Source organism: Pseudoflavonifractor capillosus, from assembly GCF_016902575.1.
GTDB lineage: Bacteria > Bacillota > Clostridia > Oscillospirales > Oscillospiraceae > Enterenecus > Enterenecus capillosus_A.
In genome coordinates this window covers 1-40,420 of sequence record NZ_JACSNZ010000016.1, presented here as the reverse complement: position 1 = coordinate 40,420, position 40,420 = coordinate 1, and the positions used below count along the sequence as shown (strand labels likewise).

Here is a 40,420-nt window from a genome sequence, read left to right as displayed (position 1 = left end):
GCCGAAGGGAGCGCCGGGGGCGGGGGTACCTTCTACACTGTCAATGGACACCAGGCGGCACACGGCCTCCACCAGCATGTCCTGCTTATCCTGAAAATAGTCTTCTAATTGTTCACGATACATGATGTAGTCTCCTTCGTGTCACGGGTAAACAGCTATCCTCCACATTGTAGCGCAGCGGGACGTAAAAAACAAGGGAAGAAAGGTCGAAAAAGGGACCCCTTGTGGCAGGTAGGCTTACTCCTCCTCGTGGTGGCCTGCCAGCTCTCCCAGGTACTTGTACACCGTGTACCGGGACACGCCCAGGTGCTTGGCCACATAGGGCACGGATTTACGGAAGGAAAAGGCGTTTTTCTGCTCCAGCATGGCGATCATGCGCAGGCGGTCTTTCTTGTTCAGGGCATCCACCGGCTTGCCCAGGGCGGCCAGGCACCGCTCGAAGAGGTCAGCCAGCTGCTTGGAGTCCCCCTCCTGCCACAGGGCGGATTGCAGATCCGAGCTGGCGCTCATGAGATCCACCAGGATGCGGTTGGCAAACACCAGGGAGGTGTAGTCGAAGTTGATACCCAGGGCCAGGTTATAGTCCTCCCCAATCAGGTGAAAGGTGGAGGACTTGGTCTGCCGTCCGTCGGGGGTGGTGGCTGCCAAGTTGACAAAGTCGGTGACCGAGGAGTCCTCGTCCAGCTCCAGGCCGATGCCCAAAATATCCATGGTAGAACCCACCTCACGGCCGGAAACATGGCCGTTATAGATGGACAAAATGGGGTGGGAGGGGACTCCCATGTCATGCACCAGGGTTTCACAGGAGGAGCCGAACATCTCGGCAATGCCCCGGGCGGTGCGGTCTAAAAATTCAAAGGCCTCGTCTCGTGTCATGAAGAAGCCCTCCTTCTCTACAAAATGTCAACCTTTATTGTACTAAAATTGGAGTGGGTTGGCAAGGGGGAAGCCCTCAAGTCTCCACCTCTAATGAAAATTCGTGCCGCTATGCGGCACACCATAACGATTAACGATTCATTTTTCATGATTCATTAAAACCCGCCCCGGTGGGGTGCAACGTCTGCACGCCACCGGGGCGGGTTTCTCATTCTCCCATGAACCGGGATAAAAATTCCCGGGTTCTGGTCTCTCGGGGATTGGTAAACACGTCCTGGGGGTCGCCCTGTTCGCAGATGACCCCGTCGGCCATGAACACCACGTGGTTGGACACGTCCCGGGCAAAGGCCATCTCGTGGGTCACCACCAGCATGGTCATACCCTGCCGGGCCAGATCCCGCATGACGGAGAGCACCTCGCCCACCATCTCGGGGTCCAGGGCGGAGGTGGGCTCGTCAAAGAGCAGCACTTCCGGCTCCATGGCCAGGGCCCGGGCAATGGCCACACGCTGGCGCTGACCGCCGGAGATCTGCCGGGGCCGGGCGTTGATGTAGGGGGCCATGCCCACCTGCTCCAAATACTTCATGGCGTTTTCCTTGGCCTCAGCCTTGGACTTTTTCAGCACCTTCACCTGGCCCACCATGCAGTTTTCCAGCACCGTCATGTTGTTGAACAGGTTGAAGGACTGGAACACCATGCCCACCTTGGAGCGGTACTGGCAGGGGTTGAAGCCCCGGGCGGTGATGTTCTCCCCGTGGAAGAGGATGTCCCCGGCGGTGGGGGTCTCCAGGAGGTTGATGCACCGCAGAAGGGTGGACTTACCGGAGCCGGAGGCGCCGATGATGGAGGTCACGTCCCCGGGACGGACGGTGAAGTCAATGTCACGAAGCACCTCGTGCTTGCCAAAGGACTTGGACAGGTGCTGCACTTGTAAAATGGCGTCATTCATATGTACTGTCCTCCTCCTTATTTCTTATCAAAGGGATTACTGCGGTTGGGGTGGCTGTACGTCCCGGCGGTCATGGTGAGGGAGTCAGTCTGCACCAGCTCGTAGTTGTCCGACCCGTCCATGTACTTTTCGATGAGCCGCAGGGCAGCCGAGGCGATGAGGGTCATGGTGAGGTAGCCGATCATCTCGATGGCGGCGGAGGGGAAGTACATGTTGTTCACGCCCACGATGTAGCGGTGGAAGGCAAAGAACTCGGTGAAGCTGATGATGAACATCACGGAGGTGTCCTTGATGTTGATGATGAAGTTGTTGCCGATCTGGGGGATGATGTTGCGGATGGCCTGGGGCAGGATGACGCAGGTCATGGTCTGGAAGTGGTTCATACCGATGGCCTTGGCGCCCTCGGTCTGGCCGGGGTCAATGGAGATGATGCCGCCACGCACCGACTCGGCCATATAGGCGCCGGTGTTGATGGACACCACGATGATGGAGGCCAGCCAGATGCCCTCTGTACCCTTGAAGGACATGGCAGAGCCGAAGAAGTAGGGCAGGCCGTAGTAGATGAACACCGCTTGCAGCACCATGGGAGTGCCACGGAACACCTCTACATAGATGCGCACGATGACCCGAATGGCCTTGAGGATGATGCGCTTGGGCAGGGAGTCCTGCTTGGCGTAGGGGATGGTGTTCAAAATGCCGCACACCAGGCCGATGATACAGCCGATGATGGTGGCTACCACCGCCAGGATGATGGTGTTTCTGATGCCGTTGAGATACCCTGGGTAGTAATTTTGCCAGAGTAGGGCCATATCCTGGCCCAGCTTGAGAAAGCGATCCATAGAGGTTTGCTCCTTTCACGGATAACCCCCGTCACCCGGCAGGGGCCGGGTGGCGGGGGAAGGTCAATTAGACGGCGGGCTGGACGGCGATGGCCTGGTCCATGATGGCGTTGAAGTGCTCCTCGGTGAGCTCAGAGAGGACGGCGTCCATGGCGTCCTTCAAAGCGGTGTTGTCCTTCTGCACGGAGATGCCGATGTTCACGTTCTCGGCCCGCTCCTCCTCGCTTTGGAACTGGAAGTCCCCGTCGGTGCCGGAGAAGTTGAGGATCACCAGGTTGTCGTCCTTGGCCGCGGCAGCCATGGCGGTGGGCATGTCGGTGCAGATGAAGTCAGCCGTGCCGGTTTGCAGCTGCATGATCATGGCAGGGGCGTTGTCAGCGGGAGCCAGCAGGTTAGCGCCCTCGATCTGGGGCAGGCAGGAGTCGTACCAGATGGTGCCGGACTGGGCGGTGCAGGTGCCGCCAGCCAGGTCGGCAATGGAGGTGGCGGAGGCGTACTCGCTGTCCTTGGTGGTGACGCACACGATGGTGGCGTAGTAGTAGGGGCCAGCCATATCCACTTCCTTCATACGGTCAGCGGTCATGGACTGTCCGGCGATGTTGGCGTCCATGGTGCCAGCCTGGACGGCGGGGGTCAGGGAGTCCCAGGCGCTGGAGACGATCTCCAGCTCCCAGCCGTAGGCCTCGCAGATGCGCTTGGCGATCATCACGTCGTAGCCGTTGGCGTAGGAGCCGGGGACGTTGGAAATTTCCACAGCGCCGTTGGAGTCGTCCATCTGCATCCAGTTATAGGGGGCGTAGGCACACTCCATGCCCACGGTGAGCACGCCGTCCTCCACACCCAGGATGGTGGAGGTGTCCACGTCGGTGAAGTCAGGCACGGCGGGAATCTCCACACCGGGGGTGGCGCTGGCAGCGCCGTCGTCCGTCTTGGATCCGGTCTCGCCGCCGCAGGCAGCCAGGGACAGGCTCATCATTCCGGCCAGCATCAGGGCCAAAGCTCTCTTTTTCATGATTTCATTCCTCTTTCCTTTTTTGTTGATGGGGTAAAACAAAAGACCATGAACCGCGTGATGCGATCATGGCCAACAAACCCCCATCCAAAGCCGGACGGGAACGCTGTTTCCTCCATGATAGCGCTTCACACATGTTGTGTGACAGTCCGCAGGGTATTTCCCTGCGGCCCAGGCACAGACAGCCGGACCAGCTTATCTGCCCTTCGGCGGCGACGCCCTTCCCCCACGGCCTTTGTCCATGCCTTGGGTGGGGTACTCATCGTAACCGCGCCTCTATCAGTGGTTCATTTTGGCGTATTATATCTCCCCCGGACAAGTTTGTCAACGGGAAATGGGATTTTTGGCAAACCTGCCCGGGGAAGAGGAGGGGGGACGGGGAAACTATGGGGAATTTGTCATCTCTTTACCGCCTTGCCCCGGCGTTTGGCGATGGTCACCACGATGGAGGACAGGGCGAACAGGGCGATGGCGTTGGGGATGACCATGAGGTTGTTGAACAGGTCGGTGAGACCCCACACCAGGTCGTTGGACATGGTGGTGCCCAGGAAGATGAACACCAGAGCCAGCACACCGTACACGGGGGCGGCCTTCTTGCCGAACAGGTACATCACGTTGATCTTGCCGAACAGGTTCCAGCCCAGCACAGTGGAGAAGGCGAAGAAGAACAGGCAGATGGCCACGAAGATGGCGCCAAAGTGGGCGCCGAGCACGGTGCCAAAGGCGGTCTGGGCCAGGTTGGCACTGTTGAGGGTGGCGGTGATGTCCCCCACATAGCCCCCAGCCAAGGGGCCGTCGTGGGTGTACAGGGTGGAGATGACCACCAGGGCGTTGAGGGTGAGTACCACAAAGGTGTCGATGAACACGCCGATCATGGCCACCACACCCTGCTCGTGGGGGTCTTTCACGTTGGCCTGGGCGTGGGCGTGGGGGGTGGAGCCCATGCCTGCCTCGTTGGAGAACAGGCCACGCTTGGCGCCCTGGCTGATGGCGGTCTTGATGGCGTAGCCGAAGCCGCCGCCGATGATGGCCTGGGGCTGGAAGGCATAGCGGAAGATCATGGCGAAGGTCTCGGGCAGGTAGGTGATGCGGGCAATGAGCACCACCAGGGCACCCAGCAGGAACACTGCGGCCATGAGGGGCACCAGCTTCTCGGTGACGGCGGCCAGACGCTGCACCCCGCCCAGGAAGATGAAGGCACAGATGACCACCAGCACTACGCCCATCACCCAGGAGGGCACACCGAAAGCGGTCTGGAAGGTGGAGCCGATGGAGTTGGACTGCACCATACAGCCCATAAAGCCCAGGGCCAGAATGATGGCCACGGCAAAGAAGCCCGCCAGGAATTTACCAAAAGCACCCCGGAAGGCGGTGGTAATATAGTATACGGGGCCGCCGTGGACGTGGCCGTCCTTGTCAATGACACGGGTGTGGATGGCCAGGGTGGCCTCGGCATAGATGGTGGCCATGCCGAAGAAGGCGATGACCCACATCCAGAAGATGGCGCCGGGGCCGCCGGTGAGGATGGCCCCCGAGGCGCCGACGATGTTACCGGTACCCACCTGGGCGGCAATGGCGGTGGCCAGGGCCTGGAAGGAGCTCATGCCCTGCTCCTGGGCCCCGCCCCGCAGGGACAGGGAGCCAAAGACCTTTTTCATGCCCTCGCCAAAGCAGCGCACCTGGACAAACCGGGTACGGATGGAATAAAACAGGCCAACGCCAATGAGCAAAAACACCAGAATGTAGCTGGATAGATAGTCATTCAAGGCGTTGACCAGGGGTAAAAGTGCTGCTTCTGCTTGCTGTAACATAGAATATCCTCTCCTTTTCCTTACCACAAAACAAAAACAGGCTGCGGAGGAGAGTCCGCAACCTGAGGAAACGCTGTGCCAGCACCAGCTCCCAAAGGGGGAGCGGGCGTGCCGCATGTATGATTTCCTCTGTCCTTTTGCCTGAGAGATTGGCCAAAACCCGCGGTTTTGACGTTGCACCTTCGGCACCCATTGCTGAGCTTCTCCAGAGATACATCCACGCACAGTCCTCACCCCACTGTGGGGAACCTGAGAGTGTCACTCCTTCGGTAGGCCATCGCCGGCCTTTTCCTGCACGCTTCGTCTGTCCTTGTTTTGTTGTGATGGACATTATACCGCCACATGCGGACAGTGTCAAGGGAGATTTTGCACAGTAAAGTGACGGAGAGCGCGCCAGAATTTGGACGTACCCCCTAGGGGCCCTTGGGGACAGGCTTGCCGGCCGGGGCTTGCTCCGCAGGGTGGCTTTCTGATGGGCAGAAAGTCACCAAAGACCCACCAAAGGGAGATCCCTTTGGAAACCCCATGTTTTTATGTTTGTACCGGGTTGGGGCCCAAGTCGGCCCTGGGCCTGGTAGGCTGGTTGGATGGCCCGACGCACCTCTGGGCAGTTTCTACTCCGCTGGCAGTTCTCTCTCCTTCCACCAGGACCTCAAGTCTGGGTGGAGCGGCCTCGCCCGGCCGCCGTCGGCCGGGGTGCGCCACAGGTAGGGCCGAAACGGGGAGAACGGTGCACCAGCCCAGCAGCGACCGAGCAAAAGAGAGCTGTGTTCCCTCCTGGTATGGCAACTACCCTTCGGCCCGGCCGGGGAAGCAACTCCTGACAGCCCAGAACAGCGGGGTGGATTCCACAAGGAGGGGGAAGGCCCCTCCTTTGGCGGGTTTTCGTCCATTTTGCCCGGTCAAAATGGACCCCAGCGGAGCGAAAAACAGGCTGGCAGGGTCTAAACTCACCTCAGACAGAGGAACAAGCCCACCCACACGCCCCAGTCAGGGGGCTTTTGGGTGGGGCAACGCCCAAAACATACTGAAATTTCAATTTCCTCTTTTTTCTCTAAAAAGGATATGATATACTACATAAGTTAAAATGGGTTTTTCTACCCAAGCACTGAACCAGAAAGGAAGCGCACAACATGGGTTTGTTTACAAAAATATTTGGCACCCGTTCCCAGCGGGAGGTCAAGGCGCTCACCCCCATCGTGGATAAAATCGAGGCACTGGGCGAGGAGATGAAAGCCCTCTCCGATCAGCAGCTGCGGGCCAAAACCGACGAGTTCAAGGCCCGTCTGGCAGCGGGTGAGACCCTGGACGACATCCTGCCTGAGGCCTTTGCCGTGTGCCGGGAGGCAGATGACCGTGTGCTGGGCATGCGCCCCTACCGGGTGCAGCTCATCGGCGGCATCATCCTTCACCAGGGCCGCATCGCCGAGATGCGCACCGGCGAAGGTAAGACTCTGGTGGCCACCCTGCCCGCCTACTTGAACGGCCTGTCCGGCAAGGGCGTACACGTCATCACCGTCAACGACTATCTGGCCAAGCGTGACTCGGAGTGGATGGGCAAGGTCTATCGCTTCCTGGGCCTCACTGTGGGTCTGGTGGTGCACGGGGTGGATAAGGAGGCCAAGAAGAAGGCCTACCAGGCGGACATTACCTACGGCACCAACAACGAGTTCGGCTTTGACTACCTGCGGGACAACATGGCCATCTATGCCAAGGAGCTGGTGCAGCGGGGCCACAACTTCGCCATCGTGGACGAGGTGGACTCCATCCTCATCGACGAGGCCCGTACCCCTCTGATCATTTCCGGCCAGGGTGAGAAATCCACCCAGCTCTATCAGCTGGTGGACAACTTCGTGGCCCGGCTCAAGTGCCAGCGGATGACCTCCGTGGACGCCAAGGAGGAGGAGGCCGCCGATATCGACGCCGACTACATCGTGGACGAGAAGGCCCGCACCGCCACCCTCACCGCCCGGGGCATCGCCAAGGCCGAGCAGCAGTTCAATGTGGAAAACCTGGCTGACCCCGAGAACACCACCCTGTCCCACCACATCAACCAGGCCATCAAGGCCCGGGGCGTGATGCGCCGGGACATCGACTATGTGGTCAAAGACGGCGAGGTCATCATTGTGGACGAGTTCACCGGCCGCCTGATGTATGGCCGTCGCTACAACGAGGGTCTGCACCAGGCCATTGAGGCCAAGGAGCACGTCACCGTGGCCCACGAGTCCAAGACTCTGGCCACCATCACCTTCCAAAACTACTTCCGCCTCTACGACAAGCTCTCCGGCATGACGGGTACCGCCATGACCGAGGAGGAGGAGTTCGGCCAGATCTACTCTCTGGACATTGTGGAGATCCCCACCAACCGCCCCGTGGCCCGCGTGGACCGCCCCGACCAGGTGTACAAGACCCAGGCGGGCAAGTACCGGGCCGTGGTGGAGCAGATCAAGGCCTGCCACGAGAAGGGCCAGCCTGTGCTGGTGGGTACCGTGTCCATTGAGATTTCCGAGCTGGTGAGCAAGCTGCTGACCCGGGCGGGCATCCCCCACAACGTCTTGAACGCCAAGCACCACGACAAGGAAGCAGAGATCGTGGCCCAGGCCGGCAAGCTGGGGGCTGTCACCGTGGCCACCAACATGGCTGGCCGTGGTACCGACATCACCCTGGGCGGCAACGCCGAGTACATGGCCAAGGCCCTGCTCCGCCGCCAGGGCATGAGCGACGAGCTTTTAGCCGAGTGCGACGGCCACGCCGACACCGACAACGAGGAGATTCTCGCCGCCCGCCAGGCGTTTGCCGAGGCGGAGGCCCAGTTCAAGCCCGCCATCAAGGAAGAGGCGGAGAAGGTGCGGGCAGTGGGCGGCCTGTTCATTCTGGGCACCGAGCGCCACGAGTCCCGCCGCATTGACAACCAGCTGCGGGGCCGTGCCGGCCGTCAGGGCGACCCCGGCATGAGCTGCTTCTACCTGTCTTTGGAGGATGACATCCTGCGCCTGTTCGGCTCCGAGCGCATCCAGGCCATGATGGAGAAGCTGGGCGTGGACGAGGACACCCCCCTGGATCAGAAGATGCTCTCCGGCGCCATCGAGTCCGCCCAGAAGCGGGTGGAGTCCCAGAACTTCCAGATCCGTAAGACGGTGCTGGAGTACGACGACGTGATGAACACCCAGCGTGAGGTCATCTACAAGCAGCGCCGCCAGGTGCTGGACGGGGAGGATGTCCACGCTGCCATTGAGAACATGCTCACCAACACCGTCACCAACCTGGTCTCCGGCCACGCCGGGGAGCTGGGCAAGCTGGACCAGGAGGGCTTCCAGGTGGCCATGGCTCCCTGGGCCAATGTGATGTTCACCAAGGAGCAGCTGGATGAGGTGAAGGGGGAGCTGGACACCCTGTCCACCCAGGCCCTCACCGACAAGCTGCTGGAGCTGGCCCAGGCCAACTACCAGACCCAGGAGCAGGCCATTGCCCAGCAGCTGGCCGAGGCAGGCCAGACCAATATCCAAAACCCCATGCGGGAGCTGGAACGGGTGGTTTTGCTGCGTGTGGTGGACGAATACTGGATGGATCACATCGACGCCATGACCGAGCTGCGCCAGGGCATCGGCCTGCGGGCCTACGGCCAGTCCGACCCTGTGGTGGAGTACAAGCGGGAAGGCTACGACATGTTCGAGGAGATGATCGCCGCCATCCAGGAGGAGACGCTGCGGCGGCTGTTCCTGGCCCGCATCCGCACCAACCAGGGCATCCAGCGCCAGCGGGTGGCCAAGGTCACCGGCGAGTCCGGCGGCGCCACCGAGTCCGCCCCCAAACAGCCCACCAAGAAGGGTGAGCGCATTGGCCGCAATGACCCCTGTCCCTGCGGCTCTGGTCTGAAGTGGAAGAAGTGCACCTGCGCTGAGTACCACAGCCAGGAGCAGTGATCAAACAGCAGGGACTGACCAACAAATCGGGAGGAAACCCAACATGACGATTGTCCAGAAGCAGCAGGAAGGTGTGACCTTTTTTGCCTCAGAGGAGATGGAGCAGGCGGGCGGGGTCGCCCACGGCTTCTCCACCCGCCTGGGGGGTGTGTCCCAGGGGATGTGGGCCTCTTTGAACTTGGGCGTGAGCCGGGGGGACGACCCCGACCATGTGCGGGAGAATTACCGTCGGTTTCTCGCCGCTGTGGGGGCACAAGGCCACCGCATGGCCATGTCCAACCAAGTCCATGGCAGCCATGTGCGGGTCATTACCCAGGCGGATGTGAAGGAAGATCCCTATGAGAAGGTGTCCTATGAGGCCGACGGGCTGGTCACCGACCTGCCTGGGGTGACGCTGGTGATCTTCTCCGCCGACTGTCTGCCTATTTTGTACTATGATCCCGTGCGCCAGGTGGTGGGGGCTGCCCACGCCGGGTGGCGGGGCACTGCCGCCGACATGGCCGGGGCAGTGGTGCGTAAGATGGAGGAGGTCTACGGCTGCCAGCCCCAGGACATTCTGGCCGCCATTGGCCCCGGCATCGGCGCATGCTGTTTTGAGACCCATGAAGATGTGCCCAACGCCATGATGGCCGCCTTTTCTACCCCGGTGCTCCAGTATCTCCACATCCAGGAGAACGGCAAGTACTCGGTGGACTTAAAAGGGATCAACCGGATGCGGCTGGAGAAGGCGGGGCTGCTGCCGGAGCATATCGGGATCTGTGACCAGTGTACCAGCTGCCACCAGAAGCTTTTTTGGAGCCACCGCTGTGTGGGTACCAACCGAGGCTCCATGGCCGCTGCCATCCAGCTGCGATGAGCAAACAGCCCAGACTGCTGGCCCTGGCTCTGGCCGGGGCGGTGATGCTCAGCGGATGCGCAAGCTCCACCCAGGAGCAGGTGTCCGCCTCGCCGGTGGCTCCCACCGCCACCACACAGCCCATCCAGGCCGGAGTGTTTTCCCTGGCCTGGGACCCCAAGCAGTCCATCCACCCCATCACCGGCACCAACGGGGTGAATTTACAGCTGGGGGGGCTGGCGTACCAGGGCCTTTATGAGCTGGATGGCAGCTTTCAGCCCCAGCCCCGGCTGGCCACCGGAGCCACAGCCGGTGCCGACGGCCTGACCTGGACCATAGAGGTGGCCCAGGGGGTGCGCTTTTCCGACGGCACCCCCCTCACCGCCGCCCAGGTGGTGTCCTCTCTGGAGCTGGCCCGCACCAGCCCCCGGTACCAAAGCCGCCTGTCCGCCGTGCGGGGGGTGCGCCAGACCGGGGAATACACCGTAGAAGTGACTCTGTCCGCCCCCAACGCCTATTTTACGTCACGATTGGACATTCCGGTGGTGGCGGAGCGGGAGGGGCAAGACCCCCTGGGCACGGGGCCGTATATGCTGGGGGACGGGGCACTGACCCCCAATCCCAACAGCGATCAGGCGGACAGCCTGCCGGCGGATCACATTCCCCTGGTGGAGGTGAGCACCCCCGACGGGCGTATGGCCGCCTTTGACAGCGGGGAGGTGTGGATGGACAGCACCGAGTTCTTCTCCCCCGGCGCCCTGGGCTACTCCGGCACCTGTGAGGTGTGGGACTACCCCACCACCCAGCTGCTCTACCTGGGCTTCCACACCCAGGGGGGTGCTTGTGGAGATGAAGGGGTGCGCCGGGCCATTTCCGCTGCCCTGAACCGGGAGAGTTTGGTGGAGGTGCAGCTGTCCGGCCACGGAGACCCTGCCGCCTGGCCCATCTCCCCTGTGTGGGGGGAACTGCCCCAGGTGGAGGTGGAGGCGGGTACGTCCTCTGGGGCCACCCTGAAGCTGGTGGTGAACAACGATAACACCGCCCGGGTGCAGGTGGCACGGCAGATCGCCGTGCAGCTGGAGGGGGCGGGCTTCACCGTGACGGTGGAGGAGCTGGCCTGGGAGGACTATGTGTCCGCCCTGGAGCGGGGCCGCTTCGATTTGTACCTGGGCCAGGTGCAGCTGACCTCTGACTTCGACCTCACACCGCTGCTCACCGGGTCTTTGGCCTACGGGGGCGCCCAGGGGGAGGTGCAGACCCTGCTGGACGCCTGGCGAAAGACCGGGGGTCAGGTGGAGCTGGAGGCATACCTGACGGGCTTTGCCCAGAAGGCGCCGCTGGCGCCCATCTGTTTTTTGAAGGGCTCCCTGCTGGTGCGGTGGGGTCTGGTGACGGGGGTGTCGCCCACCCAGGCAAACCCCTATGCCAATGTGGCTGAATGGACGATTTGGTCGTCTGTGGAAGATAAACAATCAGCAGTTCAAGGGGACAGCTGATCTGCCCCCATAGAAAGACAAATAAGGGAGAGTGTGGCAATGAGCATGGTATTTCGCTGCTTTGTGGAAAAAAAGCCCGGCTTTGACGTGGAGGCAGGGCACCTGTTGGGAGAGCTGAAAGGCCCTCTGGGTGTGGATACCCTCACCGGGGTGCGGGTGATCCGCCGCTACGACGTGGAGGGTGTGGAGCGCAGCGTCTATGACGCAGCCCGCACCACCATCCTCTCCGAGCCTCAGGTGGACGGCATCTGGGACGAGGAGATGCCTCAGCTGCCCCAGGGGGCGCACACCATTGTGGCTGTGGAGGCCCTGCCCGGTCAGTATGACCAGCGGGCGGACTCCTGCGCCCAGTGCATCCAGATGATGACCGGCGGTGAGCGCCCCACAGTGCGCTGTGCCACCGTGTATGTGCTGGAGGGGGCGCTCACGGCAGAGCAGCTGGACAAGATCCGCCACCATCTCATCAACCCCGTGGAGAGCCGTGAGGCTTCTCTGGACAAGCCGGAGACCCTCCAGAGCCAGTACCCTGTGCCCGAGGCAGTGCCAGTGCTCCACGGCTTCACCCAGATGGACAAGGCTGGGCTGGAGGGGCTGCTGGCCCAGTATGGCCTGGCCATGGATCTGGCGGACCTCACCTTCCTCCAGGGCTACTTCCGGGACGAGGAGAAGCGGGACCCCACCCTCACCGAGGTGCGGGTGGTGGACACCTACTGGTCCGACCACTGCCGCCACACCACCTTCTCCACCCATCTGGACAGCATCAGCGTCCAGCGGGAGGACGTGAAGGCCGCCTATCAGCGGTATTTGGATGCCCGTGTGGAGGTGTACGGAGAGGAAAAGGCCGCCAAGCGGCCCCAGACCCTCATGGACCTGGCCACCATCGGTGCCAAGACCCTGAAAAAGCGTGGTCTGCTCCCCGAGCTGGACGAGAGCGAGGAGATCAACGCCTGCTCCATCCACGTCCCCGCCCAGGTGGACGGTAAGGAGCAGGACTGGCTGCTGATGTTCAAAAACGAGACCCACAACCACCCCACTGAGATCGAGCCCTTCGGCGGTGCCGCCACCTGCATCGGCGGGTGCATCCGTGACCCCTTGTCGGGGCGTGTATATGTCCACCAGGCCATGCGTGTCACCGGCGGCGGCGACCCCACTGTGCCCTTTGACCAGACCATCCCCGGCAAGCTGCCCCAGCGCAAAATCGCCCAGACCGCTGCCGCTGGCTACTCCTCCTACGGCAACCAGATCGGCCTGGCCACCGGCCACGTGGCGGAGGTCTACCACCCCGGCTACATCGCCAAGCGCATGGAGTGCGGGGCTGTGGTGGGCGCTGCCCCTGCCGACCATGTGCGGCGGGAGGTGCCCGCCCCCGGCGACGTGGTGATCCTGCTGGGTGGCCGCACCGGACGGGACGGCATCGGCGGCGCCACCGGCTCCTCCAAGAGCCACAACATGACCTCTCTGTCCACCATGGCCAGTGAGGTGCAGAAGGGCAACGCCCCAGAGGAGCGCAAGATTCAGCGTCTGTTCCGCCGGGGCGACGTGACCCGTCTCATCAAGCGGTGCAACGACTTCGGCGCCGGCGGCGTGTCCGTGGCCATTGGCGAGCTGGCCGACGGCTTGACCATCGACCTGGACGCTGTGCGCAAGAAGTATGACGGCCTGGACGGCACCGAGCTGGCCATCAGCGAGAGCCAGGAGCGTATGGCCGTGGTGGTGTCTCCCGAGGACGCCGAGGCCTTCATGGCCGCTGCTCACAGCGAAAACCTGGAGGCCTATCAGGTGGCTGTGGTCACCGAGAGCCCCCGCATGGTCATGACCTGGAAGGGCCAGACCATTGCCAACCTGAGCCGTGCCTTTTTGAACACCAACGGCGCTGTGAAGCATGCCCAGGTGGAGGTGCCCCAGGGCACTGTGAAGCCCGTGGGCGGCGTGTCCAACCTGCGGGACATGGCCGGGAGCCTGAAAAGCGCCTCCCGTCGTGGCCTCACCGAGCGGTTTGACGGCTCCATCGGGGCTGGCAGCGTACTTATGCCCTTCGGCGGCAGAAGTCAGCGCACCCCCGCCCAGGCTATGGCGGCCCTGTTCCCTGTGGAGCCGGGCCAGGAGACCGACCAGGCCAGCCTGATGGCCTGGGGCTTTGACCCCGACTGGATGAGCGCTGACCCCTACCGGGGCGCTCAGGCCAGCGTCATTACCTCTATGGCCAAGATCGTGGCCGCTGGTGCGGACTATAAAAAGGCTTATCTCACCTTCCAGGAGTTCTTTGAGAAGCTGCGGGACGAGGCCAAGCGCTGGGGCAAGCCTTTCCAGGCGCTGCTGGGTGCTCTGGATGCCCAGCTGGGTCTGGAGTGTGCCGCCATCGGCGGCAAGGACTCCATGTCCGGCTCCTTTATGGAGATGGACGTGCCCCCCACCCTCATTTCCTTCGCCATTGCCCCCGTGAAGGCAGGCGAGGTGGTCACCCAGGAGTTCAAGGCCGCAGGTCACCCCGTGTACCTCTTCGGCGGGGCGGAGCTTACCGACTATGAGGCACACCGCAATGCCTTCCAGCAGTTCCACGCCCTGTGCCAGTCCGGAAAGGTGGCCGCTGCTTGGGCGGTGGAGAACGGCGTGGCCGAGGGCGTGATGAAAATGGCCCTGGGCAACGGCGTGGGCTTTGCTGCTGAGAGCGGTGTCAACGCCCCCTGGTACGCTCCCTGCCCCGGCATGGTGATTGCCGAGTGCACCGAGGCAGTGGAGGGCGGGGTCCTGCTGGGCTACACCAACGACTCCGGTGCCATCACCATCGGGGATGACTCTGCCACCATTGACGAGCTGCTGAAGCTCAATGATCGTGTGCTGGAGCCTGTGTACCCCACCGACGCTGGCCTGTCCGGCGACGTGGAGGCTATCTCCTGCGAGAGACGTTCTCCCGCCGTGTTCTCTGGCTCCATTGCCAAGCCCCGGGTGGTGATCCCCGTGTTCCCCGGCACCAACTGCGAGTTTGACTCTGCCCGGGCCTGCCAGCGGGCGGGCATGGACACCGAGATCGTGGTGGTGCGCAACCTCACCGCCGAGGATCTTCAGCAGTCCGCCCTGGAGCTGGAGCAGGCCATTGCCAGAAGCCAGATCATCTTTGTCCCCGGCGGCTTCTCCGGCGGCGACGAGCCGGACGGCTCTGCCAAGTTCATCTGCTCCTTCTTCCGCAACCCCCGGCTCACCGATGCGGTGCATGACCTGCTGAAAAACCGGGACGGCCTGATGCTGGGCATCTGCAATGGCTTCCAGGCCCTCATCAAGCTGGGCCTGGTGCCTTACGGCGAGATTCGGGACATGGACGACACCTGCCCCACCCTGACCTACAACACCATCGGCCGTCACCAGAGCCGCTACGTCACCACCCGGGTGGCCTCGGTGCAGTCTCCTTGGATGCTCAAGTCCCAGGTGGGCGACCTGCATTCCATCGCCATCTCCCACGGCGAGGGCCGCTTTGTGGCTCCCGAGAACGTGGTGCGTGAGCTCATTGCCAACGGCCAGGTGGCAACCCAGTACGTCAATCCCATCACCGGAGCTCCCACCATGGATATGGTGGGCAACCCCAACGGCTCCGTGTGCGCCATTGAGGGTATTTTCTCCCCCGATGGCCGGGTGTTCGGCAAGATGGGCCACTCCGAGCGGCGGGGGCCCCATGTGGGTGTGAACATCGTGGGGGACAAGATGCAGCCCATCTTTGAGTCCGGCGCGCTGTACTTCAAATAAGCAGCACAACACAAGCCCCCCAGGCCAAAGGCCTGGGGGGCTTTCCTGTTCAGGCAACGATCCCCCGGACCTCGTGGTCCGGGGGATCCGTTATGCCTGTTTTTCTTTCTGCCGTTGGATCATCCGGTGCATGCCGCCGGTGCCAAAGGAGAAGATCCGGTTGACCCGGCTGATGGTGGCGGAGCTGGCCCCGGTCTTCTCCAAAATCTCGGTGTATACCAGCCCCTGGTCCAGCAGACGGGCCACATCATACCGCTGCTCCATGGCCCGCAGCTCTCCCACGGTACACAGATCGTCGAAGAAGGCACAGCACTCCTCCACACTCTCCAGCTGTAAAATGCTCTCGTACAGCGCCATACTGCGCTCCTTGCTCGCTACTTTGGGCATAGGCTCCTCCTTGCGTCTTGGTGAATGATTGTAAAATCATCCTAACACATTGAAGCGGTAAAGTAAACAGGATTTTCGCAAAATCCTCCCCCTTCGCTTTGCGCCCGCCCGGCGGACGTGGTATGATAGGGGAGAACAGCCAACAAACACGGAAGGGTGAGTCCCATGAGTTCCACAGCCAAAGTGATACGACCCCACATCGCCCCGGGCAGAAGGGTGCTGGCCATCAGTGACATCCACGGAAACCTGCCTTTTTTTCGGGGTGTGCTGGAAAAAGCCAAGTTTTCCACCCGGGATGTGCTGATTTTGGTGGGAGACCTTTTTGAAAAGGGGGAGGAGAGCCTGAACCTGCTGCGTCATTTGATGCACTTGAGCCAGACCCACACCGTATACCCCCTGTGCGGCAACTGTGACCACCTGGATGTGATTTTTTTGGAGGGACGGCCCGGCATTGACGAGGCTTTGTGGCCGGTATTTCGCACCTGGGACCGCCGCTCCCTCATTCTCCAGATGGGGGCGGAGCTGGGGCTGCATCCCAGGGGACCGGAGGATCTGCCCCAGCTGCGCCAGGCCATCCTGGAACAAATGCCCCGGGAGGTGGCATATTTGCGCTCCATGGCCCACATCCTACAAGCAGGGCGGTACATTTTCGTCCACGGCGGCATTGACCGGGAGGAGGACTTGGAGTCCCTGCCCGCCTACGGCTGCATGAAAAACGACAACTTCGTGGGCCAAAACCGCCGCTTCTCCCGCTGGGTGGTGGTGGGCCACTGGCCGGTGACCCTCTATCGTACCGATATGCCGGTGGCCCGCCCTTGGCGCAAGGAAGATCAGCACATTGTCTCCATTGACGGGGGATGTGTGCTCAAGGTGGATGGGCAGCTCAACGCCCTCATCATCCCGGATGTGAACCGGGATGACATGGACTATGTGGCCTATGACGGACTGCCGGTGGTCACTGCCTTGGAGGAGCAGTGGCCCTCCCAGGACTCCTTCAACATCCGCTGGAGCGACAGCGTGGTGGAGGTGCTGGAGGAACAGGAGGATGTGTGCCTGTGTCGTCACAGCTCCACCGGGCGGGAGATGTGGATTTTGCGGGACTATCTCTACACCCGCCAGAGTGACGGGCTCACCCACACCGAGGACGCCACCGACTATGAGCTGCCTGTCAAGCCCGGGGAGCGGCTGGCCCTGGTGGCCCAGTGCAGCTTGGGCTATCTGGTGAAAAAGGACGGAGTGACAGGCTGGTACCGGGGAGACATCCAGCGGCCGCCCGAGAGCGGAGTGAATTGACAAAAATCCCCCATTGCAACATTCCCCAACCTCTGATATACTGCATCGGGGCTTTGCCCCTACTATGATGGAAATGAGGAACTACCATGACCAATCGTTATGATATTATGGTGCTGGGTACTGGCGAGGCGGGCATTTTCGCCGCCTATGAGCTGGCCCTGCGCTGCCCCGAGGCCAAGGTGCTGGTGGTGGATCAGGGTGCTGACATCTACCACCGCAGCTGCCCCATTGTGGCGGGCAAGGTAAAGACCTGCATCAACTGCCCCGTGTGCGACACCATGTGCGGCTTCGGCGGCGCTGGCGCGTTCTCCGACGGCAAATTCAACTTCACCACCGACTTCGGCGGCTGGCTCACCGACTTCCTGCCCCAGGACGAGGTGATGGAGCTCATCGACTACGTGGATAGTATCAATGTGGAGCACGGTGCCACCACCCAGTGCTTCTCCACCACCACGCCCCAGGCCCGGGAACTGGAGAAGAAGGCCCTGGAGTTCGACCTGCACTTGCTCAAGGCCCGGTGCAAGCACTTGGGCACCGAGAACAACCTGCGCATTCTCACCAACATCTATGAGCACATGCAGGACAAGCACGACTTCCGCTTCCGCACTGCCATCCGCTCCATCACCGTGGAAGAGGACGGTACCTACACCCTGGAGAGTGAGAACGGGGAGAAATTCAATGCCCCCTACCTCATTGCCGCCCCCGGCCGTTCCGGGGCGGAATGGTTTGCCAACCAGTGCAAGGGGCTGGGGCTGGAGCTCATCAACAACCAGGTGGACATCGGCGTGCGGGTGGAGCTGCCCGCCACCGTCTTTGAGCACATCACCGATGCGGTGTACGAGTCCAAGCTGGTCTACCGCACCAAGCAGTACGGCGACCAGGTGCGTACCTTCTGCATGAACCCCTACGGCCATGTGGTGGCGGAGAATGTGGAGGGCATCAACACCGTCAACGGCCACTCCTATTCCGACCCCAAGCTGCAAAGCCGCAACACCAACTTCGCCCTGCTGGTGTCCAACCGCTTCACCCAGCCCTTCAATGAGCCTTACCGATACGGCAAGCACATTGCATCCCTGTCCAATATGCTGGCAGGGGGCGTGCTGGTGCAGCGGTTTGGGGATCTGGTGTCCGGCATCCGCACCAACGAGCACCGACTGAGTAAGTCCTTTGTGCGCCCCACCCTCACCGCCGCTGTCCCCGGCGACCTGTCCCTGGCTCTGCCCAAGCGGCAGCTGGACGACATCATCGAGATGATCTATGCCCTGGACAAGCTGGCTCCCGGCACCGCCAACTACGACACTCTGCTGTATGGAGCTGAGGTGAAGTTCTACTCCGCCCGCATCTCCCTCTCCAACCAGCTGGAGACCGCCCTGCCCGGCTTCTTCGCCATCGGCGACGGGGCCGGTGTCACCCGAGGCCTGGCCCAGGCTGGAGCCTCCGGCGTGAAGGCCGCCCGGGTCATTGCCCAGCGGGTCAATGAAAATGAATAATGAAAAATGAAGAATGATGGTGTGCCGCTTTGCGGCACGGATTCAAAAGCCCTCGGCAGAGTTTTCCCGCCAGTAGGCGGGAAAAGAAATTGAAATCCGTTTTTTCCGGGGACATGCGCATCGGAAAAAACACTTCTCAGCCCGCCAGTGTGGCCTCGGGTCGCCCGTTGACCCAAGGCTGCATGCAGCGGGCTGCATCCCCTCGAAAAAATGCTCGCATTTTTGAGAAGCGTGTCGAAGTTTTCGACACGCTCAAACACCCCGCTGTGCACGTGGCACGGCGGGGTGTTTTTTGGTGGAGGACAGGACTTGCACACACACTTCCACAGCTTCCACAAAGTTTTCCACATGGTGTGCGAGTTGTGGGCGGCTATCCATACATATGGTGTCAAGTGTTATTTTGTGACAAAAACTGTCATTTTCCAACGCAAAAGCGCTGGAAAATTTGGGAAGTTATGTCTTCTCGTACCACTCGGCCGGTGAGCTCGCCCAAATGGGTGAGGGCCTCTTCCACATCGGTGAGCACGGCGTCGGGGGAGAGCCCTGCCTGGAGGGCCTGCTGAGCCCGGGCCAGACAGTCCCGGGCCTGGGCGGCGGCCTGGGCCTGGCGGGCGTTGGTCAGGAGGGTGCCCGGGCGCAGGCCGGGGTCCTGGGGATAGAGGCGGGAGATGGCCAGCTCCAGCTGGTCGATGCCGTCCCCGGTGAGGGCGGACAGGGCCACCGTCTCCACTCCGGCAGGGGGCGCAGGCTGGGGAACGGCGGCGGGCAAGTCCTCCTTGTTGTACACCAAGATGGTGGGGCCGTGGGCGGCGGCCAGGGAGAGAAGCTCCTCTTCCTCGGCATCTCGGGGCCGGGAGGCATCCACTACCACCAGGGTCAGTTCAGAGCGGCGCAGGGCTTCCCGGCTGCGCTCCACCCCCAGCTGCTCCACCTGATCGTCGCTGTCCCGCAGTCCGGCGGTGTCAATGAGGCGCAGCAGGATGCCACCCAGGTTCAGCCGCTCCTCCACAGTGTCCCGGGTGGTGCCGGCAATGGGGGTGACGATGGCCCGGTCGTAGCCCAGAAGGGCGTTGAACAGGGTGGACTTTCCGGCGTTGGGCTTGCCCACAATGGCACAGGGGACGCCCTCTGCCAGGGCACGGCCCCGGCGGTAGGTGGCCGCCAGATTGTCCAGCTTTTCCTCCGCCTGATTCAGGGCCTGGGCGATCTCCTGGGCCTCGAAGGGGTCGATGTCCTGGTCGGGGTAGTCCAGCACGGCGTGGAAGTGGGCCATGAGGTAGGTCAGCTGCTGGTAGATGTCGTCGATGGTGCGGGCCAGAGCACCGCCCAGCTGTCCGGCGGCCTGGTACACCGCATCCTGGGACTCGGCGTGGATGAGGTCAGCCACCGCCTCGGTGCGGGTGAGATCCATTTTCCCGGCCAAAAAGGCCCGCTGGGTGAACTCGCCTGCCCGGGCCTGGCGCACCCCGCAGTGAAACAGGGCTTCCAAGACCATGGACAGCAGCACCGGGGAGCCGTGGCATTGCAGCTCGGCGGTGTCCTCTCCGGTGTAGCTGTGGGGGGCACGGGAGACGGTGGCCAGACAGTGGTCCAGTTCCAGCCCGTCAGGGCTGTGGAGGGTGCCGTAGACCAGCATCCGGTCGGGCTGCTGTGACATGGGGGTGCCTCCGGCGGGGGTGAACACCTGCTCCAGGGCGGAAATGGCCTGAGGCCCGGAGAGACGGACAATGCCAATGGCGGAGGCCTGGTGGCCGGTGGCGATGGCGGCAATGGTATCATTCATAAAAATTCACCTCGTCAATCTAGGGGTGTGTGTGCAAAATTTACACAGGGATGGTTGCACAGCCTGTCAGGTTATGGTACAATAACGGCAGTGTCGCCGTTGGCGGGGGCAAATCCCGTCCGCCATAGCATCTCTATGGTACAATGGAACACAGGAAAAATCAACAAGAAGGGCGGAGGTGCCAACCATGGCAGACTTGCAAATGGTATCCTACAAACTGGAGGATCTCCAGTTTTTCAACAAGCTGGAAAAGGCCGGACAGGTGCAGCTGGAGAACAATTCCAACTTCACTGTGAAGTACACCGCAGATTCCACCAAGTGCATGGCCAAGCTGTATCAGTGTGTGAAGGACAAGACAGACAACCCCGATCATCGCTTCTTTGTGTCCGTGGAGCTGGTGGGCCTGTTCCAGATCAACGGTGAGGTCACCGAGGAGGACAAGAAGGAGTTCCACGTCCGCTGCTATGAGCAGCTGTTTTGCTACGCCGAGACTCTGGTGGGTCAGGTGTGCGGGGCTGGTGGAATGCCCAACTTCCGCCTCATGCGCCGTGCGATGAGCAAGGACTCTGTCCAGATCAAGCAGAACAATCAGTAAAAATGGGAATTGGCCGGATGCGTTGTCATCCGGCCAATTTTTTAGCTTTTTTCCTCAAAGGTGGCGCCGCAGGTGCGGCAGTGCACGGTGATACGCCCCTTGCCCCGGGGCACCCGCATCTGCTGGCCGCAGTTGGGGCACTTGAAGTAGCGGTGTTCCCGGTCTTTCATGCGGTTGCGCATGGTGCGCAGCCGGTGGCACATGGGCCGCACCGCCTGGAGAAACCGGGTGTTCTCCCTCCGGCGGCGGTCAATATCCCGGGATAGCATACGAAATACCACCACAAACAGCAGCACCAGGACGATCCAGTCCAACACCCACAGCCTGGAGACCAAAAAAACCAGGTACAACACCAGGTAGGTGACCATGAGGAAAATATTGAGCTGATCCATGCCATAGCGGCCGATCATAAAACGGGTTAATTGCTGACGAATCACAGGCTCTTACCTCCTGAACGTATCGGACAGGGTTACTTTATTGTCATCCTTATGATAATCTTAAGAATTGCCAACGTCAATGGGGTAACGGTAAACAAAATGTGAATTTGGCGGTTGTATGCCGGGGAAAAGGCTGATATAATGGCTGGCAGTACAAAGATCGGAGGGATGGCCCTATGCCACGCATTGACAAGACGAACTATTATCTGGATATTGCCCAGACGGTATCTGAGCGCTCCACCTGCCTGCGCCGCCACTATGGGGCCATCATCGTCCAGAACGACGAGATCGTCTCCACCGGCTACAACGGAGCACCCCGGGGGAGAAAAAACTGCATTGATTTGGGCTACTGCACCCGGGAGGCTATGAATATCCCCTCCGGGGAGCGGTACGAGTTGTGTCGTTCAGTGCACGCCGAGGCCAACGCCATTATCTCCGCCTCCCGCCGGGAGGTGCTGGGTGCTACCTTATATATGGTATGTGTGGACCCCAAGAGTCGAGAACTGATTGCCGGGTCCACATCCTGCTCCATGTGCCGCCGTCTCATCATCAACGCCGGCATTTCTCAGCTGGTGATTCGGGACACGCCCGCGGAATACCGCATTGTGGACGTGGAGAAGGAGTGGATTGAAGAGGACGACTCCCTGCCTGCCCACCTGCGGGAAGGACAGGGGAGCGGCTGTGGCTGCGGTGGCTGCTGCTGTGGGTAATGAATAATGAAGAATTGTGGTGTGCCGCGAAGCGGCACGGGTTTCAAAGACAGGGGTGCGTGACGCTCCAAAGGCTCCCTTGTGTAAAGGGAGCTGTCAGCCGCAAGGCTGACTGAGGGATTGACCGTCTAACCGCCCAAGGTTCCGGTTTGCCAGCCTGGCAGGGACGCTACCCGCTGGGGGTGACTTTTGTCCGGGCAAAAGTCACCAAAACCCGCCTAGGGCTTTCCCCCCTAGGTACCCCCTGGGGTACGAGGCTGGGCGTGCGTCAAGTTGCTTTTCGGCCCGTTTTGTCTGGCTGTGGCTCCTGTTTGTGCCACCATACCAGGCCACCCTGGGCAGCTGGCCCTATGGCTGGGCGGTTTCCACCTCCGGGCCTACCTTGCAGCAGCGGCGTTCCCGCCGCGGTCAGCCAGACCACCGGCAGCTGGGAACAGCTGCACACCAGGGTAAGGCCCTGGCAGTAGAAGTACCAACTGCCAGAGAAGTATGCACCTCCCACAGATGTTTTGCACCATCCATGTGACCCCACCGGGACAAGGGCCGACAATAGATGGACGCAGGGACACCCAGTACCGCGGGGTGGATTCCACAAGGAGGGGGAAGGCCCCTCCTTTGGCGATTCTTTCCCCGATTTCTTATCGCTAAGAAATCGGGCCCAGCGGAGCGTAACCCCCTGGCTGGCAAGCCGGAAAAGAGAAGGTCAAACTGCACACAAAAACGCCCCAGGTTCCTCCGAAACTGGTGGAGTTTTCGCCGAAAAAGATTAAAATTTCCCTTGACTTTGCAAAATGGATATAGTACAATAATCAAGCGCGTGAAAAGCGCGCATATGCGATGATGCGGGAGATTGCTCGTGAAAACGAGGTAACTTCCGCGGAGTATGTCCGAGAATCGGGCGGCTGAGAGACTCATCCACGGCGTATATCGCCGGGAATGGGTGAAACCGGCCAGCTTTGTGCCGGTTTTATTCATGGCCTGGAGTGATACGCACGGAAACGTGGACGAAGTTTTTCACCGTACGAAGGGACGACCAATCATCACTTCGTATGTTATTAAGGAGGAAAACCCAAATGGCAGCTCAGAAAGAAATGATTCGCATTCGGCTCAAGGCTTACGATCACCAGCTGATCGACCAGGCCGCCGAGAAGATCGTGGAGACCGCCAAGCGCTCCGGCGCCACCGTCTCCGGCCCCATCCCCCTGCCCACCAAGAAGGAAGTGGTCACCATCCTGCGTGCTGTCCACAAGTACAAGGACAGCCGTGAGCAGTTTGAGCGTCGCACTCACAAGCGTCTGATCGACGTGGTGAAGCCCTCTGCCAAGACTGTGGAGGCTCTGATGAGCCTGGACCTGCCCGCCGGCGTGGACATTGAAATCAAACTCTAAGAAGTAAGACAGAGCCTGATTTCACACAACTTTGTTGTACCCGCAGCTCACCGCTGAAATTGAGGTGAGCGGGTCATGTTGGAAAACCAATGAGCGCCCAATGTCTCACGTTTTTCAACCAATAACCTTATTTAAGGAGGAATACACATGGAAAAGGCCATTATCGGCAAGAAGGTGGGCATGACCCAGATCTTCGATGAAGCCGGCAAGGTCATCCCGGTCACTGTCATCCAGGCAGGCCCCTGCACCGTGGTGCAGAAGAAGACCGAGGAGAAGGACGGCTACACCGCCGTTCAGCTGGGATTTGATGAAGTCCCCGAGCGCAAGCTCTCCAAGCCCGAGGTGGGCCACAGCAAGAAGTCCGGCAAGGTCCTGCGTGTCCTGAAGGAGTTCAAGCTGGATAACGCCGCCGAGCTCAATGTGGGCGATGAGATCAACGCCACCGTGTTTGCCGCCGGCGACCGCGTGGACGTGACCGGCATCAGCAAGGGTCACGGCTACCAGGGCGTCGTCAAGCGCTGGGGCGCTCACACCCTGAAGAACACCCACGGTACCGGCCCTGTGCACCGTCACGCTGGTTCCATGGGCTCCAGCACCGATCCCTCCCGCATCTTCAAGGGCAAGATCGGCGCCGGTCAGATGGGCAACGAGCAGGTCACTGTGATGAACCTGGACGTTGTCAAGGTTGACGAGGAGCTGGGTATCATCGCTGTGCGTGGCGCCATCCCCGGCCCCAAGGGCGGCGTGGTTGCTCTGCGCAGCTCCGTCAAGAAGGTCATGGAGAAGAAGATCACCGAGGCTGGCCGCGTCAATCCTCAGAAGGCTTCTGCCCGTGTCAATCCCCAGAAGGCCTCTGCGCGTAACAAGTAAGAAAGGAGAGAATGACAAATGCCTAAAGCTAACCTTTATGATATGGCCGGTAAGCAGATCGGCGAGGTCGAGCTCTCCGAGTCCATCTTCGGCATCGAGCCCAACCAGTACGTCGTTCATGATGTGGTCAAGAATCACCTGGCCAACTGCCGTCAGGGCACCCAGAGCGCTCTGACCCGTGCCGAGGTTTCCGGCGGTGGCCGTAAGCCCTGGCGTCAGAAGGGCACCGGTCACGCCCGTCAGGGTTCCACCCGTGCTCCCCAGTGGACTCACGGTGGTATCGTGTTCGCTCCCAAGCCCCGTGATTACAGCTACACCCTCAACAAGAAGGTGAAGCGCCTGGCTCTGAAGTCCGTTCTGTCCGCTAAGGCTGCCTCCGGCAACGTGCTGGTGGTGGACGGCCTGGGCATGAACGAGATCAAGACCAAGACCTTCCAGGGCTTCCTGAACACCGTGGAGGCCAACAAGGCTGTGGTTGTCACCAGCTGCGCCAACGTGGTCAAGTCCGCCCGCAACATCCCCGGCGTGGTCACCACCCCCGCCAACCTGATCAATGTCTATGACATTGTCAACGCCAACCAGCTGATCATCGACAAGGCTGCGCTGGCCACCATCGAGGAGGTGTTCGCCTAATGAAGACCGCTTACGATATCATTAAGCGCCCCATCGTCACCGAGAAGTCCATGATCCTGGCTGCCGACAAGAAGTACACCTTCGAGGTCGCCAAGTCCGCCAACAAGGTGGAGATCGCCAAGGCTGTGGAGGAGATCTTCGGTGTGAACGTGGCGAAGGTCAACACCCTGAACATGCAGGGCAAGGTCAAGCGCATGGGCCGTTATCCCCAGGGCCGTCGGGCCAGCTGGAAGAAGGCCGTTGTGACTCTGACCGAGGAGTCCAAGACCATCGAGTTCTTCGAGGGTATGGTGTAAGAGGAGGAAATTGAACTATGGCTATTAGAGTATACAAGCCCACAACGCCCTCCCGCCGTCACATGACTGTGTCCGCCTTCGAGGGCATTGACAAGAAGGCTAAGCCGGAGCGCAGCCTCACCGAGGTGCTCCAGAAGCATGCCGGCCGCAACAGCTACGGCCGCATCACCGTCCGCCATCGTGGCGGCGGCAACAAGCGCAAGTACCGTATCATCGACTTCAAGCGTGATAAGAACGGCAGCGCTACCGTCATCAACCTGCAGTATGACCCCAACCGCTCCGCCAACATCGCCCTCATCGAGTATGAGGACGGCGAGCGCCGCTATATCCTGGCTCCCGTGGGCATCAAGGCCGGCCACATCATCATGACCGGCGCCGAGGCTGACATCCTGCCCGGCAACTGCCTGCCCATCGCCAACATCCCCGTGGGTGAAATGATCCACTGCATCGAGCTGTATCCCGGCAAGGGTGCTCAGCTGGTTCGTTCCGCCGGCGTGGCTGCTCAGCTGATGGCCAAGGAGAACGGCATGGCTCAGGTGCGTCTGCCCTCCGGCGAGGTCCGCCTCATCCGTGAGGAGTGCAAGGCCACCATCGGCCAGGTGGGCAACACCGATTGGGCCAACATCCACATCGGTAAGGCCGGCCGTAAGCGTCACATGGGTTGGCGTCCCACCGTGCGTGGCTCCGTCATGAACCCCAATGACCACCCCCACGGCGGTGGTGAGGGCAAGAGCCCCGTGGGTCGTCCCGGCCCTGTCACTCCCTGGGGCAAGCCTGCTATGGGTTACAAGACCCGCAAGAAGAAGAACCCCACTGATAAGTTCATCGTCAAGCGTCGTAACGGTAAGTAAGGAGGCAGTAAAAGATGAGCAGAAGTATCAAGAAAGGCCCCTTTTGCGCTCCCGAGCTGCTGAAGCGGGTGGACGAAATGAACAAGGCCAACGAGAAGAAGGTTCTGAAGACCTGGAGCCGTGCCTCCACCATCTTCCCCTCCTTCGTGGGCCACACCTTTGCTGTGCATGATGGCCGCAAGCACGTGCCCGTCTATGTCACTGAGGACATGGTCGGTCACAAGCTGGGCGAGTTTGCTCCCACCCGCACCTTCAAGGGTCACGCGGGCAGCAAGACTGGTAAGTAAGGAGGAGAGATAGAATGGAAGCTAAAGCAACACTGAGATACATTCGTATCTCTCCCCGTAAGGTCGGCATCCTGTGCGACCTGATCCGTGGCAAGAGCATCGCTCAGGCCAACGCCATCCTGGCTCTGACCCCCAAGGCTGCTGCTGAGCCCCTGATGAAGCTGGTCAACAGCGCCGCTGCCAATGCCGAGAACAACCACGGCATGGACCCCGAGAAGCTGTACGTTGCTGTCACCTTCGCCACCCCCGGCCCCATCATCAAGCGCTTCATGCCCCGGGCCCGGGGTCGTGCCTATCGCATCAACAAGAGAACTTCTCACGTGACCGTTGTGGTCAAAGAGCGCTAAGTAAGGAGGTCAAAGAGTAATGGGACAGAAAGTTAACCCCCACGGCCTTCGCGTGGGCGTCATCAAAGACTGGGACTCCCGTTGGTATGCCCGCAATGAGAAAGTGGGCGACCTCCTGGTTGAGGACTACAATCTCCGCCGTGAGCTGAAGAAGCGTCTGTACTCCGCTGGCGTGCCCAAGATCGAGATCGAGCGTGACAACGCCAAGATCCGCATCTATGTGCACTGCGCCCGTCCCGGTGTGGTCATCGGCAAGGGCGGCGAGGAGATCGAGAAGCTGCGCGTGGAGCTGGAGAAGAAGCTGGGCAAGCCCGTTGCCCTCAACATCGTTGAGGTGAAGAACGTGGACACCAACGCTCAGCTGGTGGCTGAGAACATCGCTCAGCAGCTGGAGAAGCGTATTGCTTTCCGCCGTGCCATGAAGAACGCCATGGGCCGTGCTATGCGCATGGGCGCTCTGGGCATCAAGGTGCAGGCTTCCGGCCGTCTCAACGGCGCTGAGATCGCCCGCACCGAGCAGTACCACGACGGTACCATCCCCCTGCAGACCCTGCGTGCCGACATCGAGTACGGCTTTGCTGAGGCTGCCACCACCTACGGCCGCATCGGCATCAAGGTGTGGATCTACAAGGGCGAGGTTCTGACTCAGACCCTGCGCACCACTCCCCGCACCATCGACACCAAGAACTACAAAGAGCGTGAGCAGCGCCCCCGTCGTGACCGCCGCAATGGCGATCGCCGCAACGGTGGTGACCGTCGCCAGGGCGGCTTCAACCGCAATGGCGGCAACCGCCAGGGCCGTCCCGCTGCTAAGGAAGGAGGCGCCCAGTAATGCTGCTGCCTAAGAGAGTTAAGTATCGCCGCGTGCACCGTGGTCGTATGACCGGCGTCGCCACCCGTGGCAACACCATCGCCTACGGTGAGTTCGGCCTGGTGACCACCGAGCCCGCCTGGATCACCGGTAACCAGATCGAGGCCGCCCGTGTGGCCATGACCCGTTACACCAAGCGTGGCGGTAAGGTCTGGATCAAGATCTTCCCCGACAAGCCCGTGACCAAGAAGGCCCTGGGTACCCGAATGGGTTCCGGTAAGGGCGCTCCCGAGTACTGGGTTGCCGTTGTCAAGCCCGGCCGTGTCATGTTTGAGATCGCCGGCGTTTCCGAGGAGGTCGCCCGTGAGGCCCTCCGTCTGGCCAGCCACAAGCTGCCTGTCAAGTGCAAGATTATCAAGAAAGAGACGAATGGTGGTGAATGAAGATGAAAGCTAACGAAGTCCGTAAGATGAGCGCAACCGAGCTGGAGACCAAGCTGGTGGAGCTGAAGAAGGACCTGTTCAACCTCCGTCTTCAGCACGCCACCAATCAGTTGGAGAATCCCATCCGCATCGCAGAGGTTAAGAAAGACATTGCCCGAGTCAAGACCATCCTGCGTGAGCAGCAGGGCCGATAAGGAGGAGTAAACGATGAGCGAAGTGAGAACCTCTTCTCGTAAGACCAGAGTCGGCCTGGTGGTATCGGATAAGATGGATAAGACCGTGGTGGTCGCCATCGCCGACCGCGTGGCCCACCCTCTGTATAAGAAGATTGTCAAGCGCACCTACAAGCTGAAGGCTCACGACGAGCTGAACCAGTGCGGCGTAGGTGACCGTGTTCGTGTGATGGAGACCCGCCCCCTGTCCAAGGACAAGCGTTGGCGTGTGGTCGAGATCATCGAGAAGGCGAAGTAAGAAGGAGGTGCCAGTATGATTCAGGAAGAAAGCTATCTGAAGGTTGCCGACAACACCGGCGCCAAGGAGATCAAGACCATCCGCGTACTGGGCGGCTCCAAGCGCAAGTTTGGTAACATCGGCGACGTGATCGTCGCTTCCGTACGCAAGGCCGCTCCCGGCGGCACCGTGAAGAAGGGCGAAGTGGTCAAGGCCGTTATCGTCCGCTCCAAGCGCGGCGTGCGCCGTGCTGACGGCAGCTATGTGCGTTTCGACGACAACGCCGCCGTCATCATCCGTGACGACAAGAACCCCCGGGGCACCCGTATCTTTGGCCCAGTGGCCCGTGAGCTGCGTGACAAGGACTACATGAAGATCCTGTCCCTGGCTCCCGAAGTGCTGTAAGAGGGGGGTTACGAGGTATGAGTATGAACGTAAAGAAGAACGATACCGTGGTTGTCCTGTCCGGTAAGGACAAGGGCAAGCAGGGCAAGGTGCTCTCCGTCAACCCCGAGGCCGGCAAGGTCATCGTGGAGGGCGTGAGCGTGGCTGCCCGTCACCAGAAGGCTCGCCGTCAGGGCGAGGAGGGTGGCATCGTCAAGAAGGAGACCCCCATCTACGCCTGCAAGGTGATGACCGTGTGCCCCAAGTGCTCCAAGGCCACCCGTGTCGCCCACAAGATCGTGGACGGCAAGAAGGTGCGTGTGTGCAAGCACTGCGGCGCTGAAATCTGAGAAAGAGGAGGAGTATAGAAAATGGCTAACCCCAATTTGAAGGCTAAGTACAATGCCGAGATCGCTCCTGCTCTGATGCAGAAGTTCGGCTACAAGTCCACCATGGAGATCCCCCGCATCCACAAGATCGTGGTGAACGTGGGCTGTGGTGAGGCCCGTGACAACGCCAAGGTTCTGGAGTCCGTGGTGGCCGATCTGGCCGCCATCACCGGCCAGAAGCCCGTTGTGACCCGTGCTAAGAAGTCCGTGGCTAACTTTAAGCTCCGTGAGGGCATGCCCATCGGCGCTAAGGTGACCCTGCGCCAGGACAAGATGTGGGAGTTCATGGATCGTCTGTTCAACGTGGCCCTGCCCCGTGTGCGTGACTTCCGTGGCATCAACCCCAACGCCTTTGACGGCCGCGGCAACTACGCCCTGGGCCTGAAGGAGCAGCTGATCTTCCCCGAGATCGAGTACGATAAGATCGACAAGATCCGCGGCATGGACATCGTCATCTGCACCACTGCCAAGACCGACGAGGAGGCCAAGGAGCTGCTGACTCTCCTGGGTGCCCCCTTCACCACCAACGGTTAATAGAAGGAGGAACCAGCTATGGCTAAGAAGTCTATGATTCTCAAGCAGCAGGCTGAGCCCAAGTTCTCCAGCCGCCGCTACAACCGCTGCAAGATCTGCGGCCGTCCCCACGCCTACCTCCGTGACTACGGCATCTGCCGTATCTGCTTCCGTGAGCTGGCTTACAAGGGCCAGATCCCCGGCGTGAAGAAGGCCTCCTGGTAATTTGCCGCAATTAGGCAAAAAACCGGAGAAAAATTTGGATAACAAGTCCCAGGCGGGGGGTTGCACCCCCGCCTATGGGCATGTTATAATAAATCGTTGGCCACTGTGCCATCGGTAAAAGAGACCCCCAGCGTGGGAAAAGACGGACAAAAGGTCGAAGGAACCAACCTAGCCTTCGATACCTTTCCGCCTGTACGGGTGAGAGCCCGTAAATTTTATAGGAGGTAAGAAATCATGCAAATCACCGATCCCATTGCGGATATGCTCACTCGCATCCGCAACGCGAACAACGCAAAGCATGACACCGTGGATGTTCCTGCTTCTAACATGAAGAAGGCCATCGCTCAGATTCTGCTGGACGAGGGCTACATCAAGAACTTCCAGACCATCAATGATGGTACCCAGGGTGTCATCCGCATCACTCTGAAGTATGTGCAGCCCGGCAAGGAGAAGGCCATCAGCGGCCTGCGCCGGGTGTCCAAGCCCGGCCTGCGTGTGTACGCCGGCGCTGAGGAGCTGCCCCGTGTGCTCCGTGGCCTGGGCATCGCCATCGTGTCCACTTCCAAGGGCGTCATGACCGACAAGAAGGCCCGCGAGGCTCATGTCGGCGGCGAAGTCCTGGCTTTCGTTTGGTAAGGAGGGTATAGGAATGTCTAGAATTGGTAGAGCTCCTATCGCCGTCCCCGCCGGCGTGGAGGTTAGCATTGCTGACAACAACGTTGTCACTGTCAAGGGCCCCAAGGGCACCCTGGTGGAGCAGTTCCACCCCAACATGACCATCGCTCTGGCTGATGGCGTGGTGACTGTCACTCGTCCCAACGACCTGAAGGAGAACCGTGCTCTGCACGGCCTGACCCGCACCCTGGTGAGCAACATGATCGTGGGTGTCACCGAGGGTTACAAGAAGTCCCTGGATGTCAACGGCGTAGGTTACCGTGTGGCTCTGGAGGGCGGCAAGCTGGTGATGAACCTGGGCTTCTCTCACCAGGTCATCATGGAAGCTCCCGAGGGCATCACCATTGAGGTTCCCAACCAGAACCAGATCGTGATCGCAGGCTATGACAAGCAGCTGGTTGGCCAGTTCGCTGCCAAGGTCCGTGAGAAGCGTCCCCCCGAGCCTTACAAGGGCAAGGGTATCAAGTACTCTGACGAGGTCATCCGCCGCAAGGTTGGTAAGACCGGTGCTAAGAAGTAATTAAGGAGGTGTGCCGATTATGATTAACAGACCCAACACTAAGGCTCAGCGCCTGCATCGTCATAAGCGCGTTCGTGGTAAGGTGTCCGGCACCTCCGAGCGTCCCCGTCTGAATGTGTTCCGCAGCGAGACCAACATCTATGCTCAGATCATCGACGACACCAAGGGTGTGACCCTGGTTTCCGCTTCTTCCCTGGAGAAGGGCTTTGAAGGCTCCGGCAGCAACTGTGAAGCTGCCAAGAAGGTGGGCGAGGCCATTGCCGAGCGCGCCCGTGCCAAGGGCATTGAGACCGTTGTGTTCGACCGTGGTGGTTACCTGTACCACGGCCGCGTGAAGGCTCTGGCCGAGGGCGCCCGTGAGGGCGGCCTGCAGTTCTAAGGGAGGAGGAAGAAAATATGGCTCGTTTTGAGAAAGAACCCAAGGAGTTCGTGGAGAAGGTCGTCTACCTGAACCGTGTCTCCAAGACCGTCAAGGGCGGTCGTGTTGCCAAGTTCTCCGCCCTGGTTGTTGTGGGCGACGAGAAGGGCAAGGTCGGCTACGGCCTGGGCAAGGCCGCTGAGGTGGCCGAGGCCATCCGCAAGGGCATCGAGGATGCCAAGAAGAACATGGTGACCGTGACCCTGTCCGGCACCACCATCCCCCACGAGGTCATCGGTGAGTTCGGCGCCGGCCGTGTGCTCCTCAAGCCCGCTTCCAAGGGTACCGGCATCATCGCCGGCGGCCCCGTGCGTGCTGTGATGGAGGCCGCTGGTGTGTCCGACATCCGTGCCAAGTGCCTGCGCACCAACAACCCCCAGAACGTGGTGGCTGCCACCATGGCTGGTCTGAAGGCTCTGCGCAGCCCCGCTGAAGTCGCTCGTATCCGCGGCAAGAGCGTGGAAGAAATCATCGGTTAAGGAGGCTCACGACTATGGCTAACACTGTTGAGATTAAGCTCGTCAAGAGCCTGAACGGCCGTCTGGCCAAGCACAAGGCCACTGCCGAGGCTCTGGGCCTGCGTCACATCGGCGATGTGACCGTGCAGCCCGACAACGCTGCTACCCGCGGCAAGATTGCCGCCATCGGTTACCTGCTCCAGGTCACCGAGAACGCCTAAGGAGGTGCCCGATATGAATCTGCATACTCTCTCTCCCGCCGCTGGTTCCACCCAGGTGGGTAAGCGCAAGGGCCGCGGCCCCGGTTCCGGCAACGGCAAGACTGCCGGCCGTGGCCACAAGGGTCAGTGGGCTCGTTCCGGCGGCGGTGTCCGTCCCGGCTTCGAGGGCGGCCAGATGCCTCTGGCCCGCCGTCTGCCCAAGCGTGGTTTTAACAACATCTTTGCCAAGCGTCTGGAGACCATCAATGTCTCCGCTCTGAACAAGTTCGAGGATGGCGCCACCGTCAACGTCTGCGACCTGCTGGAGCAGGGCATCCTCTCCAAGTGCGAGTACGGCGTTAAGGTGCTGGGCAACGGCGAGATTACCAAGAAGCTCACCGTGCGTGCTTCCGCTTTTTCCGCCTCCGCCAAAGAGAAGATCGAAAAGGCAGGCGGTACAGCGGAGGTGATCTGAAATGATTCAGACCATCCGTAGTGCCTGGAAGGTGCAAGAGCTGCGCAACAAGCTGCTGTTTACCATCTTTGCTCTGCTGATTTTCCGGGTTGGCTCCGCCATTCCCGTCCCCTTCATTGATACCAAGACTCTGAGTGATTACATCACCTCTCAGTCTTCCAGTATCTTCAGTCTGCTCAACGTCATGAGCGGCGACGCCTTTGCACAGGCCACCGTCTTCGCTCTGTCCATCCAGCCCTACATCAACAGCTCCATTATCATTCAGCTGTTGACCATCGCCATCCCCGCTCTGGAGAAGATGGCCAAGGAAGAGGGCGAGGAGGGCAAGAAGAAGATCGCCGCCATCACCCGCTATGCCACTGTGGCCATCGCCCTGCTTCAGGCCTTTGGCTACTACACCCTCATCAACTCCTACGGTCTGGTGGAGGGTGGCCTGTGGCCCGCATTCGTCATCGTTGTCAGCTTCACCGCCGGTTCCGCCTTCCTGATGTGGCTGGGCGAGCAGATCACCGAGTTCGGCGTGGGCAACGGTATCTCCATCATCCTGTTCGGCGGCATCATTGCCCGTGGACCCCAGATGGTTTACAGCATGGTGATGGGCGTGCGGGTGTGGATGACCGGAGCTGACAGCTCCACCTATTCCTCTCTGCACCCCGCCTTCATCCCCCTGATCCTGGTGGGTATGCTGCTGCTGGTGGTGTTCATCGTGTTCATCACCAACTCCGAGCGTCGGGTGCCCGTGCAGTACGCCAAGCGTGTGGTGGGCCGCAAGATGTACGGCGGTCAGTCCAGCCATATTCCCATCAAGGTGAATATGTCCGGCGTGATGCCCATCATCTTCGCTCAGGCCATTGCCTCCATCCCCGCCACCATCGGCATGTTTGTGCCCTCCGCTCAGACCGAGGGCTCCGGCTGGAACACCTTCCTGAAGGTGTTTGACTCCAACGGCCTCATTTACTGCGTGGTGTACTTCCTGCTGATCGTGCTGTTCAGCTACTTCTACAACACCATCCAGTTCAACCCCGTGGAGATCTCCAACAACCTGAAGAAGAACGGCGGCTTCATCCCCGGCTTCCGTCCCGGCAAGCCCACCGCCGACTTCCTGGCTAAGGTCATTGCCCGCCTGACCATGTTTGGCGCCGTGTATCTGGCTGTGGTGGCTCTGCTGCCCGCCATCACCGGCAACATCATGCTGGCCTTCGGCAGCACGGCCGGTCGTGGTCTGGCCATCGGCGGTACCTCCATCATCATTGTGGTGGGCGTCGCCCTGGAGACCGTGAAGGCCCTGGAGGCCCAGCTGATGATGCGCCACTACAAGGGCTTCCTTGAGTAATTGGAGAAGGTGAAGAAGATGAAGCTGATTATGCTGGGCGCCCCCGGCGCCGGTAAGGGAACTCAGGCCGCTATCTTGAGCGAGAAGCTGGGTATTCCCACCATTTCCACTGGTAACATCCTCCGGGCTGCCGTGAAGAACGGCACCCCCGTGGGATTGCAGGCCAAGAGCTACATGGACGCTGGTAAGCTGGTCCCCGACCAGGTCATCATCGACATCGTAGCCGAGCGTTTGGCCCAAGACGATTGCTCCAAGGGTTATATCCTGGACGGCGTGCCCCGCACCATCGCCCAGGCCGAGGCTCTGGAGCAGGCCGGCGTGGTGTTCGACCACGTCCTGTCCATCGAGATCTCTGACGAGGAGATCAAGCAGCGTATGAGCGGCCGCCGCTTCTGCGCCTCCTGCGGCGCCACCTACCACATCGTCAACGCTCCTTCCCAGGTGGAGGGCGTGTGCGACAAGTGCGGCGGCGTGCTGGAGCTGCGGGACGACGACAAGCCCGAGACCGTCCAGCACCGCCTGGAGGTCTACCACGCTGAGACCGAGCCTCTCAAGGCCTTCTATGCTGAGCGCAATCTGCTGTGCTCTGTGGACAATCAGTCCAGCATCGAGGCCACCACGGAGGTCATCGAGAAAGCTCTGGGGATCTAACCATGGAGCTCATTACGCTCAAGTCGTCCAGAGAGCTGGACGCAATGCGCAAGGCAGGCCGCATCGCTGCCCAGGCCAGGGAACTGGCCGGGCGGATGGTGGCCCCTGGCGTGTCCACGTTAGACATTGATACCGCGGTGCGCAAGTTCATCGAGAGCCAGGGAGCGAAACCTTCCTTCCTGGGGTACGGCGGATTTTCCGGATCTGCCTGCATCTCGGTCAACGACGTGGTCATCCACGGCATCCCTTCCAAGAAGGTGGTGCTGCGTGAGGGTGACATCGTCAGCGTAGACGTGGGTGCCTGCATCGATGGTTTCCATGGCGACTGTGCCGCCACCTATCCCTGCGGGGAGATCTCCGACGAGGCCCGTCGCCTCATTGAGGTCACCCAGCAGAGCTTCTGGGAAGGCATGAAGCACGCCAAAGCGGGTCAGCGAGTGTCTGATATCTCCCATGCGGTTCAAAAGTATGTGGAGAGCTACGGGTATTCCGTGGTTCGGGACTTCGTTGGCCACGGTGTGGGCGCGAAACTCCACGAGGCCCCCGAGGTGCCCAACTACGGCCCCGCTGGCCACGGCCCCCGGCTCCAGCCCGGCATGACCATTGCCGTGGAGCCCATGGTGTGTGCCGGTGACTGGCAGGTAAAGGTGCTCAAAGACGGCTGGACCACCGTGACGGTGGACGGCTCTCTGGCGGCCCATTACGAGAATACCGTACTCATCACCGACGGCGAGGTTGAAATTCTCACCCAGTGCGGAGAGATGTGATATGAGTTTCAAACCAGCCCAAATCGTGCGCTCCCGCAGCGGCCATGACAAGGATCAACTGTTCTTGGTCCTGGCTGTGGATGGCAGCTTTGTGCTGCTTGCCGACGGGAAGCGGCGGCGGGTGGAGCGCCCCAAGCGCAAGAACGTCAAGCACGTTCAGCCGGTGGGGGAGTTTCACCACCATCCAACCATCGAAAAAGTCCGGGCCGGCGAGGCTGTGGGCAACCGAGAGCTGCGTGCAGCGCTGGCGGCCATCCGGGACGAAATGGAGGTATGAAGCTTTGGCGAAGGACGATATGATCGAGCTGGAGGGCGTCGTCACCGAGGCCCTGCCCAATACAACTTTTAATGTGGACATCGGGAATGGACACATCATCCTGGCCCACATTTCCGGCAAGCTGCGGATGAACTTCATCCGCATCCTGCCCGGCGACAAGGTCACCGTACAGATGTCGCCCTACGACCTGACCAGGGGTCGCATCACCTGGCGAAGCAAGTAAGACAAACACGACCGAGAAGGGCCGGGGCCTTGCCTCCGCCCGACTCGGGGCCATCAGGCATTCACAGGAGGTTAACCGATATGAAAGTAAGACCGTCTGTCAAGCCCATGTGCGAGAAGTGCAAGATCATTAAGCGCAAGGGCAAAGTTATGGTCATTTGTGAAAACCCCAAGCACAAGCAGAGACAAGGTTAAAGGAGGGGCAAGAAGAATATGGCACGTATTGCAGGTATTGATCTGCCTAAGGAGAAGCGAGTCGAGATCGGACTCACCTATATCTATGGCATTGGCCGCACCAGCGCTTCTAAGATTCTGGAGAAGGCCGGCATCAACCCCGACACCCGCGTGAAGGACCTCACCGACGCTGATGAGGCCAAGCTGCGTGAGATCATCGGCCACGAGTATGTGGTTGAGGGCGATCTGCGCCGTAACGTGGCAATGGACATCAAGCGTCTGACCGAGATCGGCTGCTACCGTGGTGTCCGTCACCGCAAGGGCTTGCCCGTCCGTGGCCAGCGCTCCAAGACCAACGCTCGTACCCGCAAGGGTCCCAAGCGCACCGTGGCTAACAAGAAGAAGTAAGGAGGGATTAGACACATGGCTACTGCTAAGAAAGTGATCAAGCGCCGTCGTGAGCGCAAGAACGTGGAGAAGGGTCAGGTGCACATCCGCTCCTCCTTCAACAACACCATGGTTACCGTGACCGATATGCAGGGCAACGCCCTGTCCTGGGCTTCCTCCGGCGAGATGGGCTTCCGTGGCTCTCGTAAGTCCACCCCCTTCGCCGCCCAGACCGCTGCTGAGACTGCCGCCAACGCTGCCATCGAGCAGTGCGGCCTCAAGAGCGTCGAGGTGTACGTGAAGGGTCCCGGCCAGGGCCGTGAGGCCGCCATCCGGGCTCTGCAGGCCGTGGGCCTGGAGGTCACCCTGATCAAGGACGTGACTCCCGTCCCCCACAACGGCTGCCGTCCCCCCAAGCGCCGCCGCGTGTAATCTGGAAGGAGGAAAAGCAATATGGCTAAGAATATGCAGCCCTATCTGAAGCGTTGCAGAACCCTGGGCATTTCTCCCGCTGTCATGGGCGTGAACAAGGAGTCCAACCGGAATCCCGGCCCCCAGCGGAGAAGCAAGAAGAGCGAGTACGCTCTGCAGCTGACCGAGAAGCAGAAGGTGAAGTTCATCTACGGCGTGCTGGAGAAGCAGTTCCGCTCCTACTATGAGAAGGCCGCTCGCATGAAGGGTAACACCGGCGATGAGCTGATGACCCTGCTGGAGCGCCGTCTGGACAACGTGGTGTACCGTCTGGGCCTGGCCAGCACCCGCCGTGAGGCTCGTCAGCTGGTCAACCACGGTCACTTTACCGTGGGCGGCAAGCGGGTGAACATCCCCTCCTACCTGGTGAAGGTGGGCGAGGAGATCGCCGTTTGTGAGAAGAGCCGTTCCTCCGCCAAGTTCAAGAAGCTGGTGGAGGAGGACAAGTTCGTGGCCGCTCCCGCCTGGCTGGAGAAGACCAAGAACGCTCCTCTCCAGGGCAAGGTCGTGGCCATGCCCACCCGTGAGGACATCGACTTCGACGTCGCCGTCAACCTGATCGTGGAGTTGTACTCCAAGTAATCGTCACCCTCAAGCAGTTCGCAACCGTTTTTGGAAGCTACGCCACAGTAAAAGGAGGGTATTCACGATATGGTAGAAATTCAGAAGCCGCGCATTGAGTGCATCGAGAACGTGGGTGAGGAGACTTACGGCAAGTATGTCGTAGAGCCTCTGGAGCGGGGCTACGGCACCACCATTGGCAACTCCCTGCGCCGCATTCTTCTGTCCTCTCTGCCCGGCACCGCAGTGACCACGGTGAAAATCGCCGGCGTCCAGCACGAGTTCTCCACCATCCCCGGGGTGAAGGAGGACGTGACCCAGATCGTTCTGAACATCAAGGGCATCATCGCCAAGCTGTATAGCGAAGGGATCAAGACCGTCTATATCGAGGCCTCCGGTGAGGGGGTCGTAACCGCCGGTGACATCAAGGCCGACAGCGATGTGGAGATTCTCAACCCCGAGCACCACATCGCCACCCTGGGCCCCGACGCCACCCTGAACATGGAGCTGACCTTGTCTCAGGGCCGTGGCTACGTCACCGCCGACCGGAACAAGAACGCTCAGACTGTCATCGGTGTCATTCCCGTGGACTCTGTGTACACCCCTGTGCGCAAGGTCAACTACACCGTGGAGAACACCCGTGTGGGTGATGCCACCGACTATGACAAGCTGACCCTGGAGGTTTGGACCAACGGCACCATCTCCGCCCGGGACGCTGTTTCCCTGGGCGCCCGCATCCTGCTGGACCACTTCACCCTCTTCACCGATCTCTCTGAGACCATGGGCTCCAAGTCCACCGTGGTGGAGAAGGCTGAGACCCAGCGTGATAAGGTGCTGGAGCTGACCATCGAGGAGCTGGATCTGTCCGTCCGTTCCTTCAACTGCCTCAAGCGTGCCAACATCAACACCGTGGAGGACTTGATCTCCAAGACCGAGGACGAGATGATGAAGGTGCGCAACCTGGGCCGCAAGTCCCTGGAAGAGGTCATCAACAAGCTGGCTATGATGGGTCTGTCCCTGGCCAGCGAAGAGGTTTAATTAGCACGGTGCGTGGTACGGGGAGTTCTCCCCGTACCGCCCCGGCTCAACGGCAGGGCGAGGGTATGTAACGTTCCGCCTCACCCACACCCAACGGTGTCCCCTTTGGGGTGTCAGAACGAATTTATGTAAGATCTCGCAACGCGAGGTCGGAGGAGTGTTAAAAATGGCACAGAACCGTAAACTGGGTAAGACCAGCGACCAGCGCCGCGCCATGCTGCGCGCCATGACCACCTACCTGTTGGAGAATGGTCAGATTAAGACCACCTACGCCCGCGCCAAGGAGGTCGCCCCCATTGCCGAGAAGATGATCACCCTGGCTAAGAAGAACAACCTGGCTTCTTACCGTCAGGCTCTCAGCTACATCACCAAGGAAGATGTGGCTAAGAAGCTCTTCGACGAGATCGGCCCCAAGTATGCTGACCGCAATGGCGGCTATACCCGAGTGCTGAAGATGGGCCCCCGTCGCGGCGACGCCGCCGAGATGGCTATCATCCAGCTGGTGTAATGCAAAAAAGAAGTGCCTCAGAAGTTTTGCTTCTGAGGCACTTCTTTTTTGCAATGAATAATGAGAGATGAAGAATGATGGTGTGCCGCTATGCGGCACGGATTTTCAAGACATGCCAGGCCCCAGGGCCTGTCATTTTTCATAATTTCAATAAAAACATTTGGAGAAGCATATACAAGTTATACCAAGTGTGGTATACTCACCCCACAGGGGTGCGTCTGAAACAGAGCGCACACGAAAACCCAAGGACAAAGGGGGAAAGACCATGAAAAAGCGGAGTGTGTTGGCCACAGGACTGGCTGCGGGTCTGTTGGCCGGTGCCCTATGCGGCTGCGGCAGTCTCAGTTTGAATCTGGGAGGCCAAGAGGATCGCATGGAGAACTATGTGCAAGGGTACCTGGATCTCACCTATTTGGGGCAGTTCAATGACGATTACATGGAAGAGATGGAGCTGACCCAGGAGGAGGCTCAGGAGCGGTATGAGCAGGGCTTGCAGGTGGAGGTGGAGTTCTTTGAGCAGGGTGTGGGGCTTTTTGACTACCCCAATGAGGAGACCGAAGCCCGCCTGACCCAGCTGTACCAGGAGATTTACAGCCACAGCGACTACACCGTGGTGTCCTCCAACAAGCTGGAGAGCGGCAACTACGCCGTGGAGGTCACGGTGCGCCCCATTGATATCATGACCAAATTCACCCCGGAGGACTTCCAGGAGGTGTTTACCCAGGTGCTCAGTGAGCAGGGGATCACCACCCAGGAGCAGCTGGAGGCCATGAGCGAAGCAGACTACCAGGAGCTGGACAACGTTTACGCCCAGAGAGTCATGGACATGGTGGAAGCAGAGCTGCCCAATGTGGGACACGGGGAAGAGGAGTCCTTTGTGGTACAGATCCAGGACGACGGAGATATGTGGACTCCGGTACAGGAGGACTTTGATGCCATTGACATGGCCATGATCGATTACAGCAACTTTGGATATTGAGATACCCATGAACGGGGCCTGATGCAAAATATGCACATAGCAAACGGGGCCGGAGAACGCTGACACGTTCTCCGGCCCCGTCAGACTGTCGAAAAACATAAACATCATGCAGGAAGTCCTGACCATCTTATATGGGGAAAAGCCCTCGGCAGAGTTTTCCCGCCCCCAGGCGGGAAAATAAATTGAAATCCTGTTTTTTCCGGGGACATGCGCATCGGAAAAAACACTTCTCAGCCCGCCAGTGT

The 40,420-nt window shown here is 60.4% G+C and carries 49 protein-coding genes and 2 riboswitches; of the genes, 41 read left to right on the top strand and 8 right to left on the bottom strand.

Translation table 11 applies throughout. The features are described from left to right. Window positions 1–237 precede the first annotated feature (237 nt). The 5 genes from H9X86_RS07035 to H9X86_RS07015 all read right to left on the bottom strand — a co-directional run bounded on the left by H9X86_RS07035 (window position 238) and on the right by H9X86_RS07015 (window position 5,487). Window positions 238–876: a helix-turn-helix transcriptional regulator gene (locus tag H9X86_RS07035; RefSeq protein WP_204900835.1), complete on the bottom strand. Its 639-nt coding sequence runs from the start codon at window positions 874–876 to the stop codon at window positions 238–240. Between the two features lie 208 nt (window positions 877–1,084). After that, complete coding sequence (locus H9X86_RS07030) at window positions 1,085–1,825, bottom strand: amino acid ABC transporter ATP-binding protein (protein WP_207752617.1); 741 nt, start codon at window positions 1,823–1,825, stop codon at window positions 1,085–1,087. Between the two features lie 17 nt (window positions 1,826–1,842). Continuing rightward, window positions 1,843–2,664, bottom strand: coding sequence for an amino acid ABC transporter permease (locus tag H9X86_RS07025; RefSeq protein ID WP_204900834.1), 822 nt, complete (start codon window positions 2,662–2,664; stop codon window positions 1,843–1,845). A 67-nt stretch (window positions 2,665–2,731) separates the two neighbouring features. Further along, a complete protein-coding gene (locus tag H9X86_RS07020; protein WP_204900833.1) occupies window positions 2,732–3,676 on the bottom strand; it encodes a transporter substrate-binding domain-containing protein in 945 nt (314 codons plus the stop codon). A gap of 113 nt (window positions 3,677–3,789) precedes the next feature. Next, a riboswitch (Lysine riboswitch) is annotated at window positions 3,790–3,963 on the bottom strand. A gap of 111 nt (window positions 3,964–4,074) precedes the next feature. After that, on the bottom strand, window positions 4,075–5,487 hold the full coding sequence (locus H9X86_RS07015) for an alanine/glycine:cation symporter family protein (RefSeq protein WP_204900832.1): 1,413 nt from the start codon (window positions 5,485–5,487) through the stop codon (window positions 4,075–4,077). 119 nt (window positions 5,488–5,606) lie between these two features. After that, a riboswitch (glycine riboswitch) is annotated at window positions 5,607–5,706 on the bottom strand. A gap of 914 nt (window positions 5,707–6,620) precedes the next feature. On the opposite strand from H9X86_RS07015, the gene secA reads away from it, so the two are divergent. Genes secA through H9X86_RS06995 form a run of 4 tightly spaced genes read left to right on the top strand, consistent with a single transcriptional unit; the run spans window position 6,621 to window position 15,479 of the window. Further along, window positions 6,621–9,410: a preprotein translocase subunit SecA gene (secA, locus tag H9X86_RS07010; RefSeq protein ID WP_204900831.1), complete on the top strand. Its 2,790-nt coding sequence runs from the start codon at window positions 6,621–6,623 to the stop codon at window positions 9,408–9,410. Between the two features lie 43 nt (window positions 9,411–9,453). Next, window positions 9,454–10,266, top strand: coding sequence for a peptidoglycan editing factor PgeF (gene pgeF / locus H9X86_RS07005; protein WP_204900830.1), 813 nt, complete (start codon window positions 9,454–9,456; stop codon window positions 10,264–10,266). Next, on the top strand, window positions 10,263–11,741 hold the full coding sequence (locus H9X86_RS07000) for an ABC transporter substrate-binding protein (RefSeq protein ID WP_204900829.1): 1,479 nt from the start codon (window positions 10,263–10,265) through the stop codon (window positions 11,739–11,741). Before pgeF ends, H9X86_RS07000 begins: the two co-directional genes overlap by 4 nt. A 39-nt stretch (window positions 11,742–11,780) precedes the next feature. Next, window positions 11,781–15,479 carry a phosphoribosylformylglycinamidine synthase gene (locus H9X86_RS06995; RefSeq protein WP_204900828.1) on the top strand — a complete coding sequence of 1,233 codons (3,699 nt, stop codon included), beginning with the start codon at window positions 11,781–11,783 and terminating at the stop codon, window positions 15,477–15,479. A gap of 90 nt (window positions 15,480–15,569) precedes the next feature. Here H9X86_RS06995 and H9X86_RS06990 read toward each other — a convergent pair whose 3' ends face one another. Beyond that, window positions 15,570–15,866: a YerC/YecD family TrpR-related protein gene (locus tag H9X86_RS06990; RefSeq protein WP_204900827.1), complete on the bottom strand. Its 297-nt coding sequence runs from the start codon at window positions 15,864–15,866 to the stop codon at window positions 15,570–15,572. A gap of 165 nt (window positions 15,867–16,031) precedes the next feature. Between H9X86_RS06990 and H9X86_RS06985 the strand changes: the two genes are divergently transcribed. Together H9X86_RS06985 and H9X86_RS06980 are read left to right on the top strand one after the other, a co-directional pair. Beyond that, window positions 16,032–17,159, top strand: coding sequence for a metallophosphoesterase (locus H9X86_RS06985; protein ID WP_204900826.1), 1,128 nt, complete (start codon window positions 16,032–16,034; stop codon window positions 17,157–17,159). An 86-nt stretch (window positions 17,160–17,245) separates the two neighbouring features. Next, a complete protein-coding gene (locus H9X86_RS06980; RefSeq protein ID WP_204900825.1) occupies window positions 17,246–18,649 on the top strand; it encodes an NAD(P)/FAD-dependent oxidoreductase in 1,404 nt (467 codons plus the stop codon). Window positions 18,650–19,064: 415 nt separating this feature from the next. Here H9X86_RS06980 and mnmE read toward each other — a convergent pair whose 3' ends face one another. Next, window positions 19,065–20,432 (bottom strand): tRNA uridine-5-carboxymethylaminomethyl(34) synthesis GTPase MnmE, encoded by a 1,368-nt coding sequence (gene mnmE / locus H9X86_RS06975; protein WP_204900824.1) that lies wholly within the window; start codon window positions 20,430–20,432, stop codon window positions 19,065–19,067. A 187-nt stretch (window positions 20,433–20,619) separates the two neighbouring features. Between mnmE and H9X86_RS06970 the strand changes: the two genes are divergently transcribed. Then, window positions 20,620–21,027 (top strand): protein-export chaperone SecB, encoded by a 408-nt coding sequence (locus H9X86_RS06970; RefSeq protein WP_204900823.1) that lies wholly within the window; start codon window positions 20,620–20,622, stop codon window positions 21,025–21,027. Window positions 21,028–21,068: 41 nt separating this feature from the next. On the opposite strand, the gene H9X86_RS06965 is transcribed toward H9X86_RS06970, so the two are convergent. Then, window positions 21,069–21,464, bottom strand: coding sequence for a hypothetical protein (locus tag H9X86_RS06965; RefSeq protein ID WP_204900822.1), 396 nt, complete (start codon window positions 21,462–21,464; stop codon window positions 21,069–21,071). A gap of 176 nt (window positions 21,465–21,640) precedes the next feature. On the opposite strand from H9X86_RS06965, the gene H9X86_RS06960 reads away from it, so the two are divergent. The 34 genes from H9X86_RS06960 (at window position 21,641) to H9X86_RS06795 (ending at window position 40,175) form a co-directional block, all read left to right on the top strand. Continuing rightward, window positions 21,641–22,174: a deoxycytidylate deaminase gene (locus H9X86_RS06960; RefSeq protein ID WP_204900821.1), complete on the top strand. Its 534-nt coding sequence runs from the start codon at window positions 21,641–21,643 to the stop codon at window positions 22,172–22,174. A 1,073-nt stretch (window positions 22,175–23,247) separates the two neighbouring features. After that, complete coding sequence (gene rpsJ / locus H9X86_RS06955) at window positions 23,248–23,562, top strand: 30S ribosomal protein S10 (protein WP_087230559.1); 315 nt, start codon at window positions 23,248–23,250, stop codon at window positions 23,560–23,562. A gap of 147 nt (window positions 23,563–23,709) precedes the next feature. Beyond that, window positions 23,710–24,432: a 50S ribosomal protein L3 gene (gene rplC / locus H9X86_RS06950; RefSeq protein ID WP_204900820.1), complete on the top strand. Its 723-nt coding sequence runs from the start codon at window positions 23,710–23,712 to the stop codon at window positions 24,430–24,432. A gap of 18 nt (window positions 24,433–24,450) precedes the next feature. Continuing rightward, window positions 24,451–25,065 (top strand): 50S ribosomal protein L4, encoded by a 615-nt coding sequence (gene rplD, locus H9X86_RS06945; protein WP_204900819.1) that lies wholly within the window; start codon window positions 24,451–24,453, stop codon window positions 25,063–25,065. Continuing rightward, entirely contained in the window at window positions 25,065–25,361 is a 297-nt protein-coding gene (gene rplW / locus H9X86_RS06940; RefSeq protein ID WP_204900818.1) for a 50S ribosomal protein L23, read from the top strand. Before rplD ends, rplW begins: the two co-directional genes overlap by 1 nt. A 17-nt stretch (window positions 25,362–25,378) precedes the next feature. After that, a complete protein-coding gene (gene rplB / locus H9X86_RS06935; RefSeq protein WP_204900817.1) occupies window positions 25,379–26,212 on the top strand; it encodes a 50S ribosomal protein L2 in 834 nt (277 codons plus the stop codon). A gap of 14 nt (window positions 26,213–26,226) precedes the next feature. Beyond that, window positions 26,227–26,499 carry a 30S ribosomal protein S19 gene (gene rpsS, locus H9X86_RS06930; protein ID WP_087230545.1) on the top strand — a complete coding sequence of 91 codons (273 nt, stop codon included), beginning with the start codon at window positions 26,227–26,229 and terminating at the stop codon, window positions 26,497–26,499. Window positions 26,500–26,513: 14 nt separating this feature from the next. Beyond that, window positions 26,514–26,846, top strand: coding sequence for a 50S ribosomal protein L22 (gene rplV / locus H9X86_RS06925; protein WP_204900816.1), 333 nt, complete (start codon window positions 26,514–26,516; stop codon window positions 26,844–26,846). A gap of 19 nt (window positions 26,847–26,865) precedes the next feature. Then, the gene (gene rpsC / locus H9X86_RS06920) at window positions 26,866–27,678 is read left to right on the top strand and encodes a 30S ribosomal protein S3 (protein ID WP_204900815.1); all 813 of its coding nucleotides are present in this window, start codon (window positions 26,866–26,868) and stop codon (window positions 27,676–27,678) included. Continuing rightward, window positions 27,678–28,100, top strand: a complete 423-nt coding sequence (gene rplP, locus H9X86_RS06915; protein ID WP_087230536.1) for a 50S ribosomal protein L16 — start codon at window positions 27,678–27,680, stop codon at window positions 28,098–28,100. The genes rpsC and rplP overlap by 1 nt, the downstream gene beginning before the upstream one ends. Window positions 28,101–28,102: 2 nt before the next feature. Beyond that, a complete protein-coding gene (rpmC, locus tag H9X86_RS06910) occupies window positions 28,103–28,294 on the top strand; it encodes a 50S ribosomal protein L29 (protein WP_143482197.1) in 192 nt (63 codons plus the stop codon). A 13-nt stretch (window positions 28,295–28,307) separates the two neighbouring features. Further along, window positions 28,308–28,571 carry a 30S ribosomal protein S17 gene (gene rpsQ / locus H9X86_RS06905; RefSeq protein WP_087230530.1) on the top strand — a complete coding sequence of 88 codons (264 nt, stop codon included), beginning with the start codon at window positions 28,308–28,310 and terminating at the stop codon, window positions 28,569–28,571. Window positions 28,572–28,586: 15 nt separating this feature from the next. Continuing rightward, complete coding sequence (gene rplN / locus H9X86_RS06900; protein WP_204900814.1) at window positions 28,587–28,955, top strand: 50S ribosomal protein L14; 369 nt, start codon at window positions 28,587–28,589, stop codon at window positions 28,953–28,955. Between the two features lie 17 nt (window positions 28,956–28,972). Continuing rightward, window positions 28,973–29,284 carry a 50S ribosomal protein L24 gene (gene rplX, locus H9X86_RS06895; RefSeq protein WP_243416874.1) on the top strand — a complete coding sequence of 104 codons (312 nt, stop codon included), beginning with the start codon at window positions 28,973–28,975 and terminating at the stop codon, window positions 29,282–29,284. 21 nt (window positions 29,285–29,305) lie between these two features. Beyond that, window positions 29,306–29,857 carry a 50S ribosomal protein L5 gene (gene rplE / locus H9X86_RS06890; protein WP_204900813.1) on the top strand — a complete coding sequence of 184 codons (552 nt, stop codon included), beginning with the start codon at window positions 29,306–29,308 and terminating at the stop codon, window positions 29,855–29,857. An 18-nt stretch (window positions 29,858–29,875) separates the two neighbouring features. Beyond that, window positions 29,876–30,061: a type Z 30S ribosomal protein S14 gene (locus H9X86_RS06885; RefSeq protein ID WP_080906393.1), complete on the top strand. Its 186-nt coding sequence runs from the start codon at window positions 29,876–29,878 to the stop codon at window positions 30,059–30,061. A 234-nt stretch (window positions 30,062–30,295) separates the two neighbouring features. Continuing rightward, entirely contained in the window at window positions 30,296–30,697 is a 402-nt protein-coding gene (gene rpsH, locus H9X86_RS06880; RefSeq protein ID WP_204900812.1) for a 30S ribosomal protein S8, read from the top strand. A gap of 13 nt (window positions 30,698–30,710) precedes the next feature. Further along, entirely contained in the window at window positions 30,711–31,256 is a 546-nt protein-coding gene (rplF, locus tag H9X86_RS06875; RefSeq protein ID WP_204900811.1) for a 50S ribosomal protein L6, read from the top strand. 19 nt (window positions 31,257–31,275) lie between these two features. Further along, entirely contained in the window at window positions 31,276–31,635 is a 360-nt protein-coding gene (gene rplR, locus H9X86_RS06870; protein WP_087391754.1) for a 50S ribosomal protein L18, read from the top strand. Window positions 31,636–31,652: 17 nt separating this feature from the next. Next, window positions 31,653–32,153: a 30S ribosomal protein S5 gene (gene rpsE / locus H9X86_RS06865; RefSeq protein ID WP_087230510.1), complete on the top strand. Its 501-nt coding sequence runs from the start codon at window positions 31,653–31,655 to the stop codon at window positions 32,151–32,153. Between the two features lie 14 nt (window positions 32,154–32,167). Beyond that, window positions 32,168–32,353, top strand: a complete 186-nt coding sequence (gene rpmD, locus H9X86_RS06860; RefSeq protein ID WP_087258291.1) for a 50S ribosomal protein L30 — start codon at window positions 32,168–32,170, stop codon at window positions 32,351–32,353. A 13-nt stretch (window positions 32,354–32,366) separates the two neighbouring features. Beyond that, entirely contained in the window at window positions 32,367–32,807 is a 441-nt protein-coding gene (gene rplO, locus H9X86_RS06855; protein WP_204900810.1) for a 50S ribosomal protein L15, read from the top strand. 1 nt (window position 32,808) lies between these two features. After that, complete coding sequence (secY, locus tag H9X86_RS06850; RefSeq protein ID WP_204900809.1) at window positions 32,809–34,140, top strand: preprotein translocase subunit SecY; 1,332 nt, start codon at window positions 32,809–32,811, stop codon at window positions 34,138–34,140. 18 nt (window positions 34,141–34,158) lie between these two features. Next, window positions 34,159–34,791, top strand: coding sequence for an adenylate kinase (locus H9X86_RS06845; protein WP_204900808.1), 633 nt, complete (start codon window positions 34,159–34,161; stop codon window positions 34,789–34,791). Window positions 34,792–34,793: 2 nt separating this feature from the next. Next, window positions 34,794–35,558, top strand: a complete 765-nt coding sequence (gene map / locus H9X86_RS06840; protein WP_204900807.1) for a type I methionyl aminopeptidase — start codon at window positions 34,794–34,796, stop codon at window positions 35,556–35,558. Between the two features lies 1 nt (window position 35,559). After that, window positions 35,560–35,835: a KOW domain-containing RNA-binding protein gene (locus tag H9X86_RS06835; RefSeq protein WP_204900806.1), complete on the top strand. Its 276-nt coding sequence runs from the start codon at window positions 35,560–35,562 to the stop codon at window positions 35,833–35,835. Window positions 35,836–35,839: 4 nt separating this feature from the next. Beyond that, a complete protein-coding gene (gene infA, locus H9X86_RS06830; RefSeq protein ID WP_087230495.1) occupies window positions 35,840–36,058 on the top strand; it encodes a translation initiation factor IF-1 in 219 nt (72 codons plus the stop codon). An 80-nt stretch (window positions 36,059–36,138) separates the two neighbouring features. Further along, a complete protein-coding gene (gene rpmJ, locus H9X86_RS06825) occupies window positions 36,139–36,252 on the top strand; it encodes a 50S ribosomal protein L36 (RefSeq protein WP_006573428.1) in 114 nt (37 codons plus the stop codon). A gap of 18 nt (window positions 36,253–36,270) precedes the next feature. Then, window positions 36,271–36,639, top strand: coding sequence for a 30S ribosomal protein S13 (gene rpsM / locus H9X86_RS06820; protein WP_204900805.1), 369 nt, complete (start codon window positions 36,271–36,273; stop codon window positions 36,637–36,639). 15 nt (window positions 36,640–36,654) lie between these two features. Further along, window positions 36,655–37,050, top strand: coding sequence for a 30S ribosomal protein S11 (rpsK, locus tag H9X86_RS06815; RefSeq protein ID WP_087230488.1), 396 nt, complete (start codon window positions 36,655–36,657; stop codon window positions 37,048–37,050). Between the two features lie 21 nt (window positions 37,051–37,071). Beyond that, on the top strand, window positions 37,072–37,671 hold the full coding sequence (gene rpsD, locus H9X86_RS06810) for a 30S ribosomal protein S4 (RefSeq protein ID WP_204900804.1): 600 nt from the start codon (window positions 37,072–37,074) through the stop codon (window positions 37,669–37,671). A 69-nt stretch (window positions 37,672–37,740) separates the two neighbouring features. Then, on the top strand, window positions 37,741–38,688 hold the full coding sequence (locus tag H9X86_RS06805; protein ID WP_204900803.1) for a DNA-directed RNA polymerase subunit alpha: 948 nt from the start codon (window positions 37,741–37,743) through the stop codon (window positions 38,686–38,688). Window positions 38,689–38,854: 166 nt separating this feature from the next. Continuing rightward, entirely contained in the window at window positions 38,855–39,196 is a 342-nt protein-coding gene (gene rplQ, locus H9X86_RS06800) for a 50S ribosomal protein L17 (RefSeq protein ID WP_087258318.1), read from the top strand. 265 nt (window positions 39,197–39,461) lie between these two features. Then, window positions 39,462–40,175: a hypothetical protein gene (locus H9X86_RS06795; RefSeq protein WP_204900802.1), complete on the top strand. Its 714-nt coding sequence runs from the start codon at window positions 39,462–39,464 to the stop codon at window positions 40,173–40,175. Window positions 40,176–40,420 lie beyond the last annotated feature (245 nt).

What these genes read in the sequence shown, in the direction of transcription:
- mnmE (WP_204900824.1), bottom strand. Translation starts at nt 20,432, where the DNA reads ATGAATGATACCATTGCCGCCATCGCCACCGGCCACCAGGCCTCCGCC.
- rplV (WP_204900816.1), top strand. Translation starts at nt 26,514, where the DNA reads ATGGAAGCTAAAGCAACACTGAGATACATTCGTATCTCTCCCCGTAAG.
- rplR (WP_087391754.1), top strand. Translation starts at nt 31,276, where the DNA reads ATGATTAACAGACCCAACACTAAGGCTCAGCGCCTGCATCGTCATAAG.
- rpsC (WP_204900815.1), top strand. Translation starts at nt 26,866, where the DNA reads ATGGGACAGAAAGTTAACCCCCACGGCCTTCGCGTGGGCGTCATCAAA.
- H9X86_RS06795 (WP_204900802.1), top strand. Translation starts at nt 39,462, where the DNA reads ATGAAAAAGCGGAGTGTGTTGGCCACAGGACTGGCTGCGGGTCTGTTG.
- H9X86_RS06980 (WP_204900825.1), top strand. Translation starts at nt 17,246, where the DNA reads ATGACCAATCGTTATGATATTATGGTGCTGGGTACTGGCGAGGCGGGC.
- rpsJ (WP_087230559.1), top strand. Translation starts at nt 23,248, where the DNA reads ATGGCAGCTCAGAAAGAAATGATTCGCATTCGGCTCAAGGCTTACGAT.
- pgeF (WP_204900830.1), top strand. Translation starts at nt 9,454, where the DNA reads ATGACGATTGTCCAGAAGCAGCAGGAAGGTGTGACCTTTTTTGCCTCA.
- rplX (WP_243416874.1), top strand. Translation starts at nt 28,973, where the DNA reads ATGAGTATGAACGTAAAGAAGAACGATACCGTGGTTGTCCTGTCCGGT.
- secA (WP_204900831.1), top strand. Translation starts at nt 6,621, where the DNA reads ATGGGTTTGTTTACAAAAATATTTGGCACCCGTTCCCAGCGGGAGGTC.
- rplB (WP_204900817.1), top strand. Translation starts at nt 25,379, where the DNA reads ATGGCTATTAGAGTATACAAGCCCACAACGCCCTCCCGCCGTCACATG.
- H9X86_RS07015 (WP_204900832.1), bottom strand. Translation starts at nt 5,487, where the DNA reads ATGTTACAGCAAGCAGAAGCAGCACTTTTACCCCTGGTCAACGCCTTG.
- H9X86_RS06985 (WP_204900826.1), top strand. Translation starts at nt 16,032, where the DNA reads ATGAGTTCCACAGCCAAAGTGATACGACCCCACATCGCCCCGGGCAGA.
- rplF (WP_204900811.1), top strand. Translation starts at nt 30,711, where the DNA reads ATGTCTAGAATTGGTAGAGCTCCTATCGCCGTCCCCGCCGGCGTGGAG.
- secY (WP_204900809.1), top strand. Translation starts at nt 32,809, where the DNA reads ATGATTCAGACCATCCGTAGTGCCTGGAAGGTGCAAGAGCTGCGCAAC.
- rpsH (WP_204900812.1), top strand. Translation starts at nt 30,296, where the DNA reads ATGCAAATCACCGATCCCATTGCGGATATGCTCACTCGCATCCGCAAC.
- rpsE (WP_087230510.1), top strand. Translation starts at nt 31,653, where the DNA reads ATGGCTCGTTTTGAGAAAGAACCCAAGGAGTTCGTGGAGAAGGTCGTC.
- H9X86_RS06845 (WP_204900808.1), top strand. Translation starts at nt 34,159, where the DNA reads ATGAAGCTGATTATGCTGGGCGCCCCCGGCGCCGGTAAGGGAACTCAG.
- H9X86_RS07035 (WP_204900835.1), bottom strand. Translation starts at nt 876, where the DNA reads ATGACACGAGACGAGGCCTTTGAATTTTTAGACCGCACCGCCCGGGGC.
- rplC (WP_204900820.1), top strand. Translation starts at nt 23,710, where the DNA reads ATGGAAAAGGCCATTATCGGCAAGAAGGTGGGCATGACCCAGATCTTC.
- rpmC (WP_143482197.1), top strand. Translation starts at nt 28,103, where the DNA reads ATGAAAGCTAACGAAGTCCGTAAGATGAGCGCAACCGAGCTGGAGACC.
- rpsD (WP_204900804.1), top strand. Translation starts at nt 37,072, where the DNA reads ATGGCTAAGAATATGCAGCCCTATCTGAAGCGTTGCAGAACCCTGGGC.
- H9X86_RS06995 (WP_204900828.1), top strand. Translation starts at nt 11,781, where the DNA reads ATGAGCATGGTATTTCGCTGCTTTGTGGAAAAAAAGCCCGGCTTTGAC.
- rpsM (WP_204900805.1), top strand. Translation starts at nt 36,271, where the DNA reads ATGGCACGTATTGCAGGTATTGATCTGCCTAAGGAGAAGCGAGTCGAG.
- H9X86_RS06805 (WP_204900803.1), top strand. Translation starts at nt 37,741, where the DNA reads ATGGTAGAAATTCAGAAGCCGCGCATTGAGTGCATCGAGAACGTGGGT.
- rplN (WP_204900814.1), top strand. Translation starts at nt 28,587, where the DNA reads ATGATTCAGGAAGAAAGCTATCTGAAGGTTGCCGACAACACCGGCGCC.
- H9X86_RS06990 (WP_204900827.1), bottom strand. Translation starts at nt 15,866, where the DNA reads ATGCCCAAAGTAGCGAGCAAGGAGCGCAGTATGGCGCTGTACGAGAGC.
- rplP (WP_087230536.1), top strand. Translation starts at nt 27,678, where the DNA reads ATGCTGCTGCCTAAGAGAGTTAAGTATCGCCGCGTGCACCGTGGTCGT.
- rplE (WP_204900813.1), top strand. Translation starts at nt 29,306, where the DNA reads ATGGCTAACCCCAATTTGAAGGCTAAGTACAATGCCGAGATCGCTCCT.
- H9X86_RS06835 (WP_204900806.1), top strand. Translation starts at nt 35,560, where the DNA reads ATGAGTTTCAAACCAGCCCAAATCGTGCGCTCCCGCAGCGGCCATGAC.
- H9X86_RS06960 (WP_204900821.1), top strand. Translation starts at nt 21,641, where the DNA reads ATGCCACGCATTGACAAGACGAACTATTATCTGGATATTGCCCAGACG.
- H9X86_RS06885 (WP_080906393.1), top strand. Translation starts at nt 29,876, where the DNA reads ATGGCTAAGAAGTCTATGATTCTCAAGCAGCAGGCTGAGCCCAAGTTC.
- H9X86_RS07000 (WP_204900829.1), top strand. Translation starts at nt 10,263, where the DNA reads ATGAGCAAACAGCCCAGACTGCTGGCCCTGGCTCTGGCCGGGGCGGTG.
- rplQ (WP_087258318.1), top strand. Translation starts at nt 38,855, where the DNA reads ATGGCACAGAACCGTAAACTGGGTAAGACCAGCGACCAGCGCCGCGCC.
- rpsQ (WP_087230530.1), top strand. Translation starts at nt 28,308, where the DNA reads ATGAGCGAAGTGAGAACCTCTTCTCGTAAGACCAGAGTCGGCCTGGTG.
- rplO (WP_204900810.1), top strand. Translation starts at nt 32,367, where the DNA reads ATGAATCTGCATACTCTCTCTCCCGCCGCTGGTTCCACCCAGGTGGGT.
- rpmJ (WP_006573428.1), top strand. Translation starts at nt 36,139, where the DNA reads ATGAAAGTAAGACCGTCTGTCAAGCCCATGTGCGAGAAGTGCAAGATC.
- map (WP_204900807.1), top strand. Translation starts at nt 34,794, where the DNA reads ATGGAGCTCATTACGCTCAAGTCGTCCAGAGAGCTGGACGCAATGCGC.
- rpmD (WP_087258291.1), top strand. Translation starts at nt 32,168, where the DNA reads ATGGCTAACACTGTTGAGATTAAGCTCGTCAAGAGCCTGAACGGCCGT.
- H9X86_RS07030 (WP_207752617.1), bottom strand. Translation starts at nt 1,825, where the DNA reads ATGAATGACGCCATTTTACAAGTGCAGCACCTGTCCAAGTCCTTTGGC.
- H9X86_RS06970 (WP_204900823.1), top strand. Translation starts at nt 20,620, where the DNA reads ATGGCAGACTTGCAAATGGTATCCTACAAACTGGAGGATCTCCAGTTT.
- rplW (WP_204900818.1), top strand. Translation starts at nt 25,065, where the DNA reads ATGAAGACCGCTTACGATATCATTAAGCGCCCCATCGTCACCGAGAAG.
- rpsK (WP_087230488.1), top strand. Translation starts at nt 36,655, where the DNA reads ATGGCTACTGCTAAGAAAGTGATCAAGCGCCGTCGTGAGCGCAAGAAC.
- rpsS (WP_087230545.1), top strand. Translation starts at nt 26,227, where the DNA reads ATGAGCAGAAGTATCAAGAAAGGCCCCTTTTGCGCTCCCGAGCTGCTG.
- H9X86_RS07025 (WP_204900834.1), bottom strand. Translation starts at nt 2,664, where the DNA reads ATGGATCGCTTTCTCAAGCTGGGCCAGGATATGGCCCTACTCTGGCAA.
- H9X86_RS07020 (WP_204900833.1), bottom strand. Translation starts at nt 3,676, where the DNA reads ATGAAAAAGAGAGCTTTGGCCCTGATGCTGGCCGGAATGATGAGCCTG.
- rplD (WP_204900819.1), top strand. Translation starts at nt 24,451, where the DNA reads ATGCCTAAAGCTAACCTTTATGATATGGCCGGTAAGCAGATCGGCGAG.